This window comes from Sulfurimonas sp., assembly GCF_041583195.1.
Lineage (GTDB): Bacteria > Campylobacterota > Campylobacteria > Campylobacterales > Sulfurimonadaceae > Sulfurimonas.
In genome coordinates, this window is the sequence record NZ_JBFHGL010000004.1 from 1 (window position 1) to 57,671 (window position 57,671).

Here is a 57,671-nt window from a genome sequence, read left to right on the forward strand (position 1 = left end):
GTATTCTTAGCAGAGTGTAAAGTTTGTCACGGTCTTACTGCTGATGGTATTGATGGTAAAGCAGCTAACTTAAACAAAAGAATTGATGAAGTTGCTGTTAAACATGCTGTAATGAATGGTTCTAACAACATGTTATTAGGTATGGAAATGCCAATGCCAGATCGTAACGGTCTTTTCAATGCTAGTACTGGAAATCTAATTTCTGATGCTGAAATTGATACTGTTGCAGCTTACGTAGCTAACGGTTTCACTGGTGCTGGTGCTGATATCTTTGCTGGTACATGTGCTTCATGTCACGGTGCTGATGGTAATGGTATGGATATGGTAGCTCCAAGTTTAAAAGCGTTTGATACTAAACTTGTTACTAACGTACTTAACCACGGTAAAAAAGGTGCTATCGGTGCTATGCCTGCATTTAACAACTTAAATGCTAAACAAAAAGAAGCTGTAGCTGCATATATTAGCAGTTTAGCTAAGTAAGAAGGAGTCAGGTATGAATGAAAATAGAAGCGTATTTGCTCTTGATGGTATTACAGGTATGTTAGTAGCTACTGTACTTTTACTTTCTATCCTTGCTGGTTTAACAGTATGGGGTTTAGGTGTACAAAATGCTAACATGACAAAGTTCTATGAAATTAAAGACGCAGAACAAATTCAGATGATCAGTACTGAGAGTGCTAAGCATCGTGTTGTTGTAAACTAAGGAGTATATGATGGATAAATTAATTACAATTGCTTTAGTAATTTCGGCTATCGTTACTGCTTGGGCAGTTCTAACGCCTAATCACTTATATGTAGGTTAGGTTTTTCTTGAACGTTTTACAAAGAGGGCTTTATGCCCTCATCCTCACATTATATTTTCAAAACACATTAGTTGCTGAGTATTTATATAAAGATGAAGTTATCTTCAATCCTAAGTTTAACGAATCGGTTGAAGAATTAGGTTCAGAATTATATGAAAAAACTGGTATATCATTAAGACTTTTAATGTTAAAAGAGTTACCTGAAGGTATGAAAATAGCAGAGTATGAAAAAGAGGTTATGAAAAATTTCTCTACTCCGACAATACTTTTAACATTTTCAGAGATGGATGCAAAAGTGGATATATTAGCTTATCCTACATCTTTATACGAATACTTTGATAAAAAACAGATACTTAGTCCGATATCATCACCTATACAGGCTTTTGTAATCGCCTTATTAAGTATGGATTTTTCTGACATGAGCAGTGGGGGGACTATTCTTCCTCTTTTAGCAGAAAAATCTAAAAAAGGTGAAGTTTTAGGAAAGTATAGCGGTGCAATGTTTAATGGTTATGCAGATATAGCTGAACAAGTGGCAGATTCAAAAGGAATTGAACTTGAACATGCTATTGGAAGCGCAAACCAGATCGCTATATTAGTAATTAAGACACTATTCTATGGTATTATCCTTATTGTAATTTTTATATATATAAAAAGAAAAATATATTCAAAATGGCAGGATAAAAATGAGTAAATTATTTGCTAGCGGTAGAATATGGCCTTATGCTATAGGTATATCTATTGTCTTTATTTTTGGTGCTTGTGTAGCTACGATTGTTGTAGCTTCAAAATTGCCTGTATCAAAAGCTGATACTTATATGATGGACTATCATCAAGCTGACGCTAATGCTAATGAACTTATTAATGCTCAAATAGCATTTGATAAAAAATATAAGATAGAATATGTAACTGATGGTTTAAGTCAAGAAAATACTATTATTAAGTATAAAGTAACTGATCTTGATGGAAATGCAGTTGAAAATGCTGAGTTAAAAGTTGTTGTAACTAGACCGAATGTGCATGACTACAATCAAGAGTTATCAAGCTACAAGTTTGAAAATGGAGTTTATACATTTAATCCTATTAAGCTGGAACTACCTGGAAGATGGGATGTGATGGCTAAAATAAATGTAGGAAAGCTTCAAAGATACTTTAACGTTAAAGCAGATACAAGAAAAAAAGAATATAAAATTTATTAAATAAAAAAAGGTAAAACATGAACAACTCTACAATTGTTTTACCTACTTCAAGATCAATTAGAGAACATCGTCTAAAAATTGACAATCAAACGCTTTTCCTTCCATCTTTTATTACTATGGGTGAGTTTATTTCTAAACTGACTATAGTTAAAGGGTTTAAACCTGTTGATGATGACACACGAGTAATACTGCTTCTAAAAGCAGCAGAGTTTAAATCTTTTGAAAACCTGCAGATAGATAGAAACTTTTTTACGTTTACAAAAAACAGCAGCTATATATTTAAATTTTTTGAAGAGTTAAGTGCGGAAAAATTTGAAATAGATAAATTAGCGTCTAGTGATGTGTATGCAGAGTTTGAAGAGCATATAGAGATTTTAACACAGCTATATAAACGCTATGAAAAGCTATGTTTGGAAGAAAAAATACTTGATAAAATATTTTTACCAAAGATATATAAATTTAATGAAAACTATGCAAAGTCTTTAAAAAATGTAGAGATAAAAATAGATGGACATCTTACAAATTTTGAATTTGAACTCTTAGAGGGAGCGAAAGAGTTTTGTAATATAGATATTATTTTTACCACAACTAACTTTAATACAAAAATGCAAAAAAAGTTTGATGAGCTTGGAATTGAACTAGAGGTTGGATATGAGTATAAAATATCTTTGAATAACAAGAATATAATCTCGAAAAATAAAATTGATTCAAACAAAAATATAAGTTGTAACTCTTTTAGCGAGACAGCACTTCAAGTTGCGTTTGTCAAGAAAAAAGTATATGAGTTGATTCACAAAGGTTACGCGGCAGACAAAATAGCAGTTGTAGTACCTGATGAGAAGTTTGCAACGATGCTTAAGAGCTTTGATAATATGAGAAATTTTAACTTTGCTATGGGTCATGCTCTTAATGAAACTTTGTTTTACAAAAAAATTGAAGCAACAGTTGATTATATAGATCAGGACTCAAAAGAGAATCTAGCTAGAATAAAAAGAGTCGGTGAAGAATTATATAGTGATCTTAGAGATATATTTTATAAAAAAGCGGTAGAAGTTGAATTGTTACAATACCTTCATTCACTAAAGGAGTATATTGAAGATGATGAAGTTCTAAAAATATACGAAGATGAGTTATATAATTTTGATAGAGTTATAACCGTTATGAGTGATATGACTGTAAAGTCTGTTCTTTCTGTTTTTATGCAAAGATTAGCTGCTAGAAGCATAGATGACGTCTTAGGTGGTAAGATAACCGTAATGGGTGTTTTAGAGAGTAGAAGTATAGAGCTTGATGGTGTCATAATAGTTGATTTTGACGATTCAAACGTTCCTAAAAAAAGTGAAAAAGATATGTTCTTAAATACTCAGATAAGAGAGATGGCTAATCTTCCTACATCACTAGATAGACAAAATCTTCAAAAACATTACTACGAGATGCTTATAAACAACTCAAAAGAGGTAGCTATATCTTATGTAGCTTCTGCTGAGAGTTCTGCTTCTAGGTTTTTAAAACAGTTAAGGATCAAAGAAGACGAGAGTTATGATGAAAAGCAACTCTCTAATATACTTTTTGATAAAGCAAAAACAAAATATGTAAAAGATGAAAAAGATATAGTGGCTAAATATGATTTTAGAAGTTCACCTCTTTCTGCATCTAAGTTAAAAACGTACCTGACTTGTAAAAGAAAGTTTTATTATAAGTATATAGAACATTTAACACGCCACGATATTCCGACAGATATGATAGAACAGTACGAACTTGGAAATATTGTCCATACAGCTTTATATGACATATATACTAAAAAGAGTAGCTACTCAAGTGCAGATGAATTGCAAAAAGATTTAGAAAAAGCACTTGATGAGAAAATAGATAAAAATAGCGAGATAGAACGATATTTTATAGCTCTTCAAAAATCTAAAATGAAAGAGTTCTCACTCTTAGAGATCGATAGGTTTAACGAAGGCTGGGAAGTACAAGATTGTGAAGTGAGCATGAGTTGTGAGTTTGCAGGACTGCAGCTGATCGGTCAGATTGACAGACTTGATGCTAGAAAAAATGAACTCTCTGTCATAGACTACAAAACAGGAAACTATCCTACATACAATAAAAACAATTTTACTGAAGCTACAGACTTTCAACTGGAATTTTATTATCTTCTTGTTAAAGACAAAGCAGAGATAATAAACTGTGCTTATTACGATTTAAATGAGAACAAGTTAGTAAAAGAGCCTTTTTTAGAAGAGAAGCTTGCAGTTCTAGAGTCAAACATAAAAGATATGTTAGCTCGTGAAGAGATAAACTTTGAAAAATGTGAAGATGAGAAAAACTGTCTGTTCTGTGACTATAAGATCATCTGTGGTAGGGATTAAACATGGCTAATCAACACGATATAAAAAACTATTTATTAGACAAAGAAGATGCATACTTTAAACAAGATAACCGTAATGGTGAGATTCTTATGCTTAGTGGTGTATGGGGAAGCGGTAAAACTTACTTTTGGAAAGAAGAGTTAGAAAACGAGCTTATTAAAACTTTGAAAGATAATAAAAGTTATGTATATATAAGTCTTTATGGACATGATTCATTAGAAGAACTTCAAAATGAGATTCAGCAGGTTTCATATCATTTTTCAAAAGAGAATAGAAAAGATGTAATAAGTTTTACATATAATGTCTTTACAAAAGTCGCTAGTTTTATTCCAAAAGTGTCTTTTAATGCATTTGGTATAGGAGTTGAAGTTGAAGCTGATAGAACAGTACAGCAACTAGAAGAAGAAAATATAAAACAGCAGATTAAACAGGGTGTAGGTAGATTAGAAGACGGTGGAATAATATGTTTTGATGATTTTGAAAGAAAGTCTTCCAAGATAGACTTAAATGATTTGTTTGGTTTTATTACAAATCTAACTGAGACCTTTAAAACTAAAACAGTGATTATCACAAACCAAGAGTTCTTTAAAGACAATGACAATGAAGTGTTTTCTAGAATAAAAGAAAAAAGCGTAAATAAATTTCTTCTTTTAGATCCCACTGTAGATGAGTTGTTTGAGACAATATATACTGAAAAATATTCTGATTTAGATGAATATAAAGAGAAAATACTTGAAGCCATTAAAATAACAGAAGAAAAAAATGCAAGAATCTTTATTCAAGTTCTTGATAATTGTTTAGAGTATAAGGAACTAATAGAAGATAAACAAGACATGTTTTTATTAGTAATAGTGACTATATTATTTGTAAAATATAATATTATATTTGAGATGGAAAACTATAATAAAGGATTTGGTGAAGCATATTTGCCAAGAATTGTAAAACATGCATCTGAAAATATAGTTTATCATATGTGGAGAATGAAAAGAGTACAAAGTTTATTTGCAGAATCAAAACACCAATTTGTTAATATTCTGATAAAAGAAGTGGAATCTAATTCAAAAGATGCTCAAAGAGAAAGCGTCAAAAAAGATATTATTTTTATAGAAGAAAACCAAAATAAATTTTATCAAGTCTATAAATATGCATTTATAAAAAATTATTTCTACGATTGTAACCAAAGAACATTAGAAAAAATGAATAATTTTGTTGAAAGTGGAATCTTACCAAATGAGTAAATTTATAAACAACCTAGCATACGAAGCAAGCGCGGGAAGCGGTAAGACATTTATGCTTGTTGTGCGCTATCTTTCCTTACTTTTTCAAGGTGCTTCAGCTTCAAAGATCCTAGCACTTACATTTACAAATAAAGCTGCAGCAGAGATGCAGGAGCGTGTAGTGTTAACTCTTGAAGAGCTTGAAAAACGTGGTGAACTAGATGTTATAGCAGAGGTTACAGGTTATTCAAAAGAACACCTGTTAAGTGAGCGTAGTAAGATTTTAGCCGAGTTTTTAAACTCAAACACTAAGATCATGACAATCGATGCTTTTTTTACTCAGATCCTTCGTAAGTTTTCACTATATGCATCACTTATGCCAGACTTCTCAACTATGAGTTCTCAGCACGAACTTAAACTACTCTCACGCTTTTTAAAAGAGGTAGAGGTAGCTGGCAAAAAAGAGACACTTATAACACTTTCTTTACAGTCAAAAAAAAGACTAAATGATATTTTCTTGCTACTTGATCAGTTTTACACAAAACGCCAAGAGCTATCGCACATCAGTTTTAAAAAACAACCATTAGAGGAGCATGAAGCAAAAGCACTTGAAGCATTTAAAAAGATGCAGGAGATCGTAAACTCATGTGAAGTTGCATCTCAAACGGCACTAAACGGTGTATCGGGTGAGAGTTTTGAAGATGTGATCGCAAAGAGCTGGATTGGTCGTGAGACTATGGAGTATAGAACATTTGCTAAGTGTTTTACTCCTGATATGGACAGATGTCTTACAGATATACAAGATGCTATAAAAGAGCATAGTAAGGCTCGTGAGCAAAACTTTTTCTATGCGCTAAATGAACTAGTAGATATATACGAGAAGAGTAAAAAAGCACTCTATATGGATGATAGTGAACTTAGTTTTAACGACGTGACTGTTCTTGTGCATTACCTGTTAAAAGAGCGTGTAGACAGTGAGTTTTTATATTTTCGTTTAGATTCACAGATCGAGCATATGCTTTTGGATGAGTTTCAAGACACATCGATCATGCAGTATGAGATCTTAAAACCTCTGATCAATGAGATCACATCAGGTAAAGGTGTATTTGAAAACGGAAGTTTCTTTTTTGTAGGTGATGTTAAGCAGTCGATCTACCGTTTCCGCGGAGGTGTTAGTGCACTTTTTGGTGAAGTCGCGCGTGAGAATTCAACTCAAACAGAGCCTCTTTTAACAAACTATCGCTCGCAAAAGCAGGTTATAGAATTTGTAAACCGTGTGTTTGAACATAAGATAAAAGATTACAAAGCTCAACTGGTGCGTAGTGAAGCTAATGGTGGTTATGTTGAAGTTATTCAAAATGACGGTGTTTTAGAAGAGGTGTTAAAGCAGGTTAAAAACCTTCTAAGTCTTGGTGCCAAAGCAGATGATATAGCTATACTTTGTGCGACAAATGGTGATGGTGAAGAGGTAAAACTACACTTAGAACATGAAGGCATAGAGGTTGTAACCGAAACAACCACAAAGCTTATAAACCAAAGAAGTGTAAAAGCAGTACTAGAGTACTTGAAATATCTTTATTTTAACGAAGATATTTACAGATACAACTTCTTTTCTTTGATCGACAGAGAAGTTGAAACGCTAGATAGAGTCGATCTAAATAAAAACACTCTTTTAAATATTGTAAAAAACGTTATAAAAAAATACTCTCTTTTTGATGCAGATGCAAACTTGCTTCGTTTCTTGTCGACGGTTGATAGAACTAAAGATATTGAGGCACTTCTTTTTGAGTATGAGCGTATAGATACATCTGCTGCTGCAAGTGAGTTAATCGGTGTTAGAGTTCTAACGGTTCATAAGTCAAAAGGTCTTGAGTATGAACATGTAATAGTGATGGACAGACTGAAAAAAGCACCGCCGAATAAAGATGCGATCATATATGAATATGATGGTATTAAACTGCAGAATATTTATCTTCGTATAAAAGGCAGGGATGATCTTGACAACAACTATGCACTTGCACTTAAAAAAGAGAAACAGCTTGTTATGGAAGACTCGCTCAATGCTCTTTATGTTGCATTTACAAGGGCTAGAGAAAATCTGTTTATAGTAAAAAAGTCAAAAGATTCTACATTTGATATACTGGATCTCTCAGTTTCAAAACACGGTGTTTTAAAAGTTCAAAAAGCACAGCAGGAGATCAAGAAAGACAGCCTGCAAGAGTTAAAATATGAAGAGGAGTATTATGGTCCTCAAAGTGATATAGTTAAGATAGAAGATGATGAGTTAGAGGCTGATATAAAAGCTCAAAACTTTGGAACGGCTCTTCACTTCATGTTGGAGATGATTAGTGAGTTTTCTACTGAGTATATCTCCGATGCTAAAGATATGATGATAAATAAGTTCGGTCATACTTTGGAAGATGACGAGATAGAAGATATAACTAATCGCGTAAGTTTAATGCTAGAAAATAAAGAGTTTTTAGAGCTATGTGATGGAGAGTGTTTTAAAGAGCAGTCTTTAAGGTTCAATAATAATTTAAAATATATAGATCTATTGGTAAAACATAAAGATGGTTCATATAAGATTATCGACTATAAAAGTTCTACAAAATATAGTGACCATCACGTAGGACAGGTAGAAGAGTATATAGAAGCAGTTGAAGAGATTACAGGCAAAACGGCTCAAGGACATCTGTGTTACTTATTAAAAAATGAAGTTAAAATTGTTAAGTTATAAGTAATTTTAAACGTTTATAATATGTATATAAATTTAGAAACATTTCCATTATAAAAGGAGATATTATGTCTAAGAAATATATATGTGAATTATGTGATTGGATATACGATCCTGAAGTAGGTGATCCTGATGGTGGTATAGAACCTGGGACTCCATTTGAAAAGATTCCTGATGATTGGACTTGCCCTGAGTGTGGAGCAACAAAAGATGACTTTATAGAGTACAAAGAGGATACTTAAAATAGATAGTTAATGTATCTAAATCTTCTTATTGTAAACTTCAACTCTATTGCGTCCATTGGCCTTGGCACTATACAGTGCTTCGTCAGCCTCAGCAAAAATCATTGAATAATTAAGATGTTCTGGACTCATATTACTAATACCAATACTAGTTGTAACTTCAATAGTAAAAGACTCAAATAACACAGGTTCTTTAGCAATTGATTTTAATATTGTATCTGCTATTTCAGTAGCTGTTTTTATATCAGTTTCAGGCAGTATCACAACAATCTCTTCACCACCATAACGAGCGACAAAATCTGTTTCACGTTGACACCCTTTAATTCTAGAACTCATTTGTCTGAGTACTTCATCACCGGCCATATGACCATATGTATCATTTATATGTTTAAAATGATCCAGGTCAATCATCATTATTGAGATATCGTGGTTATAGCGTTTTGCACGTTTAAATTCTGTATCAAGACTCTCTTCTAAATATCGTCTATTCCATAAACCAGTTAATTCATCTGTTTTACTTAGTAGTTCTATCTCTTTTGTACGAATACTTACCAACTCTTCAAGACGCTCTCTTTCTTTGCGAGACTGCTCAATTGCAGTGTAGTAAATTAATCTAGAAGTAAAAAGTGCAAATAAAAGAGCGATTATACTTGTAATTAAAGCTGTTGTAAGCAATTGTTTCTCATGGTGAGCGTAATTTGTGGCATCTGTTAAAAGCATAAGTTTCGTTAAATAATTATCGTCAAATAGGTGAGAATTAACGACAGTAAGGTATGTTAACTCTCCATCTATCATGTTCATACCTGGTTTTGGAGAATCTTCATCAGTTAATTTTTTTCCGATTAAATACTTACTACTACTAATAAATATTTTGTCTTCATTATTAACAATTGAGATTTGTTTTATATCTTTTGCTGTATCAATATATGCGTGTAAAAAGTCATTTATATCTGTTTTATTTAGTATTGTAATAGAGTTTGTAATAGAACCGTTGATTGCTTTTAACAGATTTAATATATCTGTTTGTCTATGTAGTATAGCGGCATTGTTGATTAAGCTTTTAGTTAAGTCGTATTCAGACATATCTACAGCAAGATCAATAATACCTATAAGTTTATTATTACTATATATAGGATAGTAAATTGACATTACATCAACATAGTCTCTAACTTCAAAAAAGAAACTACTAATTCTGCGTTCACCTTGTAGTGTTTCTATAAAACTTTTACTAGTTAATACTGTACCTATCTCCTCTTTAAACATAGAGTTTCTTATAATACCATCTGCTTCCAAATATCTAAACTCAAAGATATCTAGTCCAAAGGATACATCATCAACTAGTTTTTGAAGGTTCATAGTAGATTTAACATCATGAAAACGCTCTATTGCTGAAGAGACAGAACTAACAATATTCAAAGAATTACTTTGTACCTGCTTGAGCAAAAGCTTCTTTTGTGTAGTATAGTTGTAGTATGATAGATAAGATATACACAACACAAGAGATATTAATATAAGGGGTATAGTATATTTTTTATAAGTCTGCACTAATTACCTTTTATTTGGATTGGCTTTCTTGTAACGGTTATATGCTTTGTCTAAGTCATGATAAGACTTATCCCATCTCTTTGTATGGCAGCTTGAGCACATTTTTTTTAGTTTATCTGGACTGTCTTGTCCAGCGAGAAATCCACCACCGACAAATACTTTATTCTTATTTCTAAGAGCATCTTTTGCTAGTGTAATGTGAATATTACCAGGACCATGGCACCCCTCACACTGTACATTAGCCAGACGAGGTGTTTGTTGCATATTTACAAAACCCGTTTCAATACCATGCCCAGTAGAGTGGCAAGTCAAACAACGTGAGTTGTCCTCATGACCTGTTGATTCCAAGCTTTTCATTGCAAAGTCATGTGGATCATTTTTACGGCCTAGAAAAAACTTTCTGTGACATAAACGACATTTTGTATTTCCAACATAACGATATTTTCCTGATTTAATAGCCGTGCTATATTCTTCTTCTCCTAGAGCATTTTTAAGCGGAATTGTAAGAGTTGGCGATGCAAGCTCATCAAGAACACGTTGGTTATCACCAGCTACTAAAACTGTTACTAAAAACAGTGATATAAAAGTCAATACTTTAAATAAAATATTTAGACCACGTAAGCTTTTAACCATAAACTCTCTCTTTTATTAAATATTATATGTGCAGATATTATTATAATTTTATTGCAGATACTATATATGATTTATTATAGCATAAATATAAAATTTTTTAATTATTAGTTATTAGTTTTTATGTCAGTAACAAGATAAAAAGGTACAATTTGTGAATAAATTCAAAACCTTAAAAAAAACATAAATTCAGTTGATTTTAATTAAAATAACCTTAATTTAAGTGGTTTATAAGTTTATATGACTATACTTCCACCACTAAATAAAAACGAAAGGTTCATTCAATGAAATTTACTAAAATTGCAACTGAAGAACAAATCGATAGAAAATGGATTCTAATCGATGCAGAAGGTAAAACTTTTGGTCGTATGATTACTGAAGTAGCTACTGCTCTTCGTGGTAAAAATAAGGCATGTTTTACTCCAAATATTGACTGTGGTGACTACGTAGTTATCATCAACGCTTCTAAGGCTAAATTTAACGGTCTTGGTAAAATCAACAATAAAGAGTATTTTTCACACTCAGGTTACTTCGGTTCAACTAAAAGTGTTAAAATGACTGAGCTTTTAGAGAAAAACCCAGAGAAACTATACAAATTAGCTACTCGCGGTATGCTTCCTAAAACTAAGCTTGGTGCTAAAATGCTTAAAAAATTAAAAGTATATGCAGGTGCTGAACACCCTCACACTGCACAAATAGCTAAGTAAGGATAGATAGATGGCAAATAAAACATATGCAACAGGACGTCGTAAAGCGTCAATCGCAAAAGTATGGTTAACTCCAGGATCTGGTAACATCACTATCAACGGTCTTTCAATTGACGCTTGGTTAGGTGGACTAGAAGCTAAAAAACTTCGTGTTAAACAACCACTTGTTTTAACTAAACAAGATACTTCAGTTGATATCGTAGCTACTACTTTAGGTGGTGGTTTTGGTGGTCAAGCTGATGCACTACGTCACGGTATTTCTCGTGCACTAGTTAAATTCAATCCAGAATTAAAAGCTATCCTTAAACCTGAAGGTATGATGACTCGTGATTCACGTGTTGTTGAGCGTAAGAAACCAGGTAAGCGTAAAGCTCGTCGTTCTCGCCAATTCAGTAAACGTTAATCGTTGCTGCTTCATTTTATCAGTGCCTTTGGCATTGGTAAAAGCTTTCTTTTTAAAAATCAAAAATTAATCTTATTTATATATAATACTCCCTAACAAAACTAAGGGAAAAATATGAAAAAATTACTCGTTATTGTTTTAATAATTATTGCTACTATAGCTGCATTACCATTTTTAGGAAACCAGATTATTGAATCTGAACTAAAAAGCAATATTGAATTTTTAACTTCAAATGGAATAGAAGTAAATGACAAAGGTAGTAAATCATCATATTTTAAAACTTCAAAACATTATGAACTTACAATAAAAAATGCAGACAAGTTTTCAAAATATTTAGCAAAATTTTCAGATTCTCAAATCCCTCCGTATGTGACAGAGATGCTGGAAGGAACTAAGCTAGCAACAGATTTAAAGTATTGCAACATGCCTATAAACAGTGAAGTTAATATTGAAGTTTATCCTCTTGCACTCTCAACTAGCCTGATGGATGAGATGAAAAAAAACAATGCAAAATTTGCTTCATATGTAAAAAACTTCTTACAAAAAGGCGGACTTAAATACAATATAAATTTAGATGTAAGAACAAAAGAGTTTGAGGGATATATCTATGATATTGATGAGACATATACAACGAGTGAAGGTCTGGAATTAAAAACTGCTCTTAAAGGTGTGACGTTCTCTGGAAAAGGAAATGTCTTCATGCCTGAATCTATCGATATGAATATGGATATGTTATCGATAGACTTGAATGACAAGATTGAAAATGTAAAGATTGTACTTAAAAACATATCTACTAAATCAACATTTGAGTCTCGTACAAATTATATGAGTGATTTAAAATTTAAGAATATAGTTGTTAAAACTACAGGCGGGGTCAAAGGCAATTTTGATCTATCTTTAGACGATTTGATTGTAAACTCTGCTTCAAATTCTAAAGGGCAAAAGATAGAGATATTACTCAAAACAAAGGTTGGAAGTTTAGACATTAGCTCTACGCAAAACAAAGTTGTGTTAAATAAACTTGCTTACGATATGGCAATTAAAGATATTGACAAAGATGCCTTTGAAAAACTTTTAGACTCTTTCAATAAAGCAAGAGGTAATAACTCTGTAGAGATACAACTAGAGATAAAAAAAGATATGGAAAAACTAGTTGAGAGAGGAGTAACTATTGAGTTACCGGAGTTTTCTCTAAAGAGTGTTTCATATGACAATGTAAAAGATTTAAAAGGTTTTAATTCAAATATAAATTTTGTTTTACCTCCAAATGTTTTGACACCTAAATTAATAAATCCTATACAGGCATTAGATAAGATCAAGCTTGATATTTTTCTAAAAATATCAAAAGAACTTTTTACAAATATAAGTAGTTCAACACCTATGGTTGCAATAACTAAAGGTTACGCAAAAGATTCAGGTGAAGATTTGGTATATGATCTTAAACTTGAGAATGGTTCATTAACTGTAAACGGGGAGGTTATTAGATAGTTTTGAAAACATTAGTATTAACCATTTTACTTAGCACATTTGCATTTGCATCAACACTTCATCTTGCTACAAGTGCGAACCCTTCAAGACTAAATCCAATTTTAGCAACGGATTCCAGTTCGTCTGATATAGCCGGACACATATTTAACGGACTTGTTAAGTATGACAAAGACTCTCGTACGATAATAGGTGATCTTGCTAAGAAGTTTTATTTTGAAGATAACAAAACTTTGGTTTTTGAACTGCGGGAAGATGTAAAGTGGCAAGACGGTGCAGAGTTCACAAGCAAAGATGTTCTATTTACATATCAGGTACTTACATCAAACAAGATATCTTCACCATATAGTGCAGGCTTTAGATTTGTTAAGGCAGTTAATACTGTAGGAAAATATAAAATAAGAGTTTTATACAAGCAGGCTTATTTTAAAGCAGTTGAGACTTGGATGATGGGAATTATTCCAGAGCATATTCTAAAAGATGAAGAAAATCTTATGAATTCAAAGTTTAACACAAATCCGATCGGAACAGGTCCATATAAACTTCACCAGCTAGAGCACTCAAAAAATATAATTCTTAGGGCTAATGATGATTATTTTGAAGGGCGTCCAAAGATAGATGAGATCTCTTACCATGTTATAGCAGATCCAATGACGAGATTTTTAATGCTGAAATCCGGGCAGTTAGATGTTGGCGGAGTTGAGCCTATGCAGTTTGAACGTCAATTAACACCTGAGTTTTTTGATATGTTTGATATTTATGAGAAGATGTCACTATCATATACGTACCTTGGATTAAATCTTAGACGTGATAAGTTTAAAGACCAGCATGTTAGAGAAGCACTATCTTTGGCAATAGACAGAGATGAGATTGTAAAAATTTTATTTTTTAAGCATGCAGAAGTTTGTAAAGGGCCTTTTCATCCAAGCTCAATCGCATTTAATGAGAATGTGAAAAAACCAAAAAGAGATCTGCAAAAAGCTAAAGAACTATTGCGTGAAGCAGGATATGATGAGTCAAATCCATTTACGTTTGAAATAACTACCTCAAACTCATCTCCCGTAAGACCGTATGCAGCGCAAATATTGCAACACCAGTTAAAAAAAGCAGGTGTTGTCGTAAACCTGCGTGTTATGGAGTGGCAGGCATTTTTAAATATGGTTGTATTTCCTCATAAGTTTGATAGTGTACTTCTAGGATGGGGACTTTCACCTGCACCTGATCCTTATATGTTTTGGCATAGTGACAATGATGTGCGAGGTGGATTTAATCTGATAGGTTACCATAATAAAAAAATGGATAAGATGATAGAAGAATCACAAAGTATAGTCGATAAAAAGATATTGTCAAAAATGTGGAAAGATATGTTTAAAATAATAGTTGATGATAACCCTTATCTGTTCTTGTACATACCTAATTCAATAACTGTAATAAATAAAAAAATAAAAAATGTAGAAAATTCACCAAGTGGAATTTGGCATAACTACATTAAGTGGGAGAAATGATTTTTTTATATATCTGATAAATTTAACAATCTATACATAATATTTGTTATTTTAAATTATGTATAAGTTATTTTTACATAGAATACATTAAATTTAAGGAGATAAATAATGAAAAAAATAGTATTAGTTTCATCGGCTTTAGTTATGGCACTTACTTTTAGCGGTTGTTCTCAGCATATGGGTAATTTTACAGCAATGTCTACGGATGCATATAATCCTGAGAATATTAAAAACTCACATAAAGTGAAAACAAATGTAGACACAAATGTTGCAAGTACAATAATTTTAGGAATACCAATAGGTGGTCGTACAAAATTGGATCAAGCTGTTTCAGAAACGGCTCATAAAAATGGTGGAGATTTCTTGAAAAATGCTCAAGTACATGCATATGGTTGGTATTTCCTATTATTTGGTCAGCAAGGTTACAAAATAAAAGCTGATGTATATAATACTCAAGAGTAATTACATACTTAAAGAAGTTATATCTTCTTTAAGTATTTCTTCTTTAAAACTTCTTTTTATCTTATCTATTACATATTTTTTTCTTGGTTGTTCGGTTACAACTGTTAAACCTAATGAAATTGAAATAAAAATTCCAAAGACTTTAAATCTTAATGGGGAGAATAAATTTCCTGCACAGCCTAAGAAAGTTTTGCTTTATAATAACAGTTTAGTTATCGGCTTTGATAACGGCGTTATAGCAAAGTGGGATTTGAACTCCTCTAAACTAACAAAGGTTTTTCAAACAACGGATAACTATCCAATAAAATCTTTTTTTAAAAATGAAAATAAACTATTTGTCGGCTCAAGTAGTATGAAGTTATCAAGCTATTCATTGGATAGCGGTGGAAGACTTAATGAGAAAAAATTCTCTCAAGGTTCTTTGATGGATATTATACAAGTAAAAGATAATTTAGTAGTTGCATTTGGAAATAGTGAGATATTAATTATTAAGTCAAAAAACTTTGAGAACATGGATACAAAAAAAGAGCATAATTATCTAGTTTATACGCTGTATTATGATGAAAAAAATAATATACTATTTTCCGGATCTGATGATAATACTATTATTGTTTGGGAATTAGTTGATAACTCTTTAAAAAAAATATCACAGATAAAAGAATTTGATAACTCAGTGCGTCATATATTAAGATCACCTGATAATATTATTGTTACAAGTGGCAACGGGAAAATATATATGTTCGATCACTCATTAAAAGATGTTTTAGTTGAGTCTACATTTCATAAGTCCTCTATTGTAAGTGCCAAAGTATATAACAACACATTAATTGTTGGTGATTCAAGTGGAATAGTTTCTTCGTGGTGTATAGCAAATAACTCTATGCAGCTAAATAAAACATTGCGAATGAGTGCTTCAATCCGAAGTATTAATTTTATAGACGATAAAGTATTGATTTTTTCTAAGGATGGAAAAATTATAACAAACGATCTTTTTTGTAAATCTGATAGTTTAATACTTAGTCTGGAGAAATAGTTGATAATACTTTTTGATCTAGACGGAACTTTAATAGAGTCGACCGAAGCTATTACTTCGACTTTTCATCATGCATTTAATGTTCACGGTGTAAATAACCCTAGTGATGCAGATATACAAGCTTTGATCGGACATCCATTGGATGTAATGTTTGCAAGACTTGGAGTAGATGAAGACAAAGTATGGGATTTTGTAGATACCTACAAGCAAAGGTACCGTACAATATCCAAGATAAAAACAGAGCTTTTGCCAGAGGCACAAAAAGCAGTTGAACTTGCAAGTACATTCGCAACACTTGGAATTGTTACTACAAAGACAGGTCTTTACTCACAAGAATTAATGGAGCATTTTGGAATTATGCATCACTTTAAAGTGTTGATCGGTCGTGAACATGTTGAATTCCCTAAACCTGATGCTGAGCCTATATATAAAGCTTTGGAAAAACTGCCAAAAGATGATAATATATGGATGATAGGTGATACGGAACTAGATCTGATCTCTGCTAGAAATGCTAGAGTTGGTGCCATAGGTGTTTTAGGCGGTTATGGAACTAAACAGAGTTTAGAGGCGTACACAAATAAAATATTTAAAAATGCATATGAAGCGGTGGAATATCTAAAAACAAAATAGTTAAGGATCTAAGATGCATGGTGTCGGTTTTTCTACTTTAATATTTGTAGTTTTCGCATTTTTAGTTGGCGCACTTGTAAAAACTCTTATGAGAAACTCACGTATGCCCTACACTGTGGTGTTATTACTGATCGGACTCTTTATAGGTTTTCTTGATCACTTGAGTTTTTTTGCAAATCATTCAATGGCTTCTGAGATTGTTCATCAAGTCGGGACAATTGATCCACATCTTATTTTATTTCTTTTCCTTCCAACTTTGATTTTTGAGTCTGCTTATTCAATGGAATCACATCTGTTTTTTAGAATACTTCCGCAAATTGCACTGCTTGCCGTAGTAGGTCTTGTTATATCAATGGTGCTTAGCGCACTAGCAGTTCATTGGCTCTTGTCTTGGAGTTTTGGAGTAGCACTTCTTTTTGGAGCACTTATAAGTGCAACTGACCCTGTTGCAGTTGTAGCACTTTTAAAAGAGAAAAGCTCACGTAAACGTTTAGAGACTTTGATTGAGGGTGAATCACTTTTGAACGACGGTACTGCGATCGTCTTTTTCTCGCTTTTTTACGGTTTTGCAATCGGTAGCAGTGTTGAGGTAAATGCTCTTAGTGTAGTTGGTGAGTTTATATGGGTTGTTTTAGCGGGACTTATAGTTGGACTTGTTGTTGCATGGAGTAGTTTATGGGTTATTGGAAAACTAGTTGACCAACCTCTTATAGAGATAACACTCTCCGTAGTTGCAGCATATATAACATTCGTTATAGCAGAATCACTTCACGTAAGTGGAGTTGTGGCATTGGTTGCGCTCGCACTTATGTACTCAACCATAGGAAGAACAAAAATCTCTCCCGAGATATCTCACTTTCTTCATCAGTTTTGGGAGATGCTGGCTTATCTTGCAAACACACTTATCTTTCTTATTGTTGGTATAGTGATCATCTCAACTGCTAAATTTGATTCAGCAGAGTTGTGGATAACTCTTATAGTGTTGTATGTAGTGCTTGTTGTTATACGTTCTATATCTGTGATCGTACTAATGCCTGTTTTGGAGAGAATAGGTGTGGGGATTACCAGAGAGAAAGCCACTGTTTTGGTTTGGGGTGGTCTTAGAGGTGCAGTCTCACTTGCACTTGCTCTTACAATAGTTCAAGATACCAACATTCCAGAAGCCTTACGTGAGCAGATACTCTTCTTAACTGCGGGTATAGTGTTCTTAACTATTGTAATTAACGGTTCAACTATGGAGTATCTTCTTAAACTACTTAAGTTAGACAGGTTTCCACCCGCAAAAGAAGCTTCGATTATTAAGGCTGAAAAAAGTATAACCGCCCAGATGAAAGAGTATTTTAAAACACTTGTTCATAATCCTTTTTTTGACAAAATTAAAATGGATTCTCTGGATAATTATATAGAAGAGTTCGATACAAACCATAAAATAAAAAATGTAGATGAAGAAGAGATTGACATAGCATTTATGAGAAGACTCTTGGAGATTGAACGCAGCGATTATTGGAGACAGTTCGAAGAGGGTCGTATAGGTCGTCATGCTACCACTATACTATCAAAGTCTGTTGAGAGTGCACTTGATAACTCACCATCAATTTATCCAAGACCTGTTTTAGAGGAATTGTTTAAAATACCTGAACCTCCAAGGTGGCTAAGTAATGTACCTCTAATGGGTGTATCTATTGATGGATGGATTTTAACCCACCTCTCATTAAGTTATGATATTGCGCGTGGATTTGTAGAGGCGCAAGAAGAGATACGTTTACACATAAAAAAGCTTCAGCCAAGTGAAGATATAGCAAAACAGGTAGAAGATATGGTTGATAAAAATATCTCAAAAGCTTTTGCATTTGTCAGAGAATTGAATAAAATTTACCCTGAGCTTATCACAAAACTTCAATCACTCTCAGCAAGAAGGTTACTTTTAAACCATGAGCGTTATTTAATATGGAAAATGGAGCATGATGGTGTTTTAGAGTCTTCTGAAGCTGGACACCTAATTGATAAAATAGAGAAACAGATGTAAATCGATGAAAAAAATAGTTATATGATGTTATAAAAAATTATTATAACAGAAGTCCTAGTAATATAAGTGAGTCGAAACATAAAAATAATATTGTAAAATTCCTATCCACAGAAGTAAAAAGCTTACTTTAAGAGCAACTTCCCTAAAATACATAAACTAAATTAGAGATAATTCCTAGAATTTAAGGAGAATTTATGCTAGAAATTAGATGGCATAGCCGTGCTGGACAGGGTGCTGTAACAGGTGCTAAGGGGTTAGCAGATGTTATTTCGACAACTGGTAAGCATGTTCAAGCATTCGCATTTTATGGGTCTGCAAAACGTGGAGCTGCTATGACAGCGTATAATCGTGTTGATGATAAAGTGATTATGAATCACGAAAAATATATGGAGCCGGATTACGTTTTCGTAATTGACCCTGCTTTAGTATTTACATCAGACGTTACTATAAACCACAAAGATACTACAAAGTATATCATTACTACTCACTTATCAACTGAGGAATTAATTAAAGAGCAACCTAAATTAGAAGGGAAAGAAGTTTATACAGTTGACTGTATTAAAATAGCTCAGGAAACTATTGGTCGTCCTATTCCAAATACTCCAATGCTTGGAGCATTTATGAAGATTTCTGGTATGTATGATATAGAGTTTTTTAAAGATAGTATGCAAAGAATTCTTAAAAAACTACCGCAAAAAATTATCGATGCGAATATGGTTGCAATCCAACGCGCATATGATGAAGTGAAATAGGGGGCTGAGATGGCAAATAAAGGATGGGATGAATTTGAAATCGGAGCTATGCTTCGCTCATTTGATGGTAAAGCGGCAGATGTAATTGCTGAAACTCACCAAGAAGATCGTAACTATTCTGCAAGTAACTCATTTACTGCGAGTGTTGCAGACTGGAGAATTTTAAAGCCTGTATTTAACAAAGACTTTTGTATAGATTGTCAATTTTGTTGGGTATATTGTCCGGATATGTCTATCATTTCTCGTGATAAGAAAATGGTTGGTGTAGATATGGATCACTGTAAAGGGTGTGGTATCTGTGTTGAGGTTTGTCCTACAAACCCTAAATCACTTTTAATGTTCGACGAGCATGTGGACGAAGAGACTGAAATAGCTCAGTGGCCTGCTAAAGATGAGGAGAAAAAATAATGGCATTTGATAAAATGGAATTAAGAGATGTTGAAGTATGGGATGGAAATATGGCAGCAAGCCAGGCAATGCGCCAGGCACAGATTGATGTTGTTGCTGCATACCCAATTACTCCATCAACACCTGTAGTTGAAAACTATGCTGGTTTCTTAGCTAACAACTATGTTGAAGGTGAATTCGTAATGGTTGAGTCTGAGCATGCTGCAATGTCAGGATGTATCGGTGCTGCTGCTGCTGGTGGTCGTGTTGCTACTGCAACAAGTTCACAAGGTTTTGCTTTAATGGTAGAGACTCTTTACCAAGCATCTGGTATGCGTTTACCAATCGTACTAAACGTAGTTAACCGTGCACTTGCTGCACCGCTTAACGTTAATGGTGATCACTCAGATATGTATCTAGGTCGTGATTCTGGTTGGATTCAGTTTGACGCTTATTGTCCTCAAGATGTATATGACTTAAATCTTATTGCATTTAAAGTTTCTGAAGATCATGATGTAAGATTACCTGCTATGGTTCACCAAGACGGTTTCATGACTTCACACACTGCACAAGGTGTTTCAACTTTAGATGATGATACTGCTTACGGGTTCGTTGGTGAATATAAGCCGATGAATGATATGCTCGATTTTGATCACCCTGTAACTCACGGTGTACAAACTGAAGAAGATTGGCACTTTGAGCATAAAGCTCGTCAACACAACGATCTTATGACTAAAGTTTTCCCAAAAATTCAATCTGCATTTGATGAATTTGAGAAATTAACTGGTCGTAAATACAATATGGTTGAGTCTTACGATATGGATGATGCTGATGTAGCTGTTGTTTGTATGGGTACATCTGTTGAGACTGCTCGTGAAGTAGCAACTGAGATGAGATCTAAAGGTGTTAAAGCTGGTGTTGTAGGTTTACGTGTAGTTAGACCATTCCCGTTTATGGAAGTAGCTGAAGCTCTTAAAGGTGCAAAAGCTATAGCAGCACTAGACAGATCAAGTCCTAATGGTGCTCCAGGTATGTTATTTAACGAATTAGCTGGTGCTATGTATAACTTAGAGACTCGTCCAATGATTTCTGGTTATGTATATGGTCTAGGTGGACGTGACTTAACTAAAGTTCATTTAACTGATCTTTACAATGAGCTTCAAGCAAATGTAGATGCAGGTAAAATTTTAACTCCTCTACAACAGTTTATCGGTGTTCGTGGACCGAAACTATCATTTTTATAAGAGGTGACTTATGAGCGAAATGAAAAAAATTAAAAACTTAAAAGAGTTCTCAACTTCTGCAGACAGATTTGAAGGTGCTAACCTTCTTTGTCCTGGTTGTGCTCACTCAATTATTGTTCGTGAAGTATTAAATGCTACAAACGACGACTTAGTACTTTCAGCTTCGACTGGATGTCTAGAAGTTTGTACGGCAGTTTATCCATATACTTCATGGGATGCATCTTGGATTCACATCGGATTTGAGAATGGTTCAACTGCAGTAGCAGGTGCAGAAGCAATGCATAAAGCTTTAGCTAAAAAAGGTCGCCTAAAGCAACCTGATCGTAATCCTAAGTTTGTATCTTTTGCAGGTGATGGTGCTTCATACGATATCGGTTTCCAATGGATATCTGGTTGTATGGAACGTGGTCATAACATCATGCACGTTGTACTTGACAACGAAGTATATGCAAATACTGGTGGTCAGCGTTCATCTGCAACACCTATCGGTGCTAGTGCTACAACTTCTCAGGCTGGTTCACACTCATATGGTGAGAAGAAGAACAAAAAAGATATGGTATCTATCATGGCAAGTCATGGTATTCCATATTCTGCACAAGTATCTCCAAACAAATGGAAAGATATGGTTAAGAAGATCCAGCACGGTTTTTCAGTTGATGGTCCGGTGTTTATTAATGCTGCATCACAATGTACAACTGAGTGGAAATTCGATCCTAAAGATACTATGCATATAGCTGATCTTTCAACTGATTCACTTGTATGGCCTCTTTATGAGATCATCGACGGTCATGAGTTAAACATTACTTACCGTCCTAAAAACGTAATTCCTGTTGAAGAGTACTTAGCTGCCCAAGGACGTTTCAAGCACTTATTTAAAGATGAGTATAAGTACTTAATTAAAGAGTGGCAAGACAGAGTAGATGCTAACTGGGCATATCTACAACGTCGCGAAGAAGCAAGAGTATAATATTAGAAGCTTTTAGCTTCACGCAATCTTGCACAAAAATCTGGAAATGGCAGACTTTAAGTCTAGCCTTGTTCCAGCTTTTGCACAACCTCACATAAATCTAAACCCTTTTTACTCTAGAAGAACATTTTCAAATTAAAAATTAAACTTTCAATTTCAACAAACCTAAATTTTTTAACGATAAAATATCCATAATAATTAGAAATAAAATTAAGGATATTGCATGCCATTATTAGATTCGTTTACAGTAGACCATACAATCATGCCTGCACCAGCAGTTCGTAAAGCAAAGGGGATGAAAAGTCCAAGTGGAGATGCTATTACAGTTTTTGATTTACGTTTTGTAAGACCAAATAAAGATACTTTGTCTAGTGAAGGTATTCATACATTAGAACACCTTTTTGCAGGTTTTATGCGTGACCATTTAAACTCTAAAAAAGTTGAGATAATTGATGTATCGCCTATGGGTTGTCGCACAGGTTTCTATATGTCGGTACTTGGTAAGCCTAAAGAGAAAGAAGTAGCAGAATCTTGGGAAAAATCTATGAAAGATATTTTAAAAGTTAAACGTAAAAAAGATATTCCAGAGCTTAATAAATATCAGTGTGGTACATATAAAATGCACTCATTAAAAGATGCTAAAAAAATCGCTCAAAATGTTTTAGACTCAGGTATCGGGATAATGAATAACAAAAAGCTAAAGCTAGATATGAAAAAGGTTAAGTAGATGTTACTTCTTCTTCCTGTAGACTCTACAAACCAAGAAGAAGCAAAGCTTACAAAGGTTTTTGAAGCTAAATCTTGGGCGCAGATAGATGTAGAAGACGGAATGATCAGAAGTGTTAAGTTTAATGATGCATATGACGGTTTTGATGATATCAGCGAGGCAGTTATATTAGAAAATGACGGTGAAAATCCTATGATGTTTATGGACTATAATATGATGCCGCTTGTTGCTCATACTCAAAGATCAATTGATGATATTGTAGAAGCATACCTATTTAGAGAACTTCACGATTTGGCTTACTAGGATATATTTTGGCAGAACTATCTCAGTTTTTAGAGCTATTTAAAGTTCAGCCTGGATACAAATATATTCAGGTTACAACTGAAGTAGATGAAACCACTACTGCTTTGTACGAACTATTAACAAACAACAAAGCAGAGATGCGTATAGCGTATTATACTGAAGAAGAAATGCCAAATTTAAGTGAAGACTATCCTCTTGCTACTATTCAGCATATAAAAAACTTCAATCTTCCATACAGAGCTTTGCCACGGGACAACGATATCGTGATATATAAAGATATATTCTCTAAACACAATAAGCAAAGTTTACTTTTAAAAACAGCATACAAAACACTTGCAAATACAGCTGATATAATAATTATGGAGAAAAAAGGTGTACTAGACATTCAAGAGATGATAGAACTTTTTGAAAAGTTCGAATATCGTGCACCCAACTATATAGATATACTGGATGGTTATGATATTTTTATGGCAAAGAAACTTCATATGTGGGGTAATGGGCTGTAGTAATAAAAGCTATATAGCTATTTTTTGATATCAAATTTATAGTATTCATAATTTAGGTAGTGTACGACGTCGTCTCTGTCTTCATCAAACCATTCTGCATTAGTTTTGTATCTACAATCTTCTACTCTATTATGAAGTTGCTGAAAGTTTTTGGCCTTTCTGTCTTCATGTGTAAAGTGACTTGATTCATGGCATTCATAGCATTTAGAATAATTATACATATCGTTTCCGTTTTGTAGATCATAAGCAAAAGTACACTCAAAAGAGATAGGTAAGAGAAAAAATAGTTTGTTTATACTTTTCATTTTTTTCCTCCTTATGAGGTATAATTTCATAAATAAATTCAATAATATATAATAAATACTTATAGTAATATTATTTATAAATGTTAAAAATTGATTTAATAAAGGAACTACTATAGAGTTTAATAGTGATGCACATAAAATAGTTAAAAGCGAAGACGGAACTTTCACGGCTTATTCAAAAGAGTATGATGAACATTACCACTCTACAAAAGACGGAGCTTTAAAAGAATCTCTCTTAAAGCATGTTATCCCTGCTTATGAATTAACTAAAGGTCTGCAAGCAGTTAATATCTTAGATATCTGTTTTGGTCTTGGTTTTAATACACTTTCAACAATTTATTTTTATAAAAAAAACAATATTAATAAAAAGATAAATATTTATTCTCCAGAACTCGATGCAAAACTTATAGAATCACTTAAAAACTTCACATATCCAGATGAGTTTAGTGGATTAAAAAATATAGTAGATACTCTAAGTAAAGATGGAGTTTATAAAGATGAGGATCTTTATATAGAACTTTTTATAGGTGATGCCAGAGAATATGTTAAAAACTTGGATGTTAAGTTTGATATAGTTTATCAGGATGCATTTAGTCCAAGTGCAAATCCTATTCTTTGGACTAAAGAGTATTTTGAAGATATAAAAGAGCTTATGTCTGAAGATGGGATCTTAACTACTTATTCAACAGCATTAAAAACACGTTTAGCACTATTTGAAAACGGTTTTAAAGTATATATAAACAAAGGTGAAAAGTTTAGAAATGCAACTTTGGCATCATTTAAAGAGTTAGACGGTTATGAAAAGGTTGATATGGAGCATAAAATAAAGTGTAATCCAGATGTAAAAGCACTAACTGATAAAGAGATTTTGTAAGTTAGTTTAAGAAGATATATTATAAAATATTATTAAGTTTAAATCAGTAGTTTAAGGTACAACTTTGTATAAGATATTAGTCATTGATGATGTAGAATTGAATTTAATGTTGATGAGAGAGATACTCACACCTGATTATGAGGTAATAACTGCATCTAGTGCAAAAGAGGGTTTAGCTATGTTGCAGGCATTCAATATTGATTTAATCCTTTTGGATATATCGATGCCTGATATGGATGGCTACGAGCTTATTAAAATTTTAAAAGCAAATGAAAGTACGAAAAATATACCTGTAATATTTGTTTCCGCTCTTAGAACTGATGAGCATGAAGTTCTGGGGCTTGAGTTGGGTGCTGTTGATTATATTCTAAAACCAATAGTAGAGCCACTTGTAAAAGCCCGTGTAGCAACTCATATACAACTAAACGAATATAAAAATATGCTTGAGAAGAAGGTAGAAGAAGAGATACAAAAAAGGGAAGATCAAGAGAAGTTAATGATACAGCAGTCAAAGCTTGCAGCAATGGGTGAGATGATGGATGCTGTAGCTCATCAGTGGTCTCAACCCTTGACGATAATAGGTCTAAAAACAAAGATGCTGCCATCTGATTATGAGCATAATGAAGTTGATTTAGAATACTTAAAAGAGTACGAAAAAGAGGTCTCTGGACAGATCACACACCTTACAGATACATTAAAAGACTTCAGAAACTTTTTTAGACCAAACAAAACATCTGAAGTATTTGATATGAAAAAAATGGTTGAATCCTCATTGAACCTTATGAAAGATGAAATAGTCTCAAACGTTATAAAAATCAGTGTAAACGATGTAGATAATTTTAAAATAAATGCTATTGAAAATGAGATGAAACATCTTGTCTTAAACTTAGTGAATAATGCAAAAGATGCATTTAATGAAAACAGTATTAAAGATAGAAAAATCGATATAAATATATATAAAGACGAGCATTACAACTATCTTGAAGTGATCGATAATGCCGGAGGGATACCTAAGAATATTATCAATGAAATATTTAAAGCTCATGTTACAACAAAAGAAGATGGCAAGGGAACAGGAATAGGTCTATATATGAGTGGGCAGATCGCTCAAAAATATGGAGCGATTTTAGATGTAAAGAATGTAGATAGCGGTGCTAAATTTATTGTAAAGTTTCCTATAAAACTTTAGTATCTAGCACTTATACTGTCTACTTCATCCCACGTTAGTGAGTTTGCTTTTGATTGGTGCGATATGATATGTGCAACGTAACGTGCGAACATATCTGTTTCAATATTTACCCTGTAACCTTTTTTATAGTTACGAATGAGAGTCTCTTTCATAGTGTGAGGGATAATCGTAAGGCGGAATCTATCATCAAATACCTCGTTCACGGTTAAACTTACTCCATCAATAGTTATAGAACCTTTTGGAACTACGTACGGTATGAATTTTTTTGGCAGTTTTATAAAAATATCGTAAGAGTTTCCATTGTTTTTCACTTCTGTTACTTCTCCGATACAGTCAACATGACCTTGAACCACATGCCCGTCAAACCTGTCACCCATCATCATAGCAGGTTCTATATGAACCTCATTCTTATAATTTTCAATCGCAAGAAGCTTCTGACTTTCAGGTGATAGCTCAACACTAAAGCCGTCATTTAAAACATCAGTAACAGTAAGACATGCACCGTTTATTGCAATCGAATCACCAAGTGCACCTTTGTACTTAGCTTTTATACTCAGTGTTGAACCTACAAAGTTTTTAACAGTAGCTATTTCACGTATTAAACCAGTAAAAATAATAAATCCTTTTATCTACCTAGAAAACGATTTTACCGTCTTCTTGAAGCCCTTTGATAATCGCCTTAGCTTTCTCATGACCTTTATAAGCTGCTTGTCTACAATAATCAAGTGCTTTGTCATGATCCATCTCACAACCTATACCTTGATCGTAAAGTTGACCTAGATTGTAAAGCCCCTCTGCCAGACCACCTTCAGCAGCTTTGCTGAAACATATAAAAGTTCTTGCATCGTCTTGGATAACGCCATGTCCTTCTTTATAAAGTACACCAAGGTTATTAAAACTCTCTAAATGTCCGCGTTTAGCACCTTCTTCGTACCAAAAAGCAGCCTCTGAATAGTTTTGAATACATCCAAGACCGCGTTCAAACATTAAAGCTACTTCATACATAGCCTGAGGAACTTCTTTTATAGCAGCTTCTAAAAATAGCTCATGCGCTTTAAACTGGTTATGCTCTACACCACCAAGTCCGTTCATATAAAGAATAGCAAGGTTAAAAAGTGCGTATGGCTGTTTAGATTCTGCTGCTTTTTCATAAAGCTCTAGTGCTTTTGCATCGTTTTGTTCACATCCTTGAGCATTTTGGTACATAAAGCCAAGAGATGTTTGTGCATCTGCATCACCTTTATTAGCTAAATCTTCATATAGTTTAAATGCTGTATTAAAATCTTGTGAATTATATGCATTGTGTGCATTTTGGATCATTATTTTTCGTTTTCCGTTCTTATGTTTTGTCTAAAAGTTGTTTGGTTGCCTTTAGCTTTGGCTTTGGCTTTTCGTATTTTTTCTAAAGCATCTTCTTTATGATCAAGATGTTCATCTCTTTCTTTATAAACTTCACCGCCATCCACTTCAGGATCATACTCTACAACTTCTGGTTTATAATCTGCAAATATATCTTTTTTGTCTTCTTTTGACATAAAAAACTCCAACTAATAGTTCTATTTAGGCAAATTATACATTAAAATGATAAAATTCCATTTAATAAACTATTCAGTGGATGTATAATGAATTATGATGTAATAGTAGTCGGTGGTGGTCATGCTGGTGTTGAAGCTGCACTTTCTTCGGCTAGAATGGGCAATAAAACACTTCTGATCTCTATGCTTGCAGAAAATGTAGGTGCTACTTCTTGTAACCCAGCGATTGGCGGACTTGCGAAGGGACACTTAGTGCGTGAATTAGATGCACTTGGCGGTGAGATGGGACTTATAACAGATAAAGCTGGTATACAGTTTCGCATACTTAACCATACAAAAGGTCCTGCAGTTCGCGGTAGCCGTGCTCAAATTGATATGGACAAATACAAAGTTATAGCAAGAAATAAGATTTTAAACACGCCTAATTTGGATCTTGTTCAAGAATTAGCTGAATCACTAATTGTAGAAAATGCAGAAGTTAAAGGCGTTAAAACGCACCTTTTAAATGAGTATATTGCTAAAAAAGTGATCATTACATCGGGTACATTTTTAAACGGACTTATCCACGTAGGTGAGATCAAGCAAGAGGGTGGGCGTTTTGGTGAGCAGACATCAAAACTTTTGAGTGCATCACTAAAAGAGTGTGGGCTTACAATGGATCGTTTAAAAACAGGAACTTGTGCACGTATTGACAGTTCATCTATAGATTTTTCTGTTATGGAAGAACAAGGTGGTGATGAAATCCCAAGCCCGTTTTCATTTCGTACCAATAGAGACGAGTTTGCAAAAACTAAAAAACAGATCCCTTGTTTCATAGCATATACAAATGAAACTACGCATGAAATAATTGAGTCAAATTTTTATCGTGCTCCGCTTTTTACAGGTCAGATTGAGGGGACTGGTCCACGTTATTGTCCATCTATTGAAGACAAGATTAACCGCTTCCGTGATAAAGACAGACACCATCTTTTCATTGAACCACAAACTATGGAAAATACAGAATGTTACATAAACGGTATGAGTACATCTCTTCCACCTGATGTTCAGCAAGATATGATTCACTCTGTAAAAGGTTTAGAGAACGCAAAGATAGTACGCTATGGATACGCTATAGAATACGATTATGTAGATCCGCGTGAATTAAAACATTCGTTAGAGACTAAAAAGGTCAAAGGTCTTTTCTTAGCAGGTCAGATCAACGGTACAACAGGTTATGAAGAAGCTGCAGCACAAGGTTTGATGGCCGGGATTAATGCATCACTTAGTATTGCCGGAAAAGAGCCGTTAGTTCTTCGCCGTGATGAAGCATATATTGGTGTTTTAATAGATGATCTTGTTACAAAAGGTACTAAAGAGCCGTACCGTATGTTTACAAGTCGTGCTGAATACAGACTTCTTCTGCGAGAAGAATCGGCAGATACTAGACTTAGCCACTATGGACATGAACTTGGTCTTTTAAGTGATGAGGTTTACGAGAAAGTACAACTTAAAGATAAGCAGATCAAAGAGGGTGCACAGCTACTTGAAGATACAAAATTCACACCAAACAAAGAATTTAATGCACTTTTAGAATCTATGGATGAAGAGCCAATAAAAGATGTTCAATCAGCTCAGCAGTTGGTGGCTAGAAAAACTTTTGATGTGGAAAAGATGTTAAAACTTGTACCTGAATTATCTGAACTTGATCCGTATATCCAAGAGGAGATCCTGGTAGAGGGTAAATACGCTCGCTACATCGAAAAACAAGCCCAAGAGATCGAGAAGATGAAAAAATATCTTAAAATCGCTATTCCTGAAGGGTTTGATTTTACAGTCGTGAGTGGTTTAAGTAAAGAGATTCAGGAAAAGCTTGCAACGTTTAACCCACCAACTCTTCAAGCTGCTTCTCAGATCTCGGGGATTACACCTGCGGCTATTGAGATCTTACATATTTATATTAAGATAGAAAGTAAAAAACAGTCTAAAATTTCTTAATAGAACTGTATACGGCACCTCCTGGGTGTCGTATTTCACTCTCCATCAACTCTAAATTAGTTTCAACACTGCCGAGTTCTTCATTTTTATAACTATCAATCATCTTTTGAAAACCATTTCTATCTGTAATGTTTTTTATTCTCATTAGAGTGACATGTGGGATAAACTCTTTTGCCTGTTTCAAAGAAAACTCTTTGTTGATAAGATTGCTCAAATTATCAAGCCCACCTATTTCACTTTTTGAATATAAAATATTATTTTTTTCAAAATATCCTAAACCATATAAGTTCAATGGCTGGATAGGAATGATCAGCGGCGGCAGTTTTTGAAGCAACTCATCTTTGCTATACTTATCTCCAAAGTAATTGATCGTTATATGTAAGTTCTCATCTGCGACCCATTTTCCCTGTATAAGTGTGGAAAAGTCAGACTGTATTTTGTCGTAGTTATTTAGTTTGGCTCTTAAGGCTAAAAATAGAGGTTTCATTAGTTATTATAGCTAAAAGCTATAACAAGACTGCTTTTAATTAAAAATAGTATAATCGCATATATAATTAAATAGCTTCTAAAAAGGAAAAAGTTTAAAATGAATAACTACTATTATGTTCATACAGGCCATAGAATAGGTCTTGACAGATTTAGAAGATCTGTTGTTATTATAAAAGAGCTGCAAAAAAGAGGTGTTGATATTACACTTTTATGTTCAGATTTTCGTATAGCACATGAAGCTAGAAATTTTGGTATTGAGAAAAGTGTAGGTATAGATGTAGTAAGAAACATACCTCAAATAGCTCATCACGGAGACAGACTTATATTTGATTCTGATGAAGCTAATCCAATTATGCTTGAAGATATGAAAGAGTTTTTCTCTACATTTGATCATATAAAAACAGATGAAATAGTTGTAGATGAGAAGTATTTTAATAAATTTGATAAGAAAATTCCACTAGGATTCTTCTTTGGTGATGATGATTATGAAAAAGATTTAGAAAAACTAATTCCAACATTAACAGAATTAGATCCAGCTTTACTTCTTGGTTATTATTACTTTTTAGATTATGAAGATATGTTAAAAGAAAAGTTCAAAAATAATTATGAATTTGAAGAATATGATGATTTTATAACATCATGTGATGTTCTTATAACAGCTTCACCTCAGGCTGCTTTAGAATGTTTGGCATCTGGTGGAAAACCAATTTTCTTAAAAAGAGAAGACTATTTTGATTCTTTTGACGAGGAATTTCAAAAATTAAATATACCTATTATTAACACTCTTGATAAAGATCAAATAAATGTGATATTAAAGAATGTTAATAATAACAATTATGTACATTTTAATAAAAATTCATTATTTTTTTTAAGTTTTATAGATAATTAAAATAAGTTTGGTATATAATAAGCCGGAAAATTCACAAAAGTGAGAAAATATGAAAGAGAATAGCCGTAGAGGTTTTATGGGAAAAGCGTTTGGAGCTGTTGCCGGTTTGGGTGCAATAGGTTCATTAGTAGCTATGAAAAAATCTTGGGACCCACTTCCAAGTGTTAAGGCTGCAGGTTTTACAACTTTAGATATGAGCATATATCCAGAAGGTGAAATGATTACTGAAAAATGGCGTGGGAAGCCAATTTTCGTACTTAAAAAAACTGCAGAAATGTTAGAAGCTGAGAAAAGTGATCCAGCTGCTCAAGCTAGAAATATAAAAGTTGGTAATGACAACTTTATGGTATGTATAGGTTTATGTACACACCTAGGTTGTATTCCAGCATTTAGAAAAAAAGAAGGTAACTTCTTATGTGCATGTCACGGTGGTATGTTTAATGCTGCTGGTGATGTTATAAAAGCTCCACCGCCACGTGGATTTGATATCCCTCCTTTTAGAATCGATGGAAACAAAATGATTCTTGGTGAAGTTGGTCCTGAATATCAAGCAATGAAAGATAACGGCGTTACGCTGTAAATTTAAGGGAGGATTAATGGCACATTTTACAAAAGCAACAAGTGTTAAAGATTGGTTAAACCAAAGATTAGCAGTTGAGACAGTTGAAAAAGTAATGGCATCTGAGTATTGGATTCCTAAAAACATCAACTTTTTATGGGCAATGGGTATGATTTTAGCAGTAACTTTCACGTTGCTTACAATATCAGGTATATTTTTACTTATGTATTATCAACCACATGTAGATCATGCGTTTTACAGTGTAAACTTTACAATTATGAGAGAAGTTGATTTTGGTTGGTTATGGAGACACATTCACGGTGTAGCTGCATCTGTAGTATTCTTGGTTATATATATTCACATGTTTACTGGTATTTACTACGGTTCTTATAAAAAGGGTCGTGAGATGATCTGGATCTCTGGTATGTTATTGTTCGTAACATTCTCAGCTGAGGCATTTTCTGGTTATATGCTTCCATGGGGTCAAATGTCTTACTGGGCTGGTATGGTTATTACTAACATCTTCTCTTTAGGTTCATTACATTTAGACGGTTTAGTTGAATGGATTCGTGGTGATTATGTTCCTGCACAAGCTTTCTTAAACAGATTCTTTATGTTACACGTATTCTTATTACCATTAGTTATTATGGGTCTTATAGGGCTTCACTTTGCAGCTTTAAGAATCCCACACGTAAATAACCAAGACGGTGAAGAGATTGATTTTGAAGAAGAATCTAAAAAATATTTAGCTGATGATACTAAAAACTCTAAAGTTATGAGATTTGCAAACGACTTCTTATCTAAAGATTTAATGGTAGTTGGTTTCTTCTTAATCTTTTTCTTTTATTTAGTATTCTGGCACTATAGTTTTGCACTAGATCCGGTAAACTTCGATCCTGCAGATGGACTAAAAACTCCGGCACATATCTATCCTGAGTGGTATTTCTTATGGTCGTATGAGATACTGAGACCGTTCCCTGTTGATATTGGCCTAATCGCATTTGGTTTTGCTCAAGTTATCTTTATGCTATTACCATGGTTAGATAGAAGTGAAAATACTGTTCCTGCTAATCGTCGTGGTAAATTTGCTATCTGGTTCTGGGTAATGTTAGTAGATATGGTTGTATTAACTGCTATGGGTAAATTACCTCCTGAAGGTATCTTCAGTACAATTGGTTTAGTTGCTTCACTATTATTTATAGCGATGTGGATTATTCTACCATTTATCACTAAAAATGAAAAAAAAGCGTAAGGAGACATAGATGAAAGAATTAAAAATATTAGCAGTAGTTGTTTTCTTTACACTTTTAACATACTTTTTAGTTGAACCGTATGCTCACTCACAAATGCACAAGCATGTTGAGAGTGAAGGTTTTGCTTATAAAGATCTGCCTGAACTTACAAAAACTGGAGATGCTGCAAAAGGTCAAGAGTTAATTATGAGTGCAGGTTGTGCTGGTTGTCACTCTATAGATGCAGCAAATATGCCTGCTCCTATGGATGGTGTTATGGCAGCTCAGTCTTACGGTGTTAACCCACCTGATTTAAGTAATGCAGGTGCTATTTATGAAGCTAAGTTTTTGGCAGATCTAATTAAAAATCCTGCTCATGCACTTAAAGTTGAGCACAAGTATACTCCTGAGAGTGGTAAAATGCACCCAATGGTACCTTTTTACGGAATGGGTGGAGATTTAGATCAAGAAGTTGCTGATATAGTAGCTTACTTACGATCAATTGCTGTTAAACCGGAAGAAGTTACTCCTGCTATGGCATTTGAGAATGCTTGTGGTAGATGTCACTCAGTTGGTTATGAAAATTGGACGCAACTTGGTACTAAACCTAAGTTCAAACATAAAAAAGATTCTTTAGCATACGATATTAAAGTAATGGAATATCAAGATTCTTTAAAAGCTTATATGGGTAAATTACCACCTGATTTAAGTATGTACTACCGTTCTCGTAGTGAGCACTTCTTAAGTACGTTTATTGAAAATCCTCAAAGCCAGTTAGCTGGAACTGCTATGCCACGTGTTGGTGTTACTGCAGAATCTGCTGAGAAAGTTATTGAGTACCTAGCTGATTCAGCTGATACTAAACGTCATGAGAGACACCAAATAGGTCTTTACGTTATGGCATTTATGTTTATATTTGCTATTTTCGCAGTTCTTTGGAAAAAACAAGTGTGGAGAGATTTACACTAACACTTTCCTGATTCCCAGATTTTCTGGGAATTAAAATTATTCTTTAATTTCTATAACAACACTTCCACAAATTAAATCATGTAACATACGATTATCTTTTCTGTAAAACTGAATTAGTAGACCTATAATAATAGAAGCAGAAAATAAAAACATAACAAATCTTAAGAATGAACGCCAAAAATTAAGAAGCTCACCTGTCTTTACATCTACTATTTTAATCTCATAAGCTTTTTTACCTGGAGTTTGACCAAATCTACTTACTAATATAGTATATATAAAAGCATATAGACTAACGCCAATCAGCGGAGCTAAGTTTGAATTTTGGAAATCATCTTTTCCATCCATGAAAATATATGTAATTATATATAGTATAGGAGCATAGATCATAAAAAGGTCTGTTATAAAAGCTTTTACTCTTGAAGTAGTTTTTGCAAGTTTGAATTTTGTTTGTTTTTGTTTAGGCTTTTCTTTTGTTCTATTTTTAAGATTTCTGAAGCGCATCTACTAATCCTTGAATCAAATATATAAAATTATACCAAAACAAGCACCTTAAATAACTATAAGAAATAGTAATATTAAAAGAATTTATTATTTAAAATATAAGATTATCTGAATAAGAAAAATAAATATATCAAAAAAGTGTGATAAAAAAACTTTTTTCTACCTTAATTTTATGAAATAAAGTACAAAAGTAAACAAATTGCAAATATTATGCAGATTTTAAGACTAAATTTATTTTTGCTGATATACAATATTCCCGATATTAGTAAATCATATAAAACTTTTTTAGCAAAAACAGGGCTAAAAATGTAGTATGGGTTACTATATAAAACAGGAGAATTGAATGAAAAAAATTATTGTATCGGCTGCTGTAGCAGCAATGGCTTTATCTACAACAGCTAGTGCTTTAGAAGACATTAAAGTAAATGGTCAAGCAAAAGTTTGGTATGAAACAAACGATGCTAGTGTTAAAACTGCTACTAATAGTAATGATATGTTCCATAAAGATAGATCATCTGCTGAAGTTGCAATGAAACTAGGTGCAACTGGTAAACAAGGTAATGTATCTTTCGAAGGTGAAATGACTTACGGAACTACTATGGGTCTTGAAAATGAATTAGTAATGGCTGCTCGTACTAATGCAGTACAAAATGACTTATTTATTAGTAAGTTTAATGTAACAGTTCCTTTAATTGCAGATACTGCAGTTAAATTAGGTCGTCAAGAGTTAGATACTCCATTAGCATTTACTGAAAAATGGAATGCTATTCAAAATAACTTTGATGCAGCAGTACTTGTAAATAGTTCAGTTACTAACTTAACTTTAATCGGTGCATATGTTGGTCAAACTAATGCTAATGCTGATGCTACAGCTAATCCTTATGCTAATGCTTGGAGAGCTGAGAGTACATTTGAACAAATGCATGGTGGTGCTTTTGCAGCAGCAGCATTATATAATGATAAAACTGTAGCAGTTAATGCTTGGTATTACCATGTTAATGATACAGCGGCAACTACTGGTGCTCGTGGTTTAGGTCTTACAGCATTAGGTGCAGTCGAAGGTATCGGTACTACTACAGCTATGTGGATTGATGCTGGTGTAACTATGGGTGATTTTGGTGTAAAAGCTTATTATGCTTCATTAAATCCTGATTTCAAGCAATATGATGACACTACAGCATTAGCAGTATCTGCAAGTGCTAAGGTAGCTGATTTTACAATTTCAGCGGCTGCTTCTCAAGTATCTGACTATGACTCAAATGTTAAACTTGGTGCGTTACCAGTAGGAAACGTTGCAACAGGTTTCAAGAAAACTAAACTTCCAACAGCGGGTGTATATACAGATGGTCTTTATGTAGCTCAGCCTGATTCAACTGCAATTAAAGTTAAAGCTGCAGGTAAAATTGCTGCAACTGGAACAGGAATTGCAATCCAAGGTATTATGAATGAAAATGATTCTAACAAAGCTGTATTAGCTTATGGTACTCATAACCCATTAAATACTACAGAGATAGATTTAATTATCACACAAAAATTAGGTGATTTCGACGTAAAAGCTATCCTAATGAATCGTGATTTTGAAGACAAAACTACAGATAAAGCAAGTGGTGGTAACTACGTACGTTTAATCACTTCTATCAACTTCTAAGAAATATTAAGTTCTTAATTTTTCCAAGCTTAGGCTTGGAAAACCTTACATTCTTGTATAATAAAAAACTATTTTAATAAACTTTCTGTATAATGTCTCAATAAAAAAGCATATAGCTTTTAAAAAGGTTGAGTATGAAAAAAACTTCTATATTATTCATTTCATTTATAATATCTATTATTTTTATTGGATGTACAAAGACTCCTTATAAAGCAGAAGAACCACTAAAAGGCGCATCTTTAGTGTATGTGTATGTAGTAACTGGTAATAATATAAATGATACTGATAGAATTCCATATTATGAAGTAGAGATTGATGGCCATTTGATGGAAGACAAAGTATATCCGCAAGAGTTTTTAAAATATAATTTAAAAACAAATAAAGTTGAAATAAGTGCAATAAGAAGCCAACTAGAGAAACAAACACTTAATTTAAATCTAATTCAAGGTAAAACATATTATTTAAGAGTGACTAGTTATGATGAAGGATTTGGAAAATTTGACTTTGAACTTGTTCCAGACATTCAAGCACTTAAAGAGATCAAAAATACAAGATACGCAATACCTGAAGAAGGCAAGCCACTTGATATATTAATAACTAAAGAAAAATTAGAAAAAGAGGAAGAGAAAAAACAACCTGTAGTTTCAAAATCAAAAACTGAAAAAATAAGAGATGCTCATAAACTAAAAGAAGATGGGATTATAACTCAACAAGAGTTTGAAAAGTTAAAGGCCGAAATTATTAATGCTGATTGATTCTTATGATAGGGTAGTTGACTATCTACGTATCTCCGTAACTGAAAGATGTAACTTCAGATGTAATTATTGTATGCCTGAAAAGCCATTTTCATGGGTTCCTAAAGAGAATTTATTAACCTTTGAAGAGCTTTTTGAATTTGTTAAAGTTTGCATAGATGAGGGCGTAAAAAAAATTCGTATAACTGGTGGTGAACCTCTACTTCGCGAGGGTTTGGATCAGTTTATCAAGATGATATACGATTATGAACCTGCTGTTGATCTAGCAATGACTACTAATGCGTACCTTTTAAAAGATGCTGCACAAAAACTTAAAAATGCAGGACTTAAACGTATAAATGTAAGTATAGATACGCTAAAGCCTGAAGTAGCTCAAGAGATAGCCGGAAAAGATGTTTTAAAAAATGTTTTAGAGGGTGTTGAGGAAGCTTTAAGGGTTGGGCTTAAAGTAAAAGTGAACATGGTACCGATGAAGAGTGTTAATGCAGATGAGATCATAGATGTATTAGAGTATTGTAAAAAAAGAGATATGTCTATTAGGTTTATAGAATATATGGAAAACAGCCATGCAAAAGCTGAGATTAAAGGCTTAAAATCAGCAGAGTTGTTAAAAATATTAAAAGAAAAATACAACTTTACCGATCATGGTTTTGACGGTGCCAGCCCTTCTCATTATTATGTTATGGATGATGGATATAAATTTGGGATCATTGAACCGTATGAAGATGATTTTTGTACAAAATGTAACCGTATTCGCCTAACTGCTGAAGGACATCTTATACCTTGTTTATATTTCGATGAGGCTTTAAGTATAGGTGAAGCAATCAAACGTGGAGATATAAGACGAGCAACACTTATTTTGAAAGAAGTAGTAAAAAATAAACCGGAGAAAAATCGCTGGGGTGGTGAAGACGGAGAGTCTTCTAGTCGTGCTTTTTATGAAACTGGTGGCTGATTTTGTTGTATTTAGTAGAGCATTTTTATAGTATCCAAGGTGAGGGAGCTTATGTTGGAACTCCAAGTCTTTTTTTTAGATTTGGCGGATGCAATATGAAGTGTGAGGGCTTCGAATGTACACAAGAACTTGAAAACGGCACGCTGATAAAAGGGTGTGATACTATTTACGCTGTAGATAAAGAAAATTTTTCACACACTTGGGCAGAGATTACAAAAGTAGATGAACTTTTAAATATATTTGATATATATGAGCTTCCTGAAGATGTAGATGTTGTAATAACAGGCGGGGAACCTCTAATAAATATCAATGATGATATATTCATCTCTTTTATAAAAGAGTTGGTTAAAAACAGACACAGAGTTACATTTGAGACAAATGCTACTTTAGCTCCAAATTTTGAAAAATATCCGTTTTTTAAAGAGTGTGTCTATGCACTTTCTGTAAAGCTTTCAAACTCTGGTGAGAGTTACCAAAAAAGGATTAACCCTAAAGTTATAAGTTCTATTGTAAGTAATTCAAGGGACGCTTTTTTTAAATTTTCTATAGACTCTGAGTCTATAGATGCATCACTAGATGATGAGATAGAAGAGATCATATCTTACGGACTAGGCTCTAAAGTTTATTGTATGCCTGTAGCACAAGATAAAAAAGAACTAGAACAAAATACTCCTGCATTAATTGAGTATTGTAAAGATAAAGGTTATAATTTTTCAGATAGATTGCATATGCGTGTCTGGGATAAAGAAAAAGGAGTATAAGATGATAATTCGTAAACTATTTAAATTTGAAAATACTCATATTGTAAGAGATTGTTCAACTATTAGATGCAGAAGCTCTATACACGGACACTCATACAAGATAGAACTTTTGTTTGAATCTGATTTTTTAGACAACGGACAGATGGTTTATGATTTTGGACTGATGAAAAACCATATGAAAGCACTTGTGGATTCTTTTGATCATGGTATAACTTTATGGAATCAGGATTCAAAAGAGTATATAGAAGATATGAAAAAGCACTCTGATCGTTGGGTTGTACTGCCTGTATCTCCATCATGTGAGCAGTTTAGCCGTGTAATATTTTTAATGATAGACAAAGTTCTAGAGTGTACACGCGGAGTTAACGGTGAGAGAAATGTAGAGCTTTATAGTATTATAGTCCATGAAACAGACACTGGATACGCTCAATGTTTCCGCGAGGATGCATACTCTGAAAAAATGGGAAATATTAATCTTGACGATATTATTTTCTCAGATGCCATTAGGAATGAGTGGCCAGATAAAGATCTGTTTGATAAGTTAAAAAAAGGTGTTGAATTTACTAATCCGGATGCTGTATAAACAGCAGTCCTTAACAGCTGATCAACTCTTTTTTTGTATCTGTATTAAATGAAAACCTTATAGGTAAAATTTTTACCGTACTTCCAGCGCTAATACCACTGCATTCTTCGCTTATAACAATATAACTGTTTGCGTTTGATAGAGGTTTTATCATTCCCGGAGCAAAGTTTTTTGTCGGTGTAAAAGTTGTCCCGTTATAGTACCCTGGAAGAAGTGTACGTCTTCCTGCTCTTAGTTTACACTCATCTGCCATCTGAGCATCTATGGTATTTAAAAATTTTTCATTAGCACCACTCATAGCAAGTAGTATGCTTTGTCCAAAAAGCTCGAAGTTTAAAGATGCTGCCATTGGATTACCAGGTAGATTTAATACCATTGTATCTTCTATGCAACCAAAAGTCGTAGGTTTTCCTGGTTTTATCTGGATCTTGTCAAAATGTGTATGCATCCCGAAGCCATCAAAAACCTCTTTCGTATGATCTGCATCTCCAACACTAACACCACCGCTTGTAATTATAAGATCACTGTCAAGTGCGCTTTTTAGATGTTCTTTTAGATCATCTACAGAATCTTTTGCAGTACCAATAAAGTCAACTTTGCATCCAAGTTCTTCACATCTAGCTTTGAGTGCAGGTGCATTTGTATTATAAAGCTGATAACTGTCTACAACAGACTCAAAGTGCATTTTTAATTCACTACCACTTGCAAATATAGCTACGCGAATCTGTTTATATACTTTGATGTGACTTATACCTTGAGAGGCTAAAAGTGTTATCTGGTGGGCTTGAAGTTTAACACCTTTACTCAGTAGCAGATCACAGCATTTTATATCTTCACCGCATCTTCTTATATGTTTGCCCTCACACAGTTCATCAGGAAGTTTTACGCCGTTTTCACATTCTGTAGTGTCTTCTTTAGGAACAATTGCTTCAGAGCCTTCTGGAATCTTTGCACCAGTCATTATTTTAATAGCACAGCCATCTTCTAAAACAGCATCTGAATTATCTCCTGCAAATATAGTATCAGTTACTTTTACACATTTGGATGCATCAGAAATTTTGACTGCATATCCATCCATTGCGGAGTTGTCATACGGCGGTAAATTGTGTGTAGCTTTTATATCTTCTGATAAAATGTATCCAAGTGCCTGTTCAATCGGTAAAATTTTTGTTGATTTTTTTGGTGTGTGTTTGTATATAAGTTCAAGTGCCTCAGTTGTTGTTACTTCCATATATTGTTGCCCTAATAAAAAATAATAATAATTATAGTAAAATTCCATTATGAATGAAATGTATAGTATGAGTATTGTAACACACAACTATAGTGTGTTGGCTGTTTTATTGGCTGTTGGTATAAATTTTTATAAATTGATGAGTACAAAAGGCGTTCAAGAGTATAGGAAATTTATTATGCTGTTTAATGCAGTAGGTGCTACTTTCTTGGCTGCTGTTATATTTACAGGTGTTATTATGATGGCTGCCAAACATCTTGAATTTACATTAGAAAACCTTGTTATGATCATCTTTTCTATAGTGTTTATAATCTTAGAAGGCAAACGTGCCAAAAAATTTAAGTATATAAAAAATGATGATATGGAAGGTTTCTTAGTCTTTAGAGAATGGGCTAAAAAAATCTTTGCTTTTGAATTTATAGTAACAGTTATAATATATATTTGGATGGTAAGCATAGCTAAATGATCTACATATTTGATGAAAATGCCGGCGATGATGTATTAGTCTTAAAAGGGGAGCTTTTTAAGTACATTATAAAAGTGCGCAGACACAGTGAAGGTGATATGATCGCCTTTAGAGATGAAGATAATATTAAAATACTTCATACGTATAAGTTAGATAGTATTGAGCCAAAAAAAGCTGTTTTGTCATTACAGGACTCAAAAGAGCTGGAAGTAAAAGCCAAAAAAGATCTACACATAGGTTGGTGTAAGATTGATTCTAAAAGCATAGAAAAAGTACTGCCTAGTCTTAGTGAGATTGGGGTAAATAAAATTACATTTATTGATTGTAAAAGAAGTCAAAGAAATATAAAATTAGACTTTAAACGCTTTGATAGAATTTTACATGCTTCTATGCAACAATGCGGATCAACTCAAAAGATAGAGTTTGAATTATGTGACTCACTGGAGAAGTTTCTAAAACAGTATCCTAATGCGAAAGTGTTTGATTTTGTAGAAAAAACTTTGGATGAAGTTGAGAATATATCTACGGTTATTATTGGCTGTGAGGGTGGTTTTTCATCAGATGAAAAAGAATTGTTAAGCTCACAAGAAGTGTTTAGATTAGATACTCCAATGGTGTTAAGAAGTGAGAGCGCAGTGATGGCAGTAGCTTCAAAAGTTTTACTTTAAGAAAAATTTAGGTATAATCCCATTTCCAAAATTCCGCACCCATACGGAATTAAAAAATATATAGATATACGCACACAAACGTGTATCAAAAGGCAAAATAATGAAAAAAGATATCCACCCAACGTTAGTAACTTGTACTGTAACATGTGCATGTGGAAACACTTTTGAAACTAAAAGTGAAAAAGAAACTATGAAAATTGATATTTGTAATGAATGTCACCCATTCTTTACAGGTTCTGAGAGAATGGTAGATACTGCTGGACGTATCGATAAGTTCAAAAAACGTTACAACATGGACTAAGCAGGAAATACTCCTTGCTTACTCTAGTTCCAACACCGATTGGAAATATCGGCGACATATCGCTTAGAGCCATAGAGGCACTAAGCCAAGCCGAAGTACTACTTTGCGAAGATACTCGCGTTACAAAAAAACTAATCCACATTTTAAAAGAGCGTTATAACACTGATTTTAGAGAAAATCAAGAGTTCATCTCTCTACATTCACACAATGAAAAATCTTTTGTTGAGAAACTTGAATTATCATTTTTTGAACAAAATGTTATCTATGTGAGTGACGCGGGTATGGCTGGTATTAGTGACCCTGGTCAAATGCTGGTACGTTACTGTATAGACAACAATGTAGAATACGACATACTGCCAGGTGCAAATGCACTATTAACCGCTTTTGTAGCTAGCGGTTTTGTTGAAACTCAGATGCTGTTTTGGGGCTTTTTACCACATAAAGGAAAAGACAGAACTGCGTCACTTCAAGGTGCATTAAACAGCGGTTATACCACTATTGTATATGAATCCCCTCATAGGCTTGAAAAACTACTAAATGAACTTAATGAGGAAGATTCAAGCAGAGAGATCTTTTTGGCAAAAGAGCTTACAAAAAAATACCAACGATATGTAAGTGGAAATGCTTCTGAGTGTTTAAACAAACTTGAGGGAAATTTCAAAGGCGAATGGGTCGTTGTTATTAAAGCGGGCGAAGCTCAAAATTCAAGTGCCATAACTCAAAAAGATATATTAGCCCTAGATATCCCTAAAAAACAACAAGCAAAGCTGATCTCCAAGATCACAGGAGAAAATACCAAAGCTTGTTATCAAAGATTGTTGGAAGTTTAATATATTTTGGGTAAAATATCCCCATGTTAATTTATGCTAAACAACCGGTTAATTATATAATTCAAAATTACCCTACAAAAATCAAAACACTATACCTAGCTAAAGATATAGACAAAAAAGAATACTCGCGTCTTATGAAGATGGGCTTCGAAGTAAAAAGAATCCCTGCAGACGCAGCGGGAAAGATGTGCAAGAATGCTTCACATCAAGGTATGCTGGCTGAGGTTGATGAGTATAATTTACATGATTATAAAACGTTTTTAGATAAAGATTTTGTTTTAGTTTTATCTTCTCTTACCGATGTTGGAAATATAGGTGCAATTATTAGAAGTGCATATGCCCTAGGTGTAGATGCAGTAGTAGCATGCGGAGTTAAAAAATTACCGCTTGAAGCTATTATGCGTACAAGTACTGGTGCACTCTATGATATGCCTTTTTCAATTGAGCAAAATATACATAATGTTTTAAATGATTTTAAAACATCCGGTTTCACTTCATATGGTGCAGATATGGGTGGAGTTGATATAAGAGATGTTAAAGTAAAAGAAAAAAGAGTGTTGGTTTTAGGCAGTGAGGGTGAAGGTTTAACTAATAGAGTTAGTTCAAAACTTGATGAAATAGTTAGTATAAATATGGCACATGAGTTTGATAGTTTAAATGTAAGTGTAGCCGGTGCAATTTTGATGGACAGGATGAGATATGAGCGATAATCTGGATTTGAATGTAGAAGAGTCAGGCAATCAAGAAATTGAAAATAAAAAGCTAAAAGATAACTATGAAGCACTGAAAAAAATCGGTGCCCAAAAAATTCATGAACAGACACATATACCAAAAATTCAATGTGAAGATCTGGTAAACGGCTATTTTGAGTCTATGAATAAGATTCAATTTACTGGTTTTGTGTCAATACTTGAACGTGAATATTCACTTGACTTGAGAGCATTAAAAGCTGAGGGATTGAGCTTTTTTGAAGGTAAAGATATGCCTGATATAGCTGAATCAAAAGTTTTTATTACACCTAAAAAAACTAAAAATTATACAACTTTCTATATCATCGCTGCTATTTTAATCTTTTTGGTTGTTCTTTTTGGACTCTCATCAGATAATAAAAAAATCGAACCAAAAATTGATAATAAAAAAATTGAACAAGTAACATCTAAAATAATACCAAAAGAGATTCCAGACGAAAATACTACGGTAGAAGTAAAGGAAGAGCCACAAGTACAAAAGGAATTAAGTCCGTTAAAAATTATCCCAAATGTTAAGTTATGGGTTGGATACATAAATCTAAATACAGGAAGAAAATTACAAAAAATAGTACCTGAGTTCGAAGCGCTAGAATTAGATCCAAAAGGTCATTGGTTACTTTCACTTGGTCACGGTGACGTTACGTTTGACGTAAACGGAGAAGTAGAAAAGTTTAAAGAATCTAGAAATATCCGTTTATTATATAAAGACGGAGAGTTGAAAAAGATAACTTACAGAGAGTTTTTAGCATTAAACAAAGGTAGGGAATGGTAAAACTCTTTTTATCATTTTTAGTTTTATTTTCTTTCACCTTTGCTGAACAAACTCAACTTGAAAATAGTGAGCCAATAGTAGAGATTGAAGAGATAAGTTCTGCAATTGAAGAGTTGGATATAAAAATAAAATCACTCTTGAATGAAAAAACATATAAGAAAAATGAAGCATATATAAATATCATTTTTTCACCAAAATCTGATTTTATAGTAAATGACAGAGTTGACTGTGTAAAAGTTGTCCAGACACTTAAGGATAACGGATTATTAAATCTGTATTTTGACAAGCCTAAAGAGCTAAGGCTCAATTTTCATACGAGTGACAGTCCATTGTTTTTTGTAAAGATTATGGGTGATGCGCTTCGAAATATGGGATATTATCGTTATGTAACAAAAGAATCAAATCTTAACGAGAGTGGATTTACATGGTCTATAACACTAAAAGCTGAATATGTAACCGATCCGCAAGTTCTTCAAAGAGAACTTTACAACAGCGGTTCAAAAGTTGTAGATGTTACAAGGGTTAGTGAAACAGAGTGGACTTTCGATGTAGATATGCGAGATTCTTTTTTAGCTGTTGATGCACTTAGTGATGGGGAACAAGTTGAACTAAGTCGTTCCTTATATGCATACTGGTTAGACGTATCTGCAATACAAAAGTTAAAAATAGAGAGCAGCGGAAGAAATTCTTGGTATCCTCACATTACATATTTTGATTCATCTCTACATCTTTTAAAGGTGGTAAAAAGAGATACAAAAAGAAATGCACTTTATTTAACTATTCCTCAAAATGCTAAATATATAAAAATCTCAGATATTTATACTCTTAAAAATATTAAAGGAAGCCTCTTCCTAACGCCGATTGGAGAGAGGTAAGTCCTTCTTTAACTTTTTTTGATAAAATGTCAAAAAATTATATAAAAGGAAACTTCCTTGTTTGATGAGATAAGATTTAACAGAGTTGAAAGACTCCCTAAGTATGTATTTGCTGAAGTTAATGAAATCAAAATGGCCGAACGTCGTGCCGGTAAAGATGTCATAGATTTTTCTATGGGTAATCCAGATGGAGATACACCAGAACACATTAGAGAGAAACTTATTGAGTCGGCCCAGAAGACTAAAACTCATGGGTATTCTACATCAAAAGGTATTCCTAAACTTCTTAAAGCAATAGCTGACTGGTATGAGCGTCGCTATGATTGTAAGCTTGATCCTGAAACTGAATGTGTAGCTACTATGGGTTCAAAAGAGGGTTATGCTCACCTTTCATACGCTATTACAAATCCTGGTGATGTTGTAGTAGTACCGGATCCAACTTACCCTATTCACGAATACGCTTTTATTTTAGCTGGTGGAAATGTAGCTAAGTTCGGTATTAAGTTTGATGAAGATTACAATGTAGATGAAGATAAGTTCTTTGAAGATCTTGTTAAAGTTTTTCAAGAAACTTCACCTAAGCCAAAGTATGTACTTGTAAACTTCCCTCACAATCCATCTACTGCTACTGTAACACCTCAATTTTATGAGCGTTTAGTTGCACTTGCTAAAGAGATGAGATTTTACGTAATAAGTGATATCGCTTATGGTGATATAACTTTTGGCGATTACAAGACACCGTCTATTATGTCGGTTCCTGGTGCAAAAGATGTTGCAGTTGAGTCTTTTACACTTTCAAAAAGCTATAACATGGCTGGTTGGCGTGTAGGTTTCTTTGTAGGGAACAAAAAACTGATCGGTGCACTTCAAAAGATTAAGTCTTGGTTAGACTATGGTATGTTTACACCGATCCAAGTTGCAGCTACTGTAGCACTAAACGGTGATCAGCAGTGTGTACAAGATATAGTTGATAAGTATGACCACCGTCAAGATGTATTGATCGAAGCATTTGGTCGTGCAGGTTGGCATATTCGTAAAAACCAAGCTAGTATGTTCTCATGGGCTAAGATCCCAGAGTGTGCAGCTCACCTTGGTTCACTAGAGTTTTCAAAAAGACTTTTAACTGAGGCAGGTGTAGCAGTAGCTCCGGGAATTGGTTTTGGAGCTTATGGTGAAGGCTATGTTCGTATAGCTTTAATTGAGAATGACAACCGTATTCGTCAAGCGGCACGTAATATAAAAGAGTTTTTAAAGCAGTTTCAAGAAGAGGAAGCCAAGTAAATGATAAAAGTCGGGATAATCGGTGTCGGAACAGTAGGAGCAAGTGTTGCAAATATTTTAAAAGACAACGCTGATGTTATCACTGCACGTGCAGGTGTAGAGATAGTAGCTAAAAGCGGAGTTGTAAAAACACTTGGACGCGACCGTGGTGTAGATATTGCACTAACAGATAATCCTGATGATGTTTTAAATGATCCTGAGATCGATATAGTTGTTGAGCTTATGGGTGGTGTTGAAGAACCGTATGCTGTTGTAAAAAAAGCACTTGAAAACGGTAAAGCTGTTGTAACTGCAAACAAAGCACTTCTGGCATACCATCGTTATGAGCTTCAAGACTTGGCTAAAGATCAGGCATTTGAGTATGAAGCTGCAGTTGCAGGCGGTATTCCGATTATTAATGCTCTTCGTGATGGACTTTCTGCAAACCATATAGAATCAATTATGGGTATACTAAACGGTACATGTAATTATATGATGACTAAGATGGCAAACGAGGGTGTAGCATACGATGCAATTTTAAAAGAGAGTCAAGATTTGGGTTATGCAGAAGCTGATCCGACTTTTGACGTTGGAGGATATGACGCTGCACATAAACTTCTGATCTTAGCTTCTATCGCATACGGAATTGATGCTAAACCTGAAGATATTTTAATCGAGGGTATTGAGAACGTATCTAGCGAAGATGTAGCTTTTGCCAAAGAGTTCGGATATGCGATCAAACTTCTTGGAATTGCTAAAAAAGACGGTGATGAAGTTGAGCTTCGCGTACATGCTTCTATGATCAGCAAAGATGAGATGATCGCCAAGATAGACGGTGTTATGAATGGTGTAAGTGTAGTTGGCGATAAAGTTGGCGAGACACTTTATTATGGTCCTGGTGCAGGTGGTGATGCAACGGCAAGTGCAGTTGTAGCAAATATTATAGATATTGCACGTCGTGGTAAGGGTGCACCGATGCTAGGGTTTGATAAACCTCTGGAGGGTAAACTTACTTTAAAAGCACCTGGAGATATTGAATCTAAATATTATCTTCGTATTAACGTAAATGATAAAGCTGGTGTCCTTGCCAAGATAACTAAGATCTTTGAGAATAACAATATCTCTGTTAAAACAATGATCCAAAAATCAACTTCTGAAACAGCAGCAAATCTTTTAATGTCTACACATGTTGCAAAAGAAAGTGATATTCAGACTATGATGGCTGAAATCGAAGCACTGGATTTTGTAAACTCTAAACCTGTAATGATTAGGATGGTTTAAGAATTACCTTTAAATAATAACTAAGCACACTTTTATTTGTTAAGTTCTATAATTATTCATAGAACTTATAATAAAAAGGCTTTTGAATGAGGTGGTTTTTTCTTTTTTTGTTCCTACCTGTAAGTCTTGTCTTTGCCTCTGTAAATAGTGATAATTCTACACTTTATAATCAAGCACTAGAATATTACAAGAATAAGAATTTTGAGCAAAGTTACAAGATTTTTTCAAAAATATATCTTGACAACCTATCTGATGGAAGATTGAATTTTTATTTTGGAAAGTCAGCTTACGAGACAGGCCGTTATAATGTCGCATTGGCAGCATTTGAAAGAGTTGATCTAATAGACAGCTCTAATATAAGAAATAAGTTAGAGATGGCTCGAACATATTACATGTTAAAGATGTTTGAAGATGCACAAGCCATTTATGAAGAGATTTTAACTAAACCAGAATTACCTCAAAACATTAGAACAAGTATAGAATTTTCACTTTCAAAAGTATCAAAGGCACAGAAAAGATCTTTCACATACTCTAGAATTATGCTTGATATGGTATATGATTCAAACGTAAATTACGGTTCAGATGAAGATTTTATGCTATTTGGTATGTTGTTTGATAGACCGGATGAACGTTCAGATGTAGCTACACAAGTGTATGCTGATGTTACAAATATATATGACATTGGTCAAAAAAATAGTTTTGCTATAAAAAATAATTTGTCATTCTTTTCAAAAAACTACTCAATTCAAGATAGTTTAGGTAATGATATATATGACATGTTGTATTATTCTTACAAGCCAAGCCTTTTATATCAAGACACAGACTTTTTGATAGATGTAACTTTAGGTTTTGATATGCTTGAATTAGACAGTAAAAAGTATTTAACAACATATTATATAAATCCAAAATTTGAATATAAGCATATGCCAACTTTAAAAAGTTTAGTTCATATGAAATATCAGCCAAAAAAATACGCTAACAGTGCTCAAAAAGATTTAGACGCAAATAGAATGGAACTTTCTTATGGATTACAAAATATTTTATCACCACGTTCTTATATACAACCTTCATTATTGCTGGCAAATGAGAAAAAAGTTAGAGGTAGAAATATATATGTAGATTTTGATGAGTATAAATTAAATATAAACTATGCAAATCAAATAGCATCAAGATATACCATTGATTGTTTTGCTCAAGCTAGAAGAAGAGACTATAAAGATTATAGCACTCTGTTTAGTTCAAAAAGAGTTGATAAAGGTTATATGGGTAATTTGGGTTTAAGTGTCAAAGTATATAACACTTTGTTGTTAAAACTAAAAGGAAGTTATGAAAAAGTTGATTCTAATCAGGATAGATTTTCATATGATAAATATACGACCAGTATCGGTATTGTAAAGAATTTTTAGGAGCTTATTATGAAAGCTATTAAATTATTTATTGTTTTGTTTGTTTTATTTGGAGCATCTGCTTATGCAAGCAGTGTAGCAACAATTACTGCTATAAAAGGAAGTGCGTATATAAAAAGAGACTCAACAAATATTGAAGCAAATCTTGGCGATAAACTCCAAGAAAAAGACACAATCTTAACAAAAGACAATACTAAGGTTCAACTCATTTTTAAAGATGACACAATCATCAGTATAGGTAAAAACAGCAACTTCTCAATTAAAGAGTATCTATATGAAGAAAATCAAGAAAGTGTTGCTAAATTTGGAATGATTTCTGGTGCTATGCGTACAATTACAGGTGAGATTGGAAAAATTACACCTCAAAAGTTTAGTGTAGAGACAAAAACTGCAACTATAGGTATACGTGGTACTAACTTTAGTATAGTAATGGGTGAAGACGGTTTATTTAATGCCTATTGTACATACGGGGCTATCAGTGCTCGTGTAAATAATGACGTTTATGTTATCAGACAAGGGTTTTTAATATCAGTATTACCAAGTGGAGATGTTAAGATAGATGAATTTAATTCGGATGATTTAAAAAATATGAAAAATCAACACTTCGGTACTTTAAAAAAGAAAAAGTCTTCTGAAGTTGGATTGGCTAAGTTAGAAGATGAATTTCAAGGTCAGTTAAATTTAACAGATGAGGATATAAGCTCTATAGTAATACAGGATGTGTCAAATTTAAATACTGATGCTATATTAAGTGATAGTAGTTTAAATGAAGATATTGTGTTAACAGCACAACAACAGTTTAACGCACTTTTAGCTTCATATACAATGGCTGATGCTTATTATACAGGTAGTGTAATATCAACCACTAATGCCAATATGGTTTTCACTGGAGCACTTGTTGATTTGTATATAGATTTTGGAGCTGATACAGCATCTTTAATATTAAACGAAGGGACTATTGTTTTTGATCAAAATCCTGTTTTTACAGATGATAAGTTTAGTGTTGAGAACCAATTTGGAACAGCAAGCGGTATATTCCAAAAACCTACAGGCAACACAGTTAAGGGTGACTATTATCATGATGATGGGTTATATATAGATTCTGGAGCTTATCAAGTAAATACATTTCAGGTATTATATTAGTTATGTTGAGTAAATATAAAGTATTATTTTTATTCTTTATATTTATTAACACAGTTTTAATCTCCTCCTATTTGTTTTTACCTAGTTATTTACACTCTATAGATAATAGAATAAGAGATTTTTACTTTAATTATCGTGGTCCTTCTGAAGCAAGTTCTGACATAGTAATAATTGATATAGATGAGAAAAGTATCAAAGAACTTGGTCAGTGGCCATGGGGAAGAGATAAATTTTCAAAAATACTAGAAAATTTGACACTAAATGGTGCTGGTATAATAGGTTTAGATATAGTTTTTGCAGAAGCAGATAGAACATCACCAAAACAGTTTGCCAAAAAATGGAAACTAGACTATTCTAAAATGCCTGATTTTGACTTAGAACTCTCAAAAAGTATAGCCAATACACCAACAATATTGGGATATATTTTTGACTTTGATAAAAACAATAATAATCAAAAAGATGCACCGCAGATACCGGCTATATTTATAGAAAAAGATAAAACAGATAAAGAATTTTTACCTCAAGCAAATGGTGTGTTGACAAATCTAGAGATTATTCAAGGTGCTAGTTATTCTAGTGGATATATGAATAATATACCAGATGAATCCGGAATTATTCGTAGTGTACCATTACTGATCAAGTATGACGAAATTGTTTATCCATCCCTGGCATTTGAGATGTATAGGATCGCTACAAATAATAAAAAAGTTAAGGTTCTATATTCAGAAGCCGGTATCTCCGGTATAGATTTGGGTGAGCAAAAAATAAATACAGATAGATTTGGAAGACTGTATTTAAACTTTAGAGGACCATTTAAAAGTTACAAATATATTTCCGCTGTTGATGTATATAAAAACAAGATTTCCAAACAGGATGTAGCAGGAAAATTTGTTTTGGTTGGAACATCTGCATACGGTCTTTTAGATTTGCGTTCAACCCCTATGGATAGTGTTATAGCTGGTGTTGAAATACATGCTAATATAATTGACAACCTTTTAAAAAACGATATGCTGGTAAAACCGTCATGGAATGAACTTGCTGATATATCCATAATTATATTGATTTCATTTATTGTCATCTTTATTTATTCCAGATTATCTTTATTACAATTAATCTTAGTCTTTTTGATAAGTTTGAATATGGTACTTTATTTTAATTACTACTTGTTGTTTTCAAAGTATTTAATACTTAATATAACATTTCCAATATTATCACTGTTTTTATCACTACTCGGTGTTTTAGGCATAGATTATTTATTTGAATCACGCCAAAAAGAGCTGGTTAAACGTATGCTGGGTAAAAAAGTATCTCCTGGAGTTATGGAGTATCTTCTTGAACACTCTGCAGAGGAGCTGGTGTCATCCAAAGAGCTTGAAGCAAGTATATTTTTTAGCGATATTAGAGGTTTTACAACTATCTCTGAGACGATCGGTTCACCTGATAAGCTGATACATATGTTGAACAACTATATGACTCCAATGGTAGACAATATAGTCTCACATCACGGAACGATCGACAAGTTTATCGGTGATGCGATCATGGCATATTGGAATGCCCCTGTACCTATAAAAGATCATGCAGATGAAGCTGTCAAGTCGGCAATAGAACAGATAAATATGTTAGAGGAGATCAACAAAAAGATCAAACCTGTTTATGATGTTGAGATCGGTATTGGGATTGGTATACATACAGGGGTTGTAACTGCAGGAGACATGGGTAGTGAGGGTAGGAGTGATTACACGATAATAGGTGATAATGTAAATCTGGCTTCAAGAATGGAGGGGCTTACAAAACAATACGACGCGCAAATTTTGATATCTAAACATACGTATGAAAGCCTAAAAGGTAAGTATAAAATAAGACCTATAGATCTGGTAGAGGTTAAGGGTAAACATAAAGCTGTTGAGATCTATGAAGTATTGGCTTCAAATAAATTAGTATCTGATGAAGAGTTAGAACTGTGGGCTGAAGCTACCAAGCTGTTTAGAGATTCTAAAGTACAACAAGCTTATGAGATCTTTGAAAAACTTCAATCAATAAACCCGTGTAAACTGTATGATCATTATGTAGGAAGAAGTCTGCACTTTTTGGAAAATCCGGATATAGAATTTACTCCGGTTTTAAAAATGACGACAAAATAAAGTGTGAATCTGTAAGTAAGCTGAAGTAAATTCAGATATAAAAAAAATTATAAAATTTAAGAGTTAATTGTGTAAAATTCAAGCATTAAAGTATGGGTGGATTTTATGGAAAATATAGAAACTATAGATAGTGTATGTACATATTGTGGAGTTGGTTGTGATATAGCGGCGAATGTAGATGTTAATGAAAATAAAATAACAAAAATATTTGCTCATCCAGACGGTGTGGTTTCACAAGGTAAACTTTGTATAAAAGGTAAATACGGTTACGACTTTGTAGATTCACAAGAACGTCTAAGAAAACCAAGAATTAAAAAAAGTTTCTTAGAAAAAAATCCAGCTATAAAAAATGCAATAGGTTCAAAGTTAAAAGAGTTTGATGATACTTGGTATGAGTGTGATTTAGACACTGCTACAACTACAGCATCTATAAAACTAAAAGAGATCCAGGAAAAATACGGTCGCAAATCCGTATGTTCGATCGGCGGGGCTAGAACTTCGTGTGAGAACTCTTACTTTTTTCAAAAATTTACACGCCATACGCTAAATTCTCCGCACGTTGACAACTGTGCGCGTGTATGTCACTCTCCATCATTAAAAGGTATGCGTGAGACAATAGGTGAGGGTGCCGCTACAAACCCATACAACGATATTTACAATGCCGAGTTTATGATAGTTATAGGCTCAAATACTACAGAAGCCCACCCGATCATTGCAAACAGAATTTTAGATGTAGCACGTGAACATGATAATCTAGCTGTATTTGATGTTCGTGAGATCAAGCTTCACCGTTTTGCAAAGTACAAGGCAATCATGCCTCATGAAGCAAATTTAATGGTTTTAAATATGCTTGCATATGTGATCATCGATGAAGAGTTATATGATGAGAGTTTTCTTGCTGAGAGAACAAAAGGGTTTGATGAGTTTAAAGATAAGATTCTAAACGATCCATATGCTAATCCAGATTATTTTAAAGAGATAGCTGGCTATGAGGATATGGCAAAGATTATTCGTAAAGTTGCACGTGAGTACGCGCTTAAAAACTCTATGATCTTCTGGGGCCTTGGTATAACTGAACATCTTGACGGCTCATACGCAGTTATGGCAATTACACACTTGGCACTTATGACAGGTAATGTTGGTAAAAGCGGAACAGGGCTTATGCCTCTTCGCGGTCAAAACAATGTACAAGGTACTTGTGATATGGGTATGCTTCCATATTATGATCCGGATTATCAGGAGCCAAAAGAGGTTGGTCTTATGACTCCTCAACTTGTAGATGAGATGATAGAAGGTCGTGTAAAAGCAGTCCTAAATATGGGTGAAGATTTAACTCATATACATCCTAATCTAAACAAGATGGAACGTGCGATATCTAACTTGGAATTTATAATGGTTCAAGAGTTGTTTATGACAGATATCGCATCTAAGGCTGACATAGTTGTAGGTGTAAAATCTGCTTATGAAAAAACAGGTGTATACGTAAATGCAATGCGTCGTCTTCACCTATCACAACCACTTGTAAAATCAGACTTACCTGATGACTGGGAAGTTTTAAAACAGCTTGATAACAAGATGGGTGGGGACGCAAGTTATACTTCTACAAAAGATATATGGGAAGAGGTTCAAAAAGTTGCATATAGACGTTTTAGCGGAGCAGATTACCATAGACTCGAAAAACACCGTAAACGCGGATTACAGTGGCCGGTTCATACGGAAGATACACCAATACTTCATCAATTAGATTTTAGAACTGAAGACGGATACGGAAGATTTCACTACAAACAATATGAACTACGTGGAATGATAGATGAGATCACTAAAAACTCTTTAACAGGTTATCATCTTACAACAGGTCGTACTTTGGCACACTACAATAATGCTGCACAAACAAAACAAACTGATAATCTGATGGATAGATACCCTGAAGATATCTTACTTGTTTGTGAAAATGATGCAAAAGATTTTAGCAGTGAAAAAGTAATTCTTAAAACTGAGTACGGTCAAACTAATCCACTTACAATAAAACTGACTGACAAGGTAAAACCAAAAACTTTGTTTACGACTTTTCACCATGCAGACTCACGCATAAATGCACTTTTTGGAGACAAGTGTGATGAGCTTATACTAACAGCTGCATTTAAATCTATAAAAGTTGAGGTTATTAACTGCTAGATGTCTAGAGCAAAAGGCAATGTTGCTGAAGAACTGGCAGTAAAGTACCTTTATGACAATGGCTATGAGATAATAGAGAGAAATTTTTACAGCCGTTTTGGAGAGATAGATATTATTGCCTTCAAAGATGAAACTTTACATTTTGTAGAGGTAAAAAGTGGTGAAGATTATGAAAAAGCCATTCAAAATATAACGCCTACAAAACTCTTACGTCTTATAAAAACGGGCGATGTTTATATGAAAAAAAATGGCACCAATATAGATTATGAATACGACGCATTGGTTGTCGTTGAAGATCAAGTTTGGTTTATTGAAAATATAACACTCTAAGCATAAACATCAAGTTGATTAGACGAACTTACAGTAGGTTTAACCTCACTTGTTTGAGTGGTTTGGAAGTTTTGTGCATCTTTTAGCGTTGTATTCGTTGCGTTATTGATACCATTTAAGTCGTTTTGCGTTTTTTCTTGGTTTTGACTTGATGGATCTACTCTACCAAACTGTACTTGTGAATGATAAGGTGATTGAAACAAGTATTTTACAGTGTTCATAACATCCTCCTCATGTATACATTGTTCACAATGATAACACAAAAAATAAAAGCTTAAAATAAAAAAAATATATTAAATGATATAATCTAGAATTATACAAATTATTTTAAGGTAAGTTTATGAACAGTGCAAAGATTTTTTTTGGATCAGAGGAAGCTACAAAAGATTCTCTAAGTGAGAGAAAAAGCCCATATAATCAAAGGGTTGTTTCATATGCACCCGTTTGTAATGCAGAAGATACAAAAAAAGCTCTAAACATTGCAAAGGCTGCAACTAAAGCTGCAAAAGTATCTACACTCTCTCAAAGATGTAACTGGCTTTTAGATGTAGCTAATAACTTGGCTATTAACAAAGAAGATATAGCTATGACTATAACGGATGAGGTTGGAAAGCCTTTGGCATTTTCCCGCGTAGAAGTGGATCGTGCTATTGAGACTCTTACACTAAGTGCTGAGACTATGCGTACAATGGGTGGTGAGACGATAAATACCGATGCTATGGCTAGCGGTAAAAAAACTATGAGTTTTTTCCGCCGTGAACCTGTCGGTGTTGTAGCTGCGATCACGCCTTTTAATTTCCCGCTAAATCTTGTTGCTCATAAGCTTGGTCCTGCACTGGTTGCAGGTAATACAGTTGTATTAAAACCAACACCAGAAGCACCATTAACTGCTTATAAATTTGCAAAACTGTTTATTGAGAGCAGGTTTGCAGTAAAAGATGCTCTTAGTGTAGTCTACGGAGATGTAGAAGTTGGCTCGACACTAGTAAGTTCAGATATTCCACGTGTAATTAGTTTTACTGGAAGTGTACCTGTAGGGGAGATCATTACAAGAAGTGCAGGTATTAAAAAAATAGGATTGGAACTTGGCGGAAATGCAGCAACTTATATAGATAAATCAGCTGATCTTGATCTTGCAGCGAGCAGATGTGCATTAGGTGCATTTGTGAATTCAGGTCAAGTATGTATAAGCTTACAGCGTATATATGTAGATGCAGAGGTTTACGATGAGTTTGCATCGAAAATAGCACAGGAGACTAAAAAGCTTAAAGTTGGAAGCCCGTATGATGAAGAGACTTTTATGGGACCACTTATAGATGAAGAAGCATGTAATAGAGCACTAGGCTGGGTTCAAAGTGCTATAGACGAAGGTGCACGTGCACTGCTTGAACCTAAAGTTGAAGGTAGAATGTTTTATCCTTGTGTTATGGCAGATGTGCGCGATGATATGGCAATAGTTTGTGAAGAGGTATTTGCTCCAATCGTTTCTCTTGTGAAAGTTGATGGTTTTGATGACGCACTTCCTAGAATGAACAACTCTCCTTATGGACTGCAATTCTCTGTATTTACAAACAATTTAAAATTAACAAACCGCGCTATAGATGAACTTGAAGCAGGTGGAGTTGTTATAAACGATATGCCTACACTTCGTTTTGACATACAACCTTATGGCGGTGTAAAACTAAGCGGAGTAGGACGTGAGGGTCCTAAATTTGCTATAGAAGAGATGACAGAGATAAAAAGTATTGTTATCTGCTAAAGGTATGGCTTTTGGCTAAAAGGGGTAGTTATGATAACCAAGGTACAAAAAAAACTACGCTATGATGTAGATTTTAACAAACTAGATCTCGAACTTATAGAGATAGATACAGTTATACCATATAACATGTATATAAGACAAGATGACGGTTATGTGATCATTGTTAAAGCCGGTACACTAATTGATGAAAAAGTATATAAAATATTACTTGGTCACAACATATACATATCACGAAAAGATCGTGGCAAAGAGAATATGCAGTGTAAAAATATTCTTGAATATATATCTGCTGCCAAGGATGACTCTAACTACTGCATAAAACTTCTTTACAAGATGAACGATAAGTTTTTTGAAAAATTTTTAAATTCAAAAAATTATAACCTTGATCCTGAAGATGTAGACGGTTTGGTAAAAAGTATAGTACTGTTAGTAAGACATAATATTGGATTTGTAAAAGATAATATGGTCAATTTTAGAAATGACAGTGATCTAGCTCATCACTCTTTACATGTATGTATATATGCGGTAAATTTAGGAGCAGTACTCGGTTTAAATGATCAGCAGTTATTGGATTTGGGAATCGCGGGTTATATTCAAGATTTAGGTCTAAAAAAGATTGATAACAGTGTGGTATCAAAAGATTCACCTCTATCTAAAGAAGAGGTTGAAAGTATACACAGACATACAATATTAAGTGTACAAATTGCTCAACATAATAAAATTCATAGACCTGATATTATAGATGCAATAAGGCATCATCATGAAAATTATGATGGGAGTGGATATCCTGATCAGTTAAATTCTGATCATATAAGTAAATATGCTGCAATACTCTCCATATGCGATGTATTCGATGCTTTAACAAGTGTTAGACCTTACAGGGAAGGAAAAACCAGTTTTGAAGCACTCACTTTTATGATGAAAGATCCAAGTATGATGCATAGATTTAATCATCAGTATATAAAGGTATTTATTAGAACGCTACTTAAGTGAATAAAGAATTATTAAAAGATGAGTTCTTTATTTAAAAATAAGAAAAAGTTATGTATAATCCGCAATTATTATAAAAGGTAGTTATATGAAAAAATTAATTTTAGCTTTATATATGGCTGTATTGTTTGTTTCTGATGGGTCTGCTCAAAGTCCAATAGCTGAAAATGGTAAGGGTATTTTTGAATCTAAAGGTTGTG

General features: G+C 33.6%; 62 protein-coding genes (1 of these 62 running past the window's edge). 52 read left to right on the forward strand and 10 right to left on the reverse strand.

The genetic code is table 11. The annotated features are described in order from the left end of the window. The 8 genes from ABZA65_RS04860 to rd form a co-directional block, all read left to right on the forward strand. Positions 1–480: c-type cytochrome (locus ABZA65_RS04860; RefSeq protein WP_373071191.1), on the forward strand; the 480-nt coding region annotated here is incomplete at its 5' end. A gap of 13 nt (positions 481–493) precedes the next feature. Beyond that, entirely contained in the window at positions 494–703 is a 210-nt protein-coding gene (locus tag ABZA65_RS04865) for a DUF4006 family protein (RefSeq protein WP_373071193.1), read from the forward strand. 107 nt (positions 704–810) lie between these two features. Continuing rightward, positions 811–1,497: a 3-dehydroquinate dehydratase gene (locus ABZA65_RS04870; RefSeq protein WP_373071195.1), complete on the forward strand. Its 687-nt coding sequence runs from the start codon at positions 811–813 to the stop codon at positions 1,495–1,497. Next, positions 1,490–2,002 carry a FixH family protein gene (locus ABZA65_RS04875; protein ID WP_373071197.1) on the forward strand — a complete coding sequence of 171 codons (513 nt, stop codon included), beginning with the start codon at positions 1,490–1,492 and terminating at the stop codon, positions 2,000–2,002. Before ABZA65_RS04870 ends, ABZA65_RS04875 begins: the two co-directional genes overlap by 8 nt. Before the next feature lie 17 nt (positions 2,003–2,019). Then, positions 2,020–4,371 (forward strand): PD-(D/E)XK nuclease family protein, encoded by a 2,352-nt coding sequence (locus ABZA65_RS04880; protein WP_373071199.1) that lies wholly within the window; start codon positions 2,020–2,022, stop codon positions 4,369–4,371. A 2-nt stretch (positions 4,372–4,373) separates the two neighbouring features. Beyond that, complete coding sequence (locus tag ABZA65_RS04885) at positions 4,374–5,609, forward strand: P-loop NTPase fold protein (protein WP_373071201.1); 1,236 nt, start codon at positions 4,374–4,376, stop codon at positions 5,607–5,609. Next, the gene (locus tag ABZA65_RS04890; RefSeq protein WP_373071203.1) at positions 5,602–8,325 is read left to right on the forward strand and encodes a RecB-like helicase; all 2,724 of its coding nucleotides are present in this window, start codon (positions 5,602–5,604) and stop codon (positions 8,323–8,325) included. Before ABZA65_RS04885 ends, ABZA65_RS04890 begins: the two co-directional genes overlap by 8 nt. A 65-nt stretch (positions 8,326–8,390) precedes the next feature. Continuing rightward, positions 8,391–8,564: a rubredoxin gene (rd, locus tag ABZA65_RS04895; protein ID WP_373071205.1), complete on the forward strand. Its 174-nt coding sequence runs from the start codon at positions 8,391–8,393 to the stop codon at positions 8,562–8,564. A gap of 18 nt (positions 8,565–8,582) precedes the next feature. Here the strand turns inward: rd and ABZA65_RS04900 are convergent, their stop codons facing one another. Together ABZA65_RS04900 and ABZA65_RS04905 are read right to left on the reverse strand one after the other, a co-directional pair. Then, positions 8,583–9,980, reverse strand: a complete 1,398-nt coding sequence (locus tag ABZA65_RS04900; RefSeq protein ID WP_373071207.1) for a GGDEF domain-containing protein — start codon at positions 9,978–9,980, stop codon at positions 8,583–8,585. A gap of 132 nt (positions 9,981–10,112) precedes the next feature. Further along, a complete protein-coding gene (locus ABZA65_RS04905; RefSeq protein WP_373071209.1) occupies positions 10,113–10,742 on the reverse strand; it encodes a cytochrome c family protein in 630 nt (209 codons plus the stop codon). Between the two features lie 281 nt (positions 10,743–11,023). On the opposite strand from ABZA65_RS04905, the gene rplM reads away from it, so the two are divergent. The 15 genes from rplM to ABZA65_RS04980 all read left to right on the forward strand — a co-directional run bounded on the left by rplM (position 11,024) and on the right by ABZA65_RS04980 (position 23,876). Beyond that, the gene (gene rplM / locus ABZA65_RS04910) at positions 11,024–11,446 is read left to right on the forward strand and encodes a 50S ribosomal protein L13 (protein ID WP_152308221.1); all 423 of its coding nucleotides are present in this window, start codon (positions 11,024–11,026) and stop codon (positions 11,444–11,446) included. 10 nt (positions 11,447–11,456) lie between these two features. After that, positions 11,457–11,849, forward strand: a complete 393-nt coding sequence (gene rpsI / locus ABZA65_RS04915; RefSeq protein ID WP_373071211.1) for a 30S ribosomal protein S9 — start codon at positions 11,457–11,459, stop codon at positions 11,847–11,849. 114 nt (positions 11,850–11,963) lie between these two features. Continuing rightward, positions 11,964–13,337, forward strand: coding sequence for a DUF945 family protein (locus ABZA65_RS04920; protein WP_373071213.1), 1,374 nt, complete (start codon positions 11,964–11,966; stop codon positions 13,335–13,337). 2 nt (positions 13,338–13,339) lie between these two features. Further along, positions 13,340–14,839 (forward strand): peptide-binding protein, encoded by a 1,500-nt coding sequence (locus ABZA65_RS04925; RefSeq protein WP_373071215.1) that lies wholly within the window; start codon positions 13,340–13,342, stop codon positions 14,837–14,839. 108 nt (positions 14,840–14,947) lie between these two features. Next, positions 14,948–15,301: a hypothetical protein gene (locus ABZA65_RS04930; RefSeq protein ID WP_373071217.1), complete on the forward strand. Its 354-nt coding sequence runs from the start codon at positions 14,948–14,950 to the stop codon at positions 15,299–15,301. Continuing rightward, on the forward strand, positions 15,279–16,334 hold the full coding sequence (locus ABZA65_RS04935) for a hypothetical protein (RefSeq protein WP_373071219.1): 1,056 nt from the start codon (positions 15,279–15,281) through the stop codon (positions 16,332–16,334). Before ABZA65_RS04930 ends, ABZA65_RS04935 begins: the two co-directional genes overlap by 23 nt. Beyond that, the gene (locus ABZA65_RS04940; protein WP_373071221.1) at positions 16,335–16,964 is read left to right on the forward strand and encodes an HAD family hydrolase; all 630 of its coding nucleotides are present in this window, start codon (positions 16,335–16,337) and stop codon (positions 16,962–16,964) included. Between the two features lie 13 nt (positions 16,965–16,977). Continuing rightward, entirely contained in the window at positions 16,978–18,990 is a 2,013-nt protein-coding gene (locus ABZA65_RS04945) for a cation:proton antiporter (RefSeq protein WP_373071223.1), read from the forward strand. A gap of 194 nt (positions 18,991–19,184) precedes the next feature. After that, a complete protein-coding gene (locus ABZA65_RS04950; protein WP_373071225.1) occupies positions 19,185–19,742 on the forward strand; it encodes a pyruvate flavodoxin oxidoreductase subunit gamma in 558 nt (185 codons plus the stop codon). A 9-nt stretch (positions 19,743–19,751) separates the two neighbouring features. Continuing rightward, the gene (locus ABZA65_RS04955) at positions 19,752–20,150 is read left to right on the forward strand and encodes a 4Fe-4S dicluster-binding protein (RefSeq protein WP_373071227.1); all 399 of its coding nucleotides are present in this window, start codon (positions 19,752–19,754) and stop codon (positions 20,148–20,150) included. Next, positions 20,150–21,373 carry a 2-oxoacid:ferredoxin oxidoreductase subunit alpha gene (locus tag ABZA65_RS04960; RefSeq protein WP_373071229.1) on the forward strand — a complete coding sequence of 408 codons (1,224 nt, stop codon included), beginning with the start codon at positions 20,150–20,152 and terminating at the stop codon, positions 21,371–21,373. The genes ABZA65_RS04955 and ABZA65_RS04960 overlap by 1 nt, the downstream gene beginning before the upstream one ends. 10 nt (positions 21,374–21,383) lie before the next feature. After that, the gene (locus ABZA65_RS04965) at positions 21,384–22,340 is read left to right on the forward strand and encodes a thiamine pyrophosphate-dependent enzyme (protein WP_373071231.1); all 957 of its coding nucleotides are present in this window, start codon (positions 21,384–21,386) and stop codon (positions 22,338–22,340) included. 223 nt (positions 22,341–22,563) lie between these two features. Then, positions 22,564–23,067 carry an S-ribosylhomocysteine lyase gene (luxS, locus tag ABZA65_RS04970; RefSeq protein WP_373071233.1) on the forward strand — a complete coding sequence of 168 codons (504 nt, stop codon included), beginning with the start codon at positions 22,564–22,566 and terminating at the stop codon, positions 23,065–23,067. Further along, positions 23,068–23,370 carry a hypothetical protein gene (locus tag ABZA65_RS04975; protein WP_373071235.1) on the forward strand — a complete coding sequence of 101 codons (303 nt, stop codon included), beginning with the start codon at positions 23,068–23,070 and terminating at the stop codon, positions 23,368–23,370. It begins immediately after the preceding gene. Between the two features lie 8 nt (positions 23,371–23,378). Continuing rightward, positions 23,379–23,876, forward strand: a complete 498-nt coding sequence (locus tag ABZA65_RS04980; protein ID WP_373071237.1) for a hypothetical protein — start codon at positions 23,379–23,381, stop codon at positions 23,874–23,876. Positions 23,877–23,893: 17 nt separating this feature from the next. Here the strand turns inward: ABZA65_RS04980 and ABZA65_RS04985 are convergent, their stop codons facing one another. Continuing rightward, on the reverse strand, positions 23,894–24,181 hold the full coding sequence (locus tag ABZA65_RS04985) for a hypothetical protein (RefSeq protein ID WP_373071239.1): 288 nt from the start codon (positions 24,179–24,181) through the stop codon (positions 23,894–23,896). Between the two features lie 376 nt (positions 24,182–24,557). Between ABZA65_RS04985 and ABZA65_RS04990 the strand changes: the two genes are divergently transcribed. Further along, complete coding sequence (locus ABZA65_RS04990; protein WP_373071628.1) at positions 24,558–25,055, forward strand: MnmC family methyltransferase; 498 nt, start codon at positions 24,558–24,560, stop codon at positions 25,053–25,055. Positions 25,056–25,119: 64 nt separating this feature from the next. After that, positions 25,120–26,244 (forward strand): sensor histidine kinase, encoded by a 1,125-nt coding sequence (locus ABZA65_RS04995; RefSeq protein ID WP_373071241.1) that lies wholly within the window; start codon positions 25,120–25,122, stop codon positions 26,242–26,244. Here ABZA65_RS04995 and ribE read toward each other — a convergent pair. Genes ribE through ABZA65_RS05010 form a run of 3 tightly spaced genes read right to left on the reverse strand, consistent with a single transcriptional unit; the run spans position 26,241 to position 27,779 of the window. Beyond that, positions 26,241–26,858 carry a riboflavin synthase gene (gene ribE, locus ABZA65_RS05000; protein ID WP_373071630.1) on the reverse strand — a complete coding sequence of 206 codons (618 nt, stop codon included), beginning with the start codon at positions 26,856–26,858 and terminating at the stop codon, positions 26,241–26,243. The two genes, ABZA65_RS04995 and ribE, sit on opposite strands and share 4 nt — an antisense overlap. Before the next feature lie 19 nt (positions 26,859–26,877). Beyond that, positions 26,878–27,564: a tetratricopeptide repeat protein gene (locus ABZA65_RS05005; RefSeq protein ID WP_373071243.1), complete on the reverse strand. Its 687-nt coding sequence runs from the start codon at positions 27,562–27,564 to the stop codon at positions 26,878–26,880. Continuing rightward, positions 27,564–27,779, reverse strand: a complete 216-nt coding sequence (locus ABZA65_RS05010; RefSeq protein ID WP_373071245.1) for a hypothetical protein — start codon at positions 27,777–27,779, stop codon at positions 27,564–27,566. Before ABZA65_RS05010 ends, ABZA65_RS05005 begins: the two co-directional genes overlap by 1 nt. Before the next feature lie 87 nt (positions 27,780–27,866). On the opposite strand from ABZA65_RS05010, the gene mnmG reads away from it, so the two are divergent. Then, on the forward strand, positions 27,867–29,753 hold the full coding sequence (gene mnmG / locus ABZA65_RS05015; RefSeq protein ID WP_373071247.1) for a tRNA uridine-5-carboxymethylaminomethyl(34) synthesis enzyme MnmG: 1,887 nt from the start codon (positions 27,867–27,869) through the stop codon (positions 29,751–29,753). Here the strand turns inward: mnmG and ABZA65_RS05020 are convergent. Beyond that, positions 29,740–30,240 carry a 2'-5' RNA ligase family protein gene (locus ABZA65_RS05020; protein WP_373071249.1) on the reverse strand — a complete coding sequence of 167 codons (501 nt, stop codon included), beginning with the start codon at positions 30,238–30,240 and terminating at the stop codon, positions 29,740–29,742. The two genes, mnmG and ABZA65_RS05020, sit on opposite strands and share 14 nt — an antisense overlap. Before the next feature lie 99 nt (positions 30,241–30,339). On the opposite strand from ABZA65_RS05020, the gene ABZA65_RS05025 reads away from it, so the two are divergent. The 4 genes from ABZA65_RS05025 to ABZA65_RS05040 are packed head-to-tail and all read left to right on the forward strand — an operon-like array spanning position 30,340 to position 33,891. After that, complete coding sequence (locus tag ABZA65_RS05025) at positions 30,340–31,131, forward strand: hypothetical protein (RefSeq protein WP_373071251.1); 792 nt, start codon at positions 30,340–30,342, stop codon at positions 31,129–31,131. 49 nt (positions 31,132–31,180) lie between these two features. Further along, the gene (petA, locus tag ABZA65_RS05030; RefSeq protein ID WP_373071253.1) at positions 31,181–31,711 is read left to right on the forward strand and encodes a ubiquinol-cytochrome c reductase iron-sulfur subunit; all 531 of its coding nucleotides are present in this window, start codon (positions 31,181–31,183) and stop codon (positions 31,709–31,711) included. Positions 31,712–31,727: 16 nt separating this feature from the next. Further along, complete coding sequence (locus ABZA65_RS05035; protein WP_373071255.1) at positions 31,728–32,942, forward strand: cytochrome bc complex cytochrome b subunit; 1,215 nt, start codon at positions 31,728–31,730, stop codon at positions 32,940–32,942. 10 nt (positions 32,943–32,952) lie between these two features. After that, entirely contained in the window at positions 32,953–33,891 is a 939-nt protein-coding gene (locus ABZA65_RS05040) for a c-type cytochrome (protein WP_373071257.1), read from the forward strand. 36 nt (positions 33,892–33,927) lie between these two features. On the opposite strand, the gene ABZA65_RS05045 is transcribed toward ABZA65_RS05040, so the two are convergent. Further along, positions 33,928–34,392, reverse strand: coding sequence for an RDD family protein (locus ABZA65_RS05045; RefSeq protein ID WP_373071259.1), 465 nt, complete (start codon positions 34,390–34,392; stop codon positions 33,928–33,930). A gap of 343 nt (positions 34,393–34,735) precedes the next feature. On the opposite strand from ABZA65_RS05045, the gene ABZA65_RS05050 reads away from it, so the two are divergent. From ABZA65_RS05050 to ABZA65_RS05070, 5 genes are all read left to right on the forward strand, one after another. Beyond that, positions 34,736–36,040, forward strand: a complete 1,305-nt coding sequence (locus ABZA65_RS05050) for a hypothetical protein (RefSeq protein ID WP_373071261.1) — start codon at positions 34,736–34,738, stop codon at positions 36,038–36,040. A 134-nt stretch (positions 36,041–36,174) separates the two neighbouring features. Then, a complete protein-coding gene (locus ABZA65_RS05055; protein WP_373071263.1) occupies positions 36,175–36,795 on the forward strand; it encodes an SHOCT domain-containing protein in 621 nt (206 codons plus the stop codon). Then, positions 36,785–37,750, forward strand: a complete 966-nt coding sequence (gene moaA, locus ABZA65_RS05060; RefSeq protein WP_373071265.1) for a GTP 3',8-cyclase MoaA — start codon at positions 36,785–36,787, stop codon at positions 37,748–37,750. Before ABZA65_RS05055 ends, moaA begins: the two co-directional genes overlap by 11 nt. Positions 37,751–37,752: 2 nt before the next feature. After that, positions 37,753–38,511 carry a 7-carboxy-7-deazaguanine synthase QueE gene (locus ABZA65_RS05065; protein ID WP_373071267.1) on the forward strand — a complete coding sequence of 253 codons (759 nt, stop codon included), beginning with the start codon at positions 37,753–37,755 and terminating at the stop codon, positions 38,509–38,511. Position 38,512: 1 nt separating this feature from the next. Next, a complete protein-coding gene (locus ABZA65_RS05070) occupies positions 38,513–39,094 on the forward strand; it encodes a 6-pyruvoyl tetrahydropterin synthase family protein (protein WP_373071269.1) in 582 nt (193 codons plus the stop codon). Between the two features lie 10 nt (positions 39,095–39,104). Here the strand turns inward: ABZA65_RS05070 and glp are convergent, their stop codons facing one another. Continuing rightward, positions 39,105–40,325 carry a gephyrin-like molybdotransferase Glp gene (glp, locus tag ABZA65_RS05075; RefSeq protein WP_373071271.1) on the reverse strand — a complete coding sequence of 407 codons (1,221 nt, stop codon included), beginning with the start codon at positions 40,323–40,325 and terminating at the stop codon, positions 39,105–39,107. 49 nt (positions 40,326–40,374) lie between these two features. On the opposite strand from glp, the gene ABZA65_RS05080 reads away from it, so the two are divergent. The 14 genes from ABZA65_RS05080 to ABZA65_RS05145 all read left to right on the forward strand — a co-directional run bounded on the left by ABZA65_RS05080 (position 40,375) and on the right by ABZA65_RS05145 (position 54,722). Then, positions 40,375–40,791 (forward strand): hypothetical protein, encoded by a 417-nt coding sequence (locus ABZA65_RS05080; RefSeq protein ID WP_373071273.1) that lies wholly within the window; start codon positions 40,375–40,377, stop codon positions 40,789–40,791. Then, positions 40,788–41,459, forward strand: a complete 672-nt coding sequence (locus ABZA65_RS05085) for a 16S rRNA (uracil(1498)-N(3))-methyltransferase (protein WP_373071275.1) — start codon at positions 40,788–40,790, stop codon at positions 41,457–41,459. The genes ABZA65_RS05080 and ABZA65_RS05085 overlap by 4 nt, the downstream gene beginning before the upstream one ends. A gap of 100 nt (positions 41,460–41,559) precedes the next feature. Beyond that, positions 41,560–41,760 carry a 50S ribosomal protein L31 gene (gene rpmE / locus ABZA65_RS05090; RefSeq protein ID WP_373071277.1) on the forward strand — a complete coding sequence of 67 codons (201 nt, stop codon included), beginning with the start codon at positions 41,560–41,562 and terminating at the stop codon, positions 41,758–41,760. A gap of 14 nt (positions 41,761–41,774) precedes the next feature. Further along, the gene (gene rsmI / locus ABZA65_RS05095; RefSeq protein WP_373071279.1) at positions 41,775–42,590 is read left to right on the forward strand and encodes a 16S rRNA (cytidine(1402)-2'-O)-methyltransferase; all 816 of its coding nucleotides are present in this window, start codon (positions 41,775–41,777) and stop codon (positions 42,588–42,590) included. Between the two features lie 23 nt (positions 42,591–42,613). Beyond that, positions 42,614–43,300, forward strand: a complete 687-nt coding sequence (gene rlmB, locus ABZA65_RS05100) for a 23S rRNA (guanosine(2251)-2'-O)-methyltransferase RlmB (protein ID WP_373071281.1) — start codon at positions 42,614–42,616, stop codon at positions 43,298–43,300. After that, positions 43,290–44,111, forward strand: coding sequence for a hypothetical protein (locus ABZA65_RS05105; protein ID WP_373071283.1), 822 nt, complete (start codon positions 43,290–43,292; stop codon positions 44,109–44,111). Before rlmB ends, ABZA65_RS05105 begins: the two co-directional genes overlap by 11 nt. Next, positions 44,105–44,986, forward strand: coding sequence for a hypothetical protein (locus ABZA65_RS05110; RefSeq protein ID WP_373071285.1), 882 nt, complete (start codon positions 44,105–44,107; stop codon positions 44,984–44,986). The genes ABZA65_RS05105 and ABZA65_RS05110 overlap by 7 nt, the downstream gene beginning before the upstream one ends. A 57-nt stretch (positions 44,987–45,043) precedes the next feature. Next, the gene (locus ABZA65_RS05115; protein ID WP_373071288.1) at positions 45,044–46,267 is read left to right on the forward strand and encodes an LL-diaminopimelate aminotransferase; all 1,224 of its coding nucleotides are present in this window, start codon (positions 45,044–45,046) and stop codon (positions 46,265–46,267) included. Beyond that, a complete protein-coding gene (locus ABZA65_RS05120) occupies positions 46,268–47,527 on the forward strand; it encodes a homoserine dehydrogenase (RefSeq protein ID WP_373071291.1) in 1,260 nt (419 codons plus the stop codon). It begins immediately after the preceding gene. Positions 47,528–47,613: 86 nt separating this feature from the next. Then, on the forward strand, positions 47,614–48,933 hold the full coding sequence (locus ABZA65_RS05125) for a hypothetical protein (protein ID WP_373071294.1): 1,320 nt from the start codon (positions 47,614–47,616) through the stop codon (positions 48,931–48,933). Positions 48,934–48,942: 9 nt separating this feature from the next. After that, positions 48,943–50,076: a FecR domain-containing protein gene (locus tag ABZA65_RS05130; RefSeq protein WP_373071297.1), complete on the forward strand. Its 1,134-nt coding sequence runs from the start codon at positions 48,943–48,945 to the stop codon at positions 50,074–50,076. A gap of 71 nt (positions 50,077–50,147) precedes the next feature. Then, a complete protein-coding gene (locus tag ABZA65_RS05135; protein ID WP_373071300.1) occupies positions 50,148–52,217 on the forward strand; it encodes a CHASE2 domain-containing protein in 2,070 nt (689 codons plus the stop codon). Between the two features lie 105 nt (positions 52,218–52,322). After that, positions 52,323–54,392 carry a molybdopterin oxidoreductase family protein gene (locus ABZA65_RS05140; protein ID WP_373071303.1) on the forward strand — a complete coding sequence of 690 codons (2,070 nt, stop codon included), beginning with the start codon at positions 52,323–52,325 and terminating at the stop codon, positions 54,390–54,392. After that, positions 54,393–54,722 carry a YraN family protein gene (locus tag ABZA65_RS05145; RefSeq protein WP_373071306.1) on the forward strand — a complete coding sequence of 110 codons (330 nt, stop codon included), beginning with the start codon at positions 54,393–54,395 and terminating at the stop codon, positions 54,720–54,722. Here the strand turns inward: ABZA65_RS05145 and ABZA65_RS05150 are convergent. Then, entirely contained in the window at positions 54,719–54,925 is a 207-nt protein-coding gene (locus tag ABZA65_RS05150; RefSeq protein WP_373071309.1) for a hypothetical protein, read from the reverse strand. The two genes, ABZA65_RS05145 and ABZA65_RS05150, sit on opposite strands and share 4 nt — an antisense overlap. A gap of 137 nt (positions 54,926–55,062) precedes the next feature. Here ABZA65_RS05150 and ABZA65_RS05155 point away from each other — a divergent pair, with 137 nt between their 5' ends. The 3 genes from ABZA65_RS05155 to ABZA65_RS05165 form a co-directional block, all read left to right on the forward strand. Next, a complete protein-coding gene (locus tag ABZA65_RS05155; RefSeq protein WP_373071312.1) occupies positions 55,063–56,481 on the forward strand; it encodes an aldehyde dehydrogenase family protein in 1,419 nt (472 codons plus the stop codon). Positions 56,482–56,511: 30 nt separating this feature from the next. Then, positions 56,512–57,474: an HD-GYP domain-containing protein gene (locus tag ABZA65_RS05160; protein WP_373071315.1), complete on the forward strand. Its 963-nt coding sequence runs from the start codon at positions 56,512–56,514 to the stop codon at positions 57,472–57,474. A gap of 85 nt (positions 57,475–57,559) precedes the next feature. Then, positions 57,560–57,671: the 5' portion of a c-type cytochrome gene (locus tag ABZA65_RS05165; protein WP_373071318.1), read on the forward strand. 239 nt of this gene lie beyond the right edge of the window; 112 of the gene's 351 nt are visible here — the first part of the coding sequence; the start codon lies at positions 57,560–57,562; its stop codon lies beyond the right edge, outside the window.

Bases quoted from the DNA above. Each gene is read 5' to 3' on its own strand.
- ABZA65_RS05125 (WP_373071294.1), top strand. From the start codon at position 47,614: ATGAGGTGGTTTTTTCTTTTTTTGTTCCTACCTGTAAGTCTTGTCTTT.
- ABZA65_RS04930 (WP_373071217.1), top strand. From the start codon at position 14,948: ATGAAAAAAATAGTATTAGTTTCATCGGCTTTAGTTATGGCACTTACT.
- rd (WP_373071205.1), top strand. From the start codon at position 8,391: ATGTCTAAGAAATATATATGTGAATTATGTGATTGGATATACGATCCT.
- ABZA65_RS05070 (WP_373071269.1), top strand. From the start codon at position 38,513: ATGATAATTCGTAAACTATTTAAATTTGAAAATACTCATATTGTAAGA.
- ABZA65_RS04985 (WP_373071239.1), bottom strand. From the start codon at position 24,181: ATGAAAAGTATAAACAAACTATTTTTTCTCTTACCTATCTCTTTTGAG.
- glp (WP_373071271.1), bottom strand. From the start codon at position 40,325: ATGGAAGTAACAACAACTGAGGCACTTGAACTTATATACAAACACACA.
- ABZA65_RS05160 (WP_373071315.1), top strand. From the start codon at position 56,512: ATGATAACCAAGGTACAAAAAAAACTACGCTATGATGTAGATTTTAAC.
- ABZA65_RS05110 (WP_373071285.1), top strand. From the start codon at position 44,105: ATGGTAAAACTCTTTTTATCATTTTTAGTTTTATTTTCTTTCACCTTT.
- mnmG (WP_373071247.1), top strand. From the start codon at position 27,867: ATGAATTATGATGTAATAGTAGTCGGTGGTGGTCATGCTGGTGTTGAA.
- petA (WP_373071253.1), top strand. From the start codon at position 31,181: ATGAAAGAGAATAGCCGTAGAGGTTTTATGGGAAAAGCGTTTGGAGCT.
- luxS (WP_373071233.1), top strand. From the start codon at position 22,564: ATGCCATTATTAGATTCGTTTACAGTAGACCATACAATCATGCCTGCA.
- ABZA65_RS05050 (WP_373071261.1), top strand. From the start codon at position 34,736: ATGAAAAAAATTATTGTATCGGCTGCTGTAGCAGCAATGGCTTTATCT.
- ABZA65_RS04920 (WP_373071213.1), top strand. From the start codon at position 11,964: ATGAAAAAATTACTCGTTATTGTTTTAATAATTATTGCTACTATAGCT.
- rpsI (WP_373071211.1), top strand. From the start codon at position 11,457: ATGGCAAATAAAACATATGCAACAGGACGTCGTAAAGCGTCAATCGCA.
- moaA (WP_373071265.1), top strand. From the start codon at position 36,785: ATGCTGATTGATTCTTATGATAGGGTAGTTGACTATCTACGTATCTCC.
- ABZA65_RS04975 (WP_373071235.1), top strand. From the start codon at position 23,068: ATGTTACTTCTTCTTCCTGTAGACTCTACAAACCAAGAAGAAGCAAAG.
- ABZA65_RS04875 (WP_373071197.1), top strand. From the start codon at position 1,490: ATGAGTAAATTATTTGCTAGCGGTAGAATATGGCCTTATGCTATAGGT.
- ABZA65_RS05040 (WP_373071257.1), top strand. From the start codon at position 32,953: ATGAAAGAATTAAAAATATTAGCAGTAGTTGTTTTCTTTACACTTTTA.
- ABZA65_RS04905 (WP_373071209.1), bottom strand. From the start codon at position 10,742: ATGGTTAAAAGCTTACGTGGTCTAAATATTTTATTTAAAGTATTGACT.
- ABZA65_RS05020 (WP_373071249.1), bottom strand. From the start codon at position 30,240: ATGAAACCTCTATTTTTAGCCTTAAGAGCCAAACTAAATAACTACGAC.
- ABZA65_RS04950 (WP_373071225.1), top strand. From the start codon at position 19,185: ATGCTAGAAATTAGATGGCATAGCCGTGCTGGACAGGGTGCTGTAACA.
- ABZA65_RS04865 (WP_373071193.1), top strand. From the start codon at position 494: ATGAATGAAAATAGAAGCGTATTTGCTCTTGATGGTATTACAGGTATG.
- ABZA65_RS05105 (WP_373071283.1), top strand. From the start codon at position 43,290: ATGAGCGATAATCTGGATTTGAATGTAGAAGAGTCAGGCAATCAAGAA.
- ABZA65_RS05145 (WP_373071306.1), top strand. From the start codon at position 54,393: ATGTCTAGAGCAAAAGGCAATGTTGCTGAAGAACTGGCAGTAAAGTAC.
- ABZA65_RS05085 (WP_373071275.1), top strand. From the start codon at position 40,788: ATGATCTACATATTTGATGAAAATGCCGGCGATGATGTATTAGTCTTA.
- ABZA65_RS05045 (WP_373071259.1), bottom strand. From the start codon at position 34,392: ATGCGCTTCAGAAATCTTAAAAATAGAACAAAAGAAAAGCCTAAACAA.
- ABZA65_RS05155 (WP_373071312.1), top strand. From the start codon at position 55,063: ATGAACAGTGCAAAGATTTTTTTTGGATCAGAGGAAGCTACAAAAGAT.
- rpmE (WP_373071277.1), top strand. From the start codon at position 41,560: ATGAAAAAAGATATCCACCCAACGTTAGTAACTTGTACTGTAACATGT.
- ABZA65_RS04945 (WP_373071223.1), top strand. From the start codon at position 16,978: ATGCATGGTGTCGGTTTTTCTACTTTAATATTTGTAGTTTTCGCATTT.
- ABZA65_RS05130 (WP_373071297.1), top strand. From the start codon at position 48,943: ATGAAAGCTATTAAATTATTTATTGTTTTGTTTGTTTTATTTGGAGCA.
- ABZA65_RS04965 (WP_373071231.1), top strand. From the start codon at position 21,384: ATGAGCGAAATGAAAAAAATTAAAAACTTAAAAGAGTTCTCAACTTCT.
- ABZA65_RS04955 (WP_373071227.1), top strand. From the start codon at position 19,752: ATGGCAAATAAAGGATGGGATGAATTTGAAATCGGAGCTATGCTTCGC.
- ABZA65_RS05010 (WP_373071245.1), bottom strand. From the start codon at position 27,779: ATGTCAAAAGAAGACAAAAAAGATATATTTGCAGATTATAAACCAGAA.
- ABZA65_RS05120 (WP_373071291.1), top strand. From the start codon at position 46,268: ATGATAAAAGTCGGGATAATCGGTGTCGGAACAGTAGGAGCAAGTGTT.
- ABZA65_RS05140 (WP_373071303.1), top strand. From the start codon at position 52,323: ATGGAAAATATAGAAACTATAGATAGTGTATGTACATATTGTGGAGTT.
- ABZA65_RS05025 (WP_373071251.1), top strand. From the start codon at position 30,340: ATGAATAACTACTATTATGTTCATACAGGCCATAGAATAGGTCTTGAC.
- ABZA65_RS04960 (WP_373071229.1), top strand. From the start codon at position 20,150: ATGGCATTTGATAAAATGGAATTAAGAGATGTTGAAGTATGGGATGGA.
- ABZA65_RS04880 (WP_373071199.1), top strand. From the start codon at position 2,020: ATGAACAACTCTACAATTGTTTTACCTACTTCAAGATCAATTAGAGAA.
- ABZA65_RS04935 (WP_373071219.1), top strand. From the start codon at position 15,279: ATGTATATAATACTCAAGAGTAATTACATACTTAAAGAAGTTATATCT.
- ABZA65_RS04885 (WP_373071201.1), top strand. From the start codon at position 4,374: ATGGCTAATCAACACGATATAAAAAACTATTTATTAGACAAAGAAGAT.
- ABZA65_RS04890 (WP_373071203.1), top strand. From the start codon at position 5,602: ATGAGTAAATTTATAAACAACCTAGCATACGAAGCAAGCGCGGGAAGC.
- ABZA65_RS05080 (WP_373071273.1), top strand. From the start codon at position 40,375: ATGAATGAAATGTATAGTATGAGTATTGTAACACACAACTATAGTGTG.
- ABZA65_RS05055 (WP_373071263.1), top strand. From the start codon at position 36,175: ATGAAAAAAACTTCTATATTATTCATTTCATTTATAATATCTATTATT.
- ABZA65_RS05035 (WP_373071255.1), top strand. From the start codon at position 31,728: ATGGCACATTTTACAAAAGCAACAAGTGTTAAAGATTGGTTAAACCAA.
- rplM (WP_152308221.1), top strand. From the start codon at position 11,024: ATGAAATTTACTAAAATTGCAACTGAAGAACAAATCGATAGAAAATGG.
- rlmB (WP_373071281.1), top strand. From the start codon at position 42,614: ATGTTAATTTATGCTAAACAACCGGTTAATTATATAATTCAAAATTAC.
- ABZA65_RS05005 (WP_373071243.1), bottom strand. From the start codon at position 27,564: ATGATCCAAAATGCACACAATGCATATAATTCACAAGATTTTAATACA.